The sequence below is a fragment of the Paracoccus sp. SY genome (genome assembly GCF_002901215.1).
Classification (GTDB): domain Bacteria; phylum Pseudomonadota; class Alphaproteobacteria; order Rhodobacterales; family Rhodobacteraceae; genus Paracoccus; species Paracoccus acridae.
On the sequence record NZ_NWMQ01000019.1, the window covers coordinates 1 to 54,997 of the forward strand.

The 54,997-nt window shown below is 62.5% G+C and carries 60 protein-coding genes and 1 tRNA gene (1 of these 61 cut by a window edge); 27 read left to right on the forward strand and 34 right to left on the reverse strand.

Annotation, left to right across the window (positions count from 1 at the left end):
* Window positions 1–825: NAD(P)/FAD-dependent oxidoreductase (locus tag CK944_RS13895; RefSeq protein ID WP_146038657.1), on the reverse strand; the 825-nt coding region annotated here is incomplete at its 3' end.
* 500 nt (window positions 826–1,325) lie between these two features.
* On the opposite strand from CK944_RS13895, the gene CK944_RS13900 reads away from it, so the two are divergent.
* Window positions 1,326–2,729 (forward strand): tyrosine-type recombinase/integrase, encoded by a 1,404-nt coding sequence (locus tag CK944_RS13900; protein WP_192877763.1) that lies wholly within the window; start codon window positions 1,326–1,328, stop codon window positions 2,727–2,729.
* Window positions 2,730–2,740: 11 nt separating this feature from the next.
* On the opposite strand, the gene CK944_RS22910 is transcribed toward CK944_RS13900, so the two are convergent.
* Complete coding sequence (locus tag CK944_RS22910) at window positions 2,741–4,018, reverse strand: hypothetical protein (RefSeq protein ID WP_146038658.1); 1,278 nt, start codon at window positions 4,016–4,018, stop codon at window positions 2,741–2,743.
* A 94-nt stretch (window positions 4,019–4,112) separates the two neighbouring features.
* Between CK944_RS22910 and CK944_RS13910 the strand changes: the two genes are divergently transcribed.
* The 11 genes from CK944_RS13910 (at window position 4,113) to CK944_RS13955 (ending at window position 11,977) form a co-directional block, all read left to right on the forward strand.
* Window positions 4,113–4,676: a tyrosine-type recombinase/integrase gene (locus tag CK944_RS13910; RefSeq protein WP_205049039.1), complete on the forward strand. Its 564-nt coding sequence runs from the start codon at window positions 4,113–4,115 to the stop codon at window positions 4,674–4,676.
* A 1,143-nt stretch (window positions 4,677–5,819) separates the two neighbouring features.
* Entirely contained in the window at window positions 5,820–6,083 is a 264-nt protein-coding gene (locus CK944_RS13915; RefSeq protein ID WP_103173671.1) for a hypothetical protein, read from the forward strand.
* Between the two features lie 133 nt (window positions 6,084–6,216).
* Window positions 6,217–6,846, forward strand: a complete 630-nt coding sequence (locus CK944_RS13920) for a recombinase family protein (RefSeq protein WP_103173672.1) — start codon at window positions 6,217–6,219, stop codon at window positions 6,844–6,846.
* A 454-nt stretch (window positions 6,847–7,300) separates the two neighbouring features.
* On the forward strand, window positions 7,301–7,594 hold the full coding sequence (locus CK944_RS13925; protein WP_103173673.1) for a hypothetical protein: 294 nt from the start codon (window positions 7,301–7,303) through the stop codon (window positions 7,592–7,594).
* Window positions 7,594–8,274 (forward strand): hypothetical protein, encoded by a 681-nt coding sequence (locus CK944_RS13930; protein ID WP_103173674.1) that lies wholly within the window; start codon window positions 7,594–7,596, stop codon window positions 8,272–8,274. Before CK944_RS13925 ends, CK944_RS13930 begins: the two co-directional genes overlap by 1 nt.
* Before the next feature lie 318 nt (window positions 8,275–8,592).
* Window positions 8,593–9,141 carry a ribonuclease H gene (locus CK944_RS13935; protein WP_158248000.1) on the forward strand — a complete coding sequence of 183 codons (549 nt, stop codon included), beginning with the start codon at window positions 8,593–8,595 and terminating at the stop codon, window positions 9,139–9,141.
* Window positions 9,142–9,431: 290 nt separating this feature from the next.
* Window positions 9,432–9,707 carry a hypothetical protein gene (locus tag CK944_RS13940; RefSeq protein WP_103173676.1) on the forward strand — a complete coding sequence of 92 codons (276 nt, stop codon included), beginning with the start codon at window positions 9,432–9,434 and terminating at the stop codon, window positions 9,705–9,707.
* An 85-nt stretch (window positions 9,708–9,792) separates the two neighbouring features.
* Window positions 9,793–9,945, forward strand: coding sequence for a hypothetical protein (locus CK944_RS23220; RefSeq protein ID WP_158248001.1), 153 nt, complete (start codon window positions 9,793–9,795; stop codon window positions 9,943–9,945).
* Window positions 9,946–10,038: 93 nt separating this feature from the next.
* On the forward strand, window positions 10,039–10,785 hold the full coding sequence (locus CK944_RS23225) for a BRO family protein (protein WP_158248002.1): 747 nt from the start codon (window positions 10,039–10,041) through the stop codon (window positions 10,783–10,785).
* 325 nt (window positions 10,786–11,110) lie between these two features.
* Window positions 11,111–11,302, forward strand: a complete 192-nt coding sequence (locus CK944_RS13950) for a hypothetical protein (protein ID WP_103173677.1) — start codon at window positions 11,111–11,113, stop codon at window positions 11,300–11,302.
* Window positions 11,303–11,476: 174 nt separating this feature from the next.
* On the forward strand, window positions 11,477–11,977 hold the full coding sequence (locus tag CK944_RS13955; RefSeq protein ID WP_103173678.1) for a hypothetical protein: 501 nt from the start codon (window positions 11,477–11,479) through the stop codon (window positions 11,975–11,977).
* A 600-nt stretch (window positions 11,978–12,577) separates the two neighbouring features.
* Here the strand turns inward: CK944_RS13955 and CK944_RS13960 are convergent.
* The 7 genes from CK944_RS13960 to CK944_RS23650 form a co-directional block, all read right to left on the reverse strand.
* Window positions 12,578–14,221, reverse strand: a complete 1,644-nt coding sequence (locus CK944_RS13960) for a pentapeptide repeat-containing protein (protein WP_158248003.1) — start codon at window positions 14,219–14,221, stop codon at window positions 12,578–12,580.
* A 219-nt stretch (window positions 14,222–14,440) separates the two neighbouring features.
* A tRNA-Ala gene (locus CK944_RS13965) sits at window positions 14,441–14,516 on the reverse strand.
* Between the two features lie 34 nt (window positions 14,517–14,550).
* The gene (locus CK944_RS13970) at window positions 14,551–15,897 is read right to left on the reverse strand and encodes a cytochrome P450 (protein ID WP_103173680.1); all 1,347 of its coding nucleotides are present in this window, start codon (window positions 15,895–15,897) and stop codon (window positions 14,551–14,553) included.
* Window positions 15,894–17,087 (reverse strand): hypothetical protein, encoded by a 1,194-nt coding sequence (locus CK944_RS13975; RefSeq protein ID WP_103173681.1) that lies wholly within the window; start codon window positions 17,085–17,087, stop codon window positions 15,894–15,896. Before CK944_RS13975 ends, CK944_RS13970 begins: the two co-directional genes overlap by 4 nt.
* A gap of 58 nt (window positions 17,088–17,145) precedes the next feature.
* Window positions 17,146–17,832: a M48 family metallopeptidase gene (locus CK944_RS13980; RefSeq protein WP_103173682.1), complete on the reverse strand. Its 687-nt coding sequence runs from the start codon at window positions 17,830–17,832 to the stop codon at window positions 17,146–17,148.
* Window positions 17,833–17,872: 40 nt separating this feature from the next.
* Window positions 17,873–19,054 carry a VWA domain-containing protein gene (locus tag CK944_RS13985; protein ID WP_103173683.1) on the reverse strand — a complete coding sequence of 394 codons (1,182 nt, stop codon included), beginning with the start codon at window positions 19,052–19,054 and terminating at the stop codon, window positions 17,873–17,875.
* Window positions 19,054–19,218 (reverse strand): hypothetical protein, encoded by a 165-nt coding sequence (locus CK944_RS23650; protein ID WP_188714658.1) that lies wholly within the window; start codon window positions 19,216–19,218, stop codon window positions 19,054–19,056. The genes CK944_RS13985 and CK944_RS23650 overlap by 1 nt, the downstream gene beginning before the upstream one ends.
* 123 nt (window positions 19,219–19,341) lie before the next feature.
* On the opposite strand from CK944_RS23650, the gene CK944_RS23655 reads away from it, so the two are divergent.
* A complete protein-coding gene (locus CK944_RS23655; protein WP_188714659.1) occupies window positions 19,342–19,500 on the forward strand; it encodes a hypothetical protein in 159 nt (52 codons plus the stop codon).
* Window positions 19,501–19,557: 57 nt separating this feature from the next.
* Here the strand turns inward: CK944_RS23655 and CK944_RS13990 are convergent, their stop codons facing one another.
* The 4 genes from CK944_RS13990 to CK944_RS14005 all read right to left on the reverse strand — a co-directional run bounded on the left by CK944_RS13990 (window position 19,558) and on the right by CK944_RS14005 (window position 23,020).
* Window positions 19,558–20,385, reverse strand: a complete 828-nt coding sequence (locus CK944_RS13990; protein WP_103173684.1) for a metal ABC transporter permease — start codon at window positions 20,383–20,385, stop codon at window positions 19,558–19,560.
* Entirely contained in the window at window positions 20,382–21,233 is an 852-nt protein-coding gene (locus tag CK944_RS13995) for a metal ABC transporter permease (protein WP_103173685.1), read from the reverse strand. The genes CK944_RS13990 and CK944_RS13995 overlap by 4 nt, the downstream gene beginning before the upstream one ends.
* A 73-nt stretch (window positions 21,234–21,306) precedes the next feature.
* Window positions 21,307–22,152: a manganese/iron ABC transporter ATP-binding protein gene (locus CK944_RS14000; protein ID WP_103173686.1), complete on the reverse strand. Its 846-nt coding sequence runs from the start codon at window positions 22,150–22,152 to the stop codon at window positions 21,307–21,309.
* Window positions 22,145–23,020: a metal ABC transporter substrate-binding protein gene (locus CK944_RS14005; protein WP_103173687.1), complete on the reverse strand. Its 876-nt coding sequence runs from the start codon at window positions 23,018–23,020 to the stop codon at window positions 22,145–22,147. The genes CK944_RS14000 and CK944_RS14005 overlap by 8 nt, the downstream gene beginning before the upstream one ends.
* Before the next feature lie 84 nt (window positions 23,021–23,104).
* Here CK944_RS14005 and CK944_RS14010 point away from each other — a divergent pair, with 84 nt between their 5' ends.
* Together CK944_RS14010 and CK944_RS14015 are read left to right on the forward strand one after the other, a co-directional pair.
* Window positions 23,105–23,524, forward strand: coding sequence for a Fur family transcriptional regulator (locus CK944_RS14010; protein WP_103173688.1), 420 nt, complete (start codon window positions 23,105–23,107; stop codon window positions 23,522–23,524).
* Window positions 23,525–23,531: 7 nt separating this feature from the next.
* Window positions 23,532–23,888, forward strand: coding sequence for a YigZ family protein (locus CK944_RS14015; RefSeq protein ID WP_103173720.1), 357 nt, complete (start codon window positions 23,532–23,534; stop codon window positions 23,886–23,888).
* Here the strand turns inward: CK944_RS14015 and CK944_RS14020 are convergent.
* From CK944_RS14020 to CK944_RS23230, 6 genes are all read right to left on the reverse strand, one after another.
* The gene (locus CK944_RS14020) at window positions 23,885–24,904 is read right to left on the reverse strand and encodes an LLM class flavin-dependent oxidoreductase (RefSeq protein WP_103173689.1); all 1,020 of its coding nucleotides are present in this window, start codon (window positions 24,902–24,904) and stop codon (window positions 23,885–23,887) included. The two genes, CK944_RS14015 and CK944_RS14020, sit on opposite strands and share 4 nt — an antisense overlap.
* 100 nt (window positions 24,905–25,004) lie before the next feature.
* Complete coding sequence (locus CK944_RS14025) at window positions 25,005–25,877, reverse strand: lysophospholipid acyltransferase family protein (RefSeq protein ID WP_103173690.1); 873 nt, start codon at window positions 25,875–25,877, stop codon at window positions 25,005–25,007.
* Window positions 25,874–26,758 carry a DMT family transporter gene (locus CK944_RS14030; protein WP_229665094.1) on the reverse strand — a complete coding sequence of 295 codons (885 nt, stop codon included), beginning with the start codon at window positions 26,756–26,758 and terminating at the stop codon, window positions 25,874–25,876. The genes CK944_RS14025 and CK944_RS14030 overlap by 4 nt, the downstream gene beginning before the upstream one ends.
* A 4-nt stretch (window positions 26,759–26,762) precedes the next feature.
* Window positions 26,763–27,704 carry a site-specific tyrosine recombinase XerD gene (locus CK944_RS14035; protein WP_103173691.1) on the reverse strand — a complete coding sequence of 314 codons (942 nt, stop codon included), beginning with the start codon at window positions 27,702–27,704 and terminating at the stop codon, window positions 26,763–26,765.
* Window positions 27,701–29,158 (reverse strand): hypothetical protein, encoded by a 1,458-nt coding sequence (locus CK944_RS14040; RefSeq protein WP_229665095.1) that lies wholly within the window; start codon window positions 29,156–29,158, stop codon window positions 27,701–27,703. Before CK944_RS14040 ends, CK944_RS14035 begins: the two co-directional genes overlap by 4 nt.
* The gene (locus CK944_RS23230) at window positions 29,155–29,322 is read right to left on the reverse strand and encodes a hypothetical protein (protein ID WP_158248004.1); all 168 of its coding nucleotides are present in this window, start codon (window positions 29,320–29,322) and stop codon (window positions 29,155–29,157) included. The genes CK944_RS14040 and CK944_RS23230 overlap by 4 nt, the downstream gene beginning before the upstream one ends.
* A gap of 94 nt (window positions 29,323–29,416) precedes the next feature.
* Between CK944_RS23230 and CK944_RS14045 the strand changes: the two genes are divergently transcribed.
* Together CK944_RS14045 and aroB are read left to right on the forward strand one after the other, a co-directional pair.
* Window positions 29,417–29,998: a shikimate kinase gene (locus CK944_RS14045; RefSeq protein WP_256388131.1), complete on the forward strand. Its 582-nt coding sequence runs from the start codon at window positions 29,417–29,419 to the stop codon at window positions 29,996–29,998.
* The gene (gene aroB / locus CK944_RS14050; RefSeq protein ID WP_103173693.1) at window positions 29,995–31,104 is read left to right on the forward strand and encodes a 3-dehydroquinate synthase; all 1,110 of its coding nucleotides are present in this window, start codon (window positions 29,995–29,997) and stop codon (window positions 31,102–31,104) included. The genes CK944_RS14045 and aroB overlap by 4 nt, the downstream gene beginning before the upstream one ends.
* Before the next feature lie 21 nt (window positions 31,105–31,125).
* Here the strand turns inward: aroB and ssb are convergent, their stop codons facing one another.
* Complete coding sequence (ssb, locus tag CK944_RS14055; RefSeq protein WP_103173694.1) at window positions 31,126–31,614, reverse strand: single-stranded DNA-binding protein; 489 nt, start codon at window positions 31,612–31,614, stop codon at window positions 31,126–31,128.
* A 168-nt stretch (window positions 31,615–31,782) separates the two neighbouring features.
* On the opposite strand from ssb, the gene CK944_RS14060 reads away from it, so the two are divergent.
* Window positions 31,783–32,412, forward strand: coding sequence for a lytic transglycosylase domain-containing protein (locus CK944_RS14060; protein WP_103173695.1), 630 nt, complete (start codon window positions 31,783–31,785; stop codon window positions 32,410–32,412).
* Between the two features lie 77 nt (window positions 32,413–32,489).
* Here CK944_RS14060 and CK944_RS14065 read toward each other — a convergent pair whose 3' ends face one another.
* The 5 genes from CK944_RS14065 to scpA form a co-directional block, all read right to left on the reverse strand.
* Window positions 32,490–33,779 (reverse strand): homoserine dehydrogenase, encoded by a 1,290-nt coding sequence (locus CK944_RS14065; protein WP_103173696.1) that lies wholly within the window; start codon window positions 33,777–33,779, stop codon window positions 32,490–32,492.
* Between the two features lie 72 nt (window positions 33,780–33,851).
* Window positions 33,852–34,295: an isoprenylcysteine carboxylmethyltransferase family protein gene (locus CK944_RS14070; RefSeq protein ID WP_103173697.1), complete on the reverse strand. Its 444-nt coding sequence runs from the start codon at window positions 34,293–34,295 to the stop codon at window positions 33,852–33,854.
* The gene (locus CK944_RS14075) at window positions 34,295–34,816 is read right to left on the reverse strand and encodes a hypothetical protein (RefSeq protein ID WP_103173698.1); all 522 of its coding nucleotides are present in this window, start codon (window positions 34,814–34,816) and stop codon (window positions 34,295–34,297) included. Before CK944_RS14075 ends, CK944_RS14070 begins: the two co-directional genes overlap by 1 nt.
* 1 nt (window position 34,817) lies before the next feature.
* Window positions 34,818–35,633, reverse strand: a complete 816-nt coding sequence (locus CK944_RS14080; RefSeq protein ID WP_103173699.1) for a glycosyl transferase — start codon at window positions 35,631–35,633, stop codon at window positions 34,818–34,820.
* Between the two features lie 132 nt (window positions 35,634–35,765).
* Window positions 35,766–37,901, reverse strand: a complete 2,136-nt coding sequence (gene scpA, locus CK944_RS14085; RefSeq protein ID WP_103173700.1) for a methylmalonyl-CoA mutase — start codon at window positions 37,899–37,901, stop codon at window positions 35,766–35,768.
* 57 nt (window positions 37,902–37,958) lie between these two features.
* Between scpA and CK944_RS14090 the strand changes: the two genes are divergently transcribed.
* Window positions 37,959–38,462: a DUF4174 domain-containing protein gene (locus CK944_RS14090; RefSeq protein WP_103173701.1), complete on the forward strand. Its 504-nt coding sequence runs from the start codon at window positions 37,959–37,961 to the stop codon at window positions 38,460–38,462.
* An 89-nt stretch (window positions 38,463–38,551) separates the two neighbouring features.
* On the opposite strand, the gene CK944_RS14095 is transcribed toward CK944_RS14090, so the two are convergent.
* The 8 genes from CK944_RS14095 to CK944_RS14125 all read right to left on the reverse strand — a co-directional run bounded on the left by CK944_RS14095 (window position 38,552) and on the right by CK944_RS14125 (window position 45,714).
* Window positions 38,552–39,229 carry a hypothetical protein gene (locus CK944_RS14095; protein ID WP_103173702.1) on the reverse strand — a complete coding sequence of 226 codons (678 nt, stop codon included), beginning with the start codon at window positions 39,227–39,229 and terminating at the stop codon, window positions 38,552–38,554.
* Window positions 39,226–41,223 carry an acetyl/propionyl/methylcrotonyl-CoA carboxylase subunit alpha gene (locus CK944_RS14100; RefSeq protein WP_103173703.1) on the reverse strand — a complete coding sequence of 666 codons (1,998 nt, stop codon included), beginning with the start codon at window positions 41,221–41,223 and terminating at the stop codon, window positions 39,226–39,228. The genes CK944_RS14095 and CK944_RS14100 overlap by 4 nt, the downstream gene beginning before the upstream one ends.
* A 99-nt stretch (window positions 41,224–41,322) precedes the next feature.
* Window positions 41,323–41,535: a YMGG-like glycine zipper-containing protein gene (locus CK944_RS14105; RefSeq protein WP_103173704.1), complete on the reverse strand. Its 213-nt coding sequence runs from the start codon at window positions 41,533–41,535 to the stop codon at window positions 41,323–41,325.
* 75 nt (window positions 41,536–41,610) lie between these two features.
* Window positions 41,611–41,856, reverse strand: coding sequence for a hypothetical protein (locus tag CK944_RS14110; protein ID WP_103173705.1), 246 nt, complete (start codon window positions 41,854–41,856; stop codon window positions 41,611–41,613).
* Window positions 41,857–41,986: 130 nt separating this feature from the next.
* Window positions 41,987–42,412 carry a hypothetical protein gene (locus tag CK944_RS14115; RefSeq protein WP_103173706.1) on the reverse strand — a complete coding sequence of 142 codons (426 nt, stop codon included), beginning with the start codon at window positions 42,410–42,412 and terminating at the stop codon, window positions 41,987–41,989.
* Between the two features lie 87 nt (window positions 42,413–42,499).
* Entirely contained in the window at window positions 42,500–42,646 is a 147-nt protein-coding gene (locus CK944_RS23660; RefSeq protein WP_188714663.1) for a hypothetical protein, read from the reverse strand.
* A 201-nt stretch (window positions 42,647–42,847) separates the two neighbouring features.
* Window positions 42,848–44,380, reverse strand: coding sequence for an acyl-CoA carboxylase subunit beta (locus CK944_RS14120; protein ID WP_103173707.1), 1,533 nt, complete (start codon window positions 44,378–44,380; stop codon window positions 42,848–42,850).
* A gap of 431 nt (window positions 44,381–44,811) precedes the next feature.
* Entirely contained in the window at window positions 44,812–45,714 is a 903-nt protein-coding gene (locus CK944_RS14125; protein WP_239986075.1) for a LysR family transcriptional regulator, read from the reverse strand.
* Between the two features lie 148 nt (window positions 45,715–45,862).
* On the opposite strand from CK944_RS14125, the gene CK944_RS14130 reads away from it, so the two are divergent.
* From CK944_RS14130 to CK944_RS14150, 5 genes are read left to right on the forward strand one after another with little or no spacing between them, the layout of a single operon-like run.
* Complete coding sequence (locus CK944_RS14130) at window positions 45,863–46,927, forward strand: PotD/PotF family extracellular solute-binding protein (RefSeq protein ID WP_103173723.1); 1,065 nt, start codon at window positions 45,863–45,865, stop codon at window positions 46,925–46,927.
* Window positions 46,928–46,958: 31 nt separating this feature from the next.
* Complete coding sequence (locus CK944_RS14135) at window positions 46,959–47,867, forward strand: ABC transporter permease (RefSeq protein WP_103173709.1); 909 nt, start codon at window positions 46,959–46,961, stop codon at window positions 47,865–47,867.
* Window positions 47,864–48,679 (forward strand): ABC transporter permease, encoded by an 816-nt coding sequence (locus CK944_RS14140; protein WP_103173710.1) that lies wholly within the window; start codon window positions 47,864–47,866, stop codon window positions 48,677–48,679. Before CK944_RS14135 ends, CK944_RS14140 begins: the two co-directional genes overlap by 4 nt.
* A gap of 12 nt (window positions 48,680–48,691) precedes the next feature.
* Window positions 48,692–49,762, forward strand: coding sequence for an ABC transporter ATP-binding protein (locus tag CK944_RS14145; protein WP_103173711.1), 1,071 nt, complete (start codon window positions 48,692–48,694; stop codon window positions 49,760–49,762).
* Window positions 49,763–49,784: 22 nt separating this feature from the next.
* Entirely contained in the window at window positions 49,785–50,786 is a 1,002-nt protein-coding gene (locus CK944_RS14150; RefSeq protein WP_103173712.1) for a dipeptidase, read from the forward strand.
* A 297-nt stretch (window positions 50,787–51,083) separates the two neighbouring features.
* On the opposite strand, the gene CK944_RS14155 is transcribed toward CK944_RS14150, so the two are convergent.
* Window positions 51,084–51,449 carry a helix-turn-helix transcriptional regulator gene (locus CK944_RS14155; protein ID WP_239986076.1) on the reverse strand — a complete coding sequence of 122 codons (366 nt, stop codon included), beginning with the start codon at window positions 51,447–51,449 and terminating at the stop codon, window positions 51,084–51,086.
* Between the two features lie 1,624 nt (window positions 51,450–53,073).
* Here CK944_RS14155 and CK944_RS14160 point away from each other — a divergent pair.
* The 3 genes in view from CK944_RS14160 to CK944_RS14170 are tightly spaced (at most 10 nt apart) and all read left to right on the forward strand, a layout consistent with a single transcriptional unit that may run on beyond the window.
* A complete protein-coding gene (locus CK944_RS14160; RefSeq protein ID WP_205049040.1) occupies window positions 53,074–53,880 on the forward strand; it encodes a DUF3100 domain-containing protein in 807 nt (268 codons plus the stop codon).
* Between the two features lie 10 nt (window positions 53,881–53,890).
* Window positions 53,891–54,388 (forward strand): hypothetical protein, encoded by a 498-nt coding sequence (locus tag CK944_RS14165; protein WP_103173715.1) that lies wholly within the window; start codon window positions 53,891–53,893, stop codon window positions 54,386–54,388.
* Window positions 54,385–54,997, forward strand: the 5' portion of a protein-coding gene (locus CK944_RS14170; RefSeq protein WP_205049041.1) for a M20 aminoacylase family protein. 533 nt of this gene lie beyond the right edge of the window; the window shows 613 of its 1,146 coding nt (coding positions 1–613); it begins with the start codon at window positions 54,385–54,387; its stop codon lies beyond the right edge, outside the window. The genes CK944_RS14165 and CK944_RS14170 overlap by 4 nt, the downstream gene beginning before the upstream one ends.

Below are 54,997 nucleotides of genomic sequence, written 5' to 3' on the forward strand. Positions count from 1 at the left end.
CACGCATTCGCCAAGCGCGAAGATGTGGGGATCGCTGGTCCGCATCGCGTCATCCACGACGATCCCGCGCTCGACCTCCAGATGCGCATCGACGGCCAGGCGGGTTTCGGGCCGGATGCCCACGGCCATGCAGACCAGGTCGGCCGGATGGACGGCGCCGTCTTCCAGCAGCACGGCCTCGGCCCGGTCCGTTCCCAGGATCGCCTTGGTCGCGCCCTTGCAGTGGACCGTGATGCCGCGCCGTTCCAAATCCTTCTGCAGCAGGTATCCCGCCGCCGGATCAAGCTGGCGTTCCATCAGGTGCCCCATCAGGTGGACCACCGTGACGCGGGCGCCGCGCGCGGCCATGCCCGCCGCCGCCTCCAGCCCCAGCAGGCCGCCGCCGATGACCACCGCGTCCTTGCCCCTGGTGTCCATCATGGCCCGCGTGTCCTCCAGGTCGCGATAGGTGACGACGCCGTGCAGATCCTTGCCGGGAACGGGGATGATGAAGGGCGCCGACCCCGTGGCGATGACCAGGGCGTCGTAAGGCGCGCCGCCGCTGTTCGAATAGACCACGCGGTTCTTGCGGTCGATCCTGACCACCGCCTCTCCGAACCGGCAATCGACGTTGTGGGCGGCATACCAGGCATCGTCATGGGTGACGATCTGTTCATAGGTCTTCTCGCCCGACAGGACCGGCGACAGCATCAGCCGGTCATAGTTGCCGCGCGACTCGGCGTTGAACAGGGTCACATCGAAGATGTCGGGCGCGGCGCCGAGCAGGTGTTCCAGCATCCGCCCCGAGGCCATTCCGGCGCCGATGACGACAAGTTTCTTTTTCATGGCTTTTCCCTTCAGGCGGGTTGGAAGGTGGCGCGGGACGGTCGGATGGACGGGTGCATCCACGGGGTGCAGCCCGCCACCCGCAGGAACAGGACAGGGGCCCGCAGCCCCGCAGGACCGGATCGAACCGTCACGCTTTCAGGAAATGCCGCATCATTGCGAACGGACCAGTGACGCGCCATTGCGCCGGGCCTTGGGTGCAGACTGGCCGAGTCTTGCGCCGGGGCCAAGCTGCAGGGATCGTGACCGCGCGTTTTCGGGCCGAAGATTGCTGCAAGCGCAAAAGGTCTGTGCGCGCTGCCTGCGGATCGGTCAGTTTGGAAACCCGGCCACGAATGAACCCTGCGGCTGGCAAGGTCTGGAGGATTGGAAGATCGTTTTGGAGATTGGTGGAGCCGAGGGGAGGCTAAACCAAACCGCTAGAAAGTCCTTTTTTCCTAGTATTGCTGGGCCAAATAGCGTCAATGTAATCAGCATTACGTAATCAGCATGGTCCGAAGATGGTAGGCAAGAGCAAGAAGGGTGGGGAGCGGTTGCTTCTCCTACAGCGCAACGTCTGGTGGTTCCGCCAGCAAGTTCCGGCAGCCGTCCGCAGCCGCATTGCGGGGCCTCAATTCATCATGGTCAACCTTCGCACGGCTGACGTGATAGAGGCCAAGCGCCGCCGCGATGAACTGGAAAGCCAAACCCGCATACAGTTCCGCCACATTGCTACAGGCCGCAGGGAAACCCTAGAGCTGCCTGGATGGAAGCCATCAGGTGAACCCAAACGCGCAGCACTCGGGCCAGCCGAGAGGGGTGCTATGTGGCGTGATGCCGTGGCAGATGCTGTTGCCGCCGAGGATGACTACATCGAAGACATAGCCCGAGACCTTGCCGCCGATGAGGCCGAACGCTTTGGGGACGATGACGCCAAGCGCCGCGCCTTCAGTGACGCCTTTACGGGACGCGAGAAGGTGGACCATCACCTTGAGACCTACCTGTCAGCCGTGGGGCTTGCTCCGAAGACCACCGGAGAGCGCCGGGGGCTGGTCGGAAAGATGGCCCGATGGGCAGCCGGAAAGGGCCTGACCCTTGACCGTATCGACCGCAGGCAGGCGGGCAAGTATGTGGCCGAGGAGATAGACCATCTTCACCCGGTCACCCAGACAAAGCATCTAACGGCGCTGCGGCAGTATTGGATTTATCTTGCCAAGCGCGGACACATTGACCTGCCATCAGGAGAGGACCGCAATAGCGGCTGGCCGTGGAATGGGCAGCAGATCGAGAAGCGCGGCAAGCGTGTGGAGCGGGGCAGCAAGATGGAGGAGGAAAGACCCTTCACTGATGATGAAGTTCGCAAACTACTATATGCGCCCTGGCCTATGAAGAAACCCGATTGGGAAAGCCAAATACGGGATGCTACGACCATCAGCCTGTTGACCGGGATGCGGCTTGCCGAGGTGCTGACGCTATGGGTCGGTGATGTGGACAGGGATTGGTTCGACATCAAGGAAGGGAAGACCGAAGCGGCTGCACGGCGAGTGCCCATTCACCCGGACCTCAAGGCCATCGTTAAGCGCCGCACCGAAGGCAAGGCGGGGACTGACTGGCTGTTTCATGAACTGAGACCCGAACGCGATGCGGGCGATACCTTCGGGAAACGCTTTAAGAGGTTCCGCGAGGCCGTGGGTGTAGATGATCGCCGCAACGGCGTAAGGCGATCACTGGTCAACTTCCACTCGGCCCGGCGCTGGTTCACCACAAAGGCCAGACATGCGGGGCACTCGAAGGAAACTATCGCGCAAATCGTCGGACACAAAGCAGACAAGAGCGATGTGACCTTTGGAGTTTACGCGAGGGAGGCCAGTGGGGAGCAACTAAAGGCCTGTGTGGAGGATGTGCAGTTGCCGGTCTTGATTTAAATCACTTGCGGCTAAAACGGAAGTTCTTCTTGGTATTTTCCGAGGCCGTTGATCTCAAGTAATTCCTCGAAATCCTCCGGAGGAACCTTCTTGGTATCTCTCAAGGTTTTAATTAGATTATCAAGTTCATAGCTTCCGGAGACTTGGGAGTTTTTAGATGCCCCCTCGATAATTTTAATCACATGCTTATTCTCAATGTCTCCTTTATACATAGTCAGTAACTTGGCTGCTTGATTAGCAGCCTCAAAAGTTGGTGAGGACAAGTAAATGTCTATGAGCTTATCCATGATGTCATCATTTAGGAACCAGAAGAAAACCTTATCAAAGTCCGCTAAAGTAACCCCCCGCAGGCGACGCAGGGCAGCTTCCCGCAACGGAGGGAACCTGAGTGCAGAATCTAGTTCATCAAGGTCTTTCTGTGGGATGCTCTGAACATATTTGGTTAGTCTGTATTTTTGATTGTAGTCCAGATGTAGCCAAGCGTCTTTCAATTTGTGCAGAATATCAAGGCTCAAGTTAAGCTTCGTATCATCAAGCTTCTCAAATTGTTTAGATATATATTCTCTCATAGCGTCGGAATATTGAGCGTTGTGCATTACGTGAATGGCGTTCAGCGCGCAGACAGTGCGGGTGCTGTGCATGTAGTCTTCAGATTTGTCAAAAATCCCCTTGAGAAGTATGATAGTTAAATTCCTAGGCAGAGAAGGCCGGGCACGCCGCAGAGGCCCATTCTGCAAAAATTTCAGCGCCTCGGCATCATTAACCGGAAAATATTGCGAGCGAATTAGAGAACATAGCCGATCGAGCGCAAACTTTCCTTGGGCAGGTTCATGCATCAGAAGGTGGTTCACAGCCGAGTTGATGTGTAGTCTTGCTAGTTCAGCAGGGGGAGCATATCGCTCTCCATCCAAATTAAGGGATGGATGGGCGCATCTGTTTCGATCTTCCTGAAGCCTAATCAAATCAACCTGTTCTAAGGGTGAAATCATTTCCATCTTAAAGGCAAGATCGACAATTCCTCTCTCAAATTTTAAAGCGCGCTGGAAATCTTCAATCCTTGTTATTTCATCAAGTTCATGAACTTGATTTTCTGCCTCTTTGTCTCCTGCAAGTGCTAACTCCCTAAGCTTGCCTATCAGATCAAAACAAACGGCAATCCATGTAGCAACAATAGCGGACCGGTAAGAACCTGCCCGGTAGCTTCCTACCGCTTCCCGAATATAATCCCGCGCTTTTCGATCGCGGCACTTCAAAATCAATTCATCCAGGTCTTCTATTCCGACGTGCAATTCGCATCTCCTGAACACATATCTTTGCTCTCATAATCAGTGGCATGAGAGGGCTTTTTAGTAGGCTAAGCTGCTTGGTCGGTATGTGACAAGAGTGTGGCGCGACGTTAACCCGCTGGACCTGGGCGCCGCTTGGGTCCCCTTCATCCGCGTCCTTCGGGCACTCGACTTGGCTGGCCCTGAGGAGATGGTGTTGACGCTATGGGTCGTTGATGTGGATGGAGAATGGTTCGACATCAAGGAGGGAAAGACCGAAGCGGCTGCCCGTAGGGTGCCCATTCACGCGGACCTTCAAGCCATCGTTAAGCGCCGCATCGAGGGCAAGGCCAAGACCGATTGGCTATTCCATGAACTTAGGGCCAAACGCGATGCTGGGGACACCTTCGGAAAACGCTTCAAGAGGTTCCGAGAGGCTGTGGGCGTGGATGATCGCCGCGCTGGCATGAGGCGGTCCTTGGTCAACTTCCACTCAGCTCGGCGCCGGTTCACCACAAAGGCCAGACACGCGGGGCACCCTAAGGAGGCCATCGCGGAAATCGTCGGGCACAAGCCAGACAAGAGCGATGTGACCTTTAGCGTCTATGCGAAGGGTGCCAGCGAAGGGCAGTTGAAGGCTTGCGTGGGGGACGTGAAGTTGCCTGCAGCTAGTTGCATGTAAAAGCCCCGAGTTCTACAAATAAACCGAACATCATAATCCGGTGAATTAGATTGCCTGTTGAGTGGCCGAAAATTTATGAGCGCTATTGGTGGTTAAGAGGCGCTGCGGCCTCTTTTACACTTCTCGCAATGGCTTCTGAAAGTTTGCCTTGGGATAAGATGGAATTGCTTAGGGCGGTCCATGCTGCGTTTATCGCTTGGAATTTTTTAGCATCTAATGTTGCAAGTGTATTAGGGCTGGATTGGATAATCCCAGATGTAGGAGCGGCAATAGTTAATACGTTCATTATTTTTGTATCCTTATTGCTCCCATATGCATCGCTCACATTCTACAGGGGCCAAAGTCGAAGATTTTATATTAGGTGGGCAGCGTTCATAATAATAGTAATACCACTCATGATTGCTAATGTTTATAGTATATTTACTAACAACCATGACCCTTGGTTCTTACCAAGCTTGCTTCTGGTGGCTGTTTCGCACCCTTTGTTGACACTAATAAAAGAACGTCCTGCATACGGACGAGGCATAGTCCACGTCATCTCATTCTTATTGTGCTTAGAAATACTATACGCATTGAATCTTCCTGTAGTTCGAGACTCAGTTAATGAGTTTGCGTGTAGAATGGTGAGTCAGAAGCACGAGGACTGCCCTGGTTTATAAAGGTATTCGTTCGGTCCTACCTTTGGGCCACCATGAGGAGACCCTTGCGGGTTGCCTCGCCTCATAGATCAGCCACCCTTCAATCGTCCGGTCTTCCCCTTGGGCCACCATGAGGAGACCCTTGCGGGCTTCGGGAATATTACGGCACAAAATTTCGAGGCGCAGAGATCATATAAAAGGCACGCGCGTTCCCCCCTGGGGTCCCCCTTAGCGCATCTCTCCAAGCATCCCTTCACGGTCTCCCGCCCGCATACAGTACCCCGGCAAACTTTTTTCGGTGCCCCGCTGGCTCTCACATTCGAGAACCCAAAGGGGGAACCTCTTGGTGTTCTTAGCGGATACTCAGCAATGCTCCTCTCACATCTGAGAAGAGCGCATATTCTCGAAAGTGATAATAAATACAATATGTTGACTGAATGTTGTGGCTGGTCTTATGCCGTCCTCAGCGCACCAACCGCGCGGACAAACCAAGGGACAGGACACCATGAACACCACCACAGCCACCACCCACTGCCACCGCTCCACTCAGATCATCAGCCTGGGCATCCTTGAGGTCTTCATTGATCGGTGCCCGGAACGAGCGCCGCGCCCTTCGATTGAACACGCTGGACATGGGGAGATGGTCATTGACGCAGGCCATTACTCTGTCCTGGTAGCACCGAAGGTTCCCAGCAAGGACAGCCTGATGGCGGCAGCTATCGGGACAATGATAGGTGCTGCAGGGGTCTTCTGGGCGATGCAACTCTAACAGGTTCGCTAAGGTATCCTTCAGGCGAACCAGTGTAAGCGGTCTCTCTCGGTGGTTCGATAATGCTTGTTGACAACTTAAATCGAACCGTTAATAAACAGACCAGATAAAGCGAACCGAGAGAGGCCTCGCCATGTTCATCCGTGCCTATCTTCGTGCATCGACCAAAGAGCAGGACGCTAACCGCGCCCGAGCATCGCTGGACCAGTTTGCAGCCGACAACGGCATAAGGGTGGCAGGCTACTATGTTGAGAACGAGAGCGGGGCCAAGCTGTCCCGCCCTGAACTGTTCCGGCTGCTGGATGACTGCCAGCCCGGCGATGTTCTGCTAGTTGAACAGGTGGACCGCCTTAGCCGCCTTAACGCCACCGATTGGGCACAACTTAAGGCCACCATTGCGCAGAAGAAGGTGCGCGTTGTGGCGCTGGACCTGCCAACCTCCCATCAGCTTATCCAGTCCGGTGACGAATTTACCGCGCGGATGCTGGATGCGCTGAACGGTATGATGCTGGACATGTTGGCTGCAATCGCCCGCAAGGATTACGACGACCGCCGCCGTAGGCAGGCGCAGGGGATTGAGACAGCCAAGGCGAAGGGGAAGTTCAAAGGGCGCCCTGAGGATGCCGATAGGAATGCAGCCATCATGTCTATGCTGCGCAAAGGCCAAAGCTGGAACAGCATCGTCGCTGCAACTGGATGTTCGCGGTCAACCCTTGCGCGGCTGGCAAAGCGTGTTGCCGCTGATGCGGGCGAGGCTGCCTGATCGTGGCGCCGGGCGATTGTCCCCACCTTACGCCTATACGCCCGCCCAAGGACACCGCCATGCCCAGCGCCAAGCAACCCGCACGGAGACCGCCACGGTAGCCCGCAGGACTGCCGTTAGGCACCCGCCCGCTGCCTACCTAGCCGGAACCGCTAGAGGCTGTCAGTGAGTCCCACCGCAGGTGCTACGCAAGCCGGGACGGGGTATCCGTCTAGCTGATACGATTTTCCCCGCCTTATGCCCAAGGAAGTCGGCCCGGTCAGGAAAGTCCTGCCGGGTTTTCTCATGCCGGAACCCAACACAGCGCCGCCCTGCCTGAGCGTGTGGGCGTCAACGGCGTTTCGTATCCCGTCACTGTCTTAAACCACCCTCAGCACCCTCTCAGGCAGCACCCGTTGGCCCAATCACCTGCGGCCCTTATTCGCATCCAGTATCCACGAAGGACATCAAGACCATGGCAAGCAGAGCCAACCGCCGTAACAACGGCACCGACCTTATGTTTATCTCCGACCTGCGCCAACTCACCGCGCGCCACCTGCCAGAAACCGTTGGGGTAACCCGAAAGGGCGACCAATGGAGCATGGCGCGGCTGCGCCCCGAGGTTGCCAATGTCATTGACGCCCTGGCCCAGCGCCATGTTGAGGGCACCGGCAAGCAGATCACCAAATCGGAGATTTTGGCCGCAGCACTGAACCTCTCGCTGCCCGTCTTGGCTGCTCGCATGTTCCCCGCGAAGGGCACCGTCTGATGGCACTGGACGCGACCCGGCAAGACAGCGGAGACCCGGTCTGCCCGAAGTGTGGCGTTCAGTTTCAGCCCCGAAGGAGCAATCAAAGATTCTGCGACAAAGAGTGCCAAAGAGCCACATCCAAACACAGCGCAAGGGGTGCCCGTGCCGGTGAGAACGGCCAGCGCAATCGGGACCACTACGAACGCGCGGCACGGCTTAGCTATGACCTCAACCGCATGGCGCCTTGGGAACGCCCTGCCTATCTGTCTCGGCTTATTGTGGCAGCGAAGGACGGCAACGCGAAGCTGCGCAACATCCTGACCGACCCAAAGTTGCTTGGTGCTAACCGGACATCACCTATCGGCAAGCTATATCCCGACAGCAAGAACTGCGACGTGCTGAACATTGCGAAGGAGGCCAACGCCTATTGCCGTAAGCACTGGGGCATCGGCATCAAGGCTGCTATCGGCACGACAGCTAATCCACCCCCCGCATATGTAATAGAGGAACCCGAAGGTGAACTGATCGGCCCTGTGAAGGAAAGCTATTGGCGGCACCTCAGGCGGAACGGTCAACTCAGCTTTCGGAAGCAACCGATTACAGGCAACTACGACTGGCGTGAATTGGCGCGTGTCATGCGTGACCCAGGATGGGGGCGTTACTGGCACCAAGACGATGCTCAACAGGACGACAGCTAATCCACCCCCCGCATATGTAATAAAGGAACCCGAAGGTGAACTGATCAGGCTAACCTCCATCATGGTCATCATCAAGAAGACCACCCTGAACATGCCAACTATGACATGCCTCCGAAGTATCGCCTGCCATGGGCAGGACATCTTCGGATTGCCTCATCAGGCATCTTAAATCGGCTTCGTCTTGGGAGTGACCAAGATCATGGGTCTTCTGCGCGAAGCGCCCCTCAACATCGCCATGAGCATCAGCTGAAGGGGCACCCTGACTTCAACAGGCCTAACTTCAGGCGCGCCTCATCATCCATCCCTAGGAAACAATCTATGCCCTCTCCCTCATCCCTGACGTGCGATGACAAGCCGGTCCACGGTAAGACTCGCCTTGATATTTACACCGATGGTTCATCCCTCGGTAACCCTGGCCCCAGTGGCTGGGCCTTTGTTGCAGTCGCGATAGACGAAGCTGGCCGCGTGATAGATCGCCAAGAGCGTTTCATGCCCGGCCGCAGCGTAAGCACAAACAACCGCGCCGAGATGGCCGCAGCATTGAACGCCATGCAGTTTGCCCGCGACTATCGCACCCCATCGGGTCAGACTGTTCAATCGGTGACCATTGCCACGGACAGCCAGTATGTCGCCAAGGCATTTCCCGAGTGGCTGCCTAAATGGATTGCCCGAGGGTGGCAGAAGTCCAACGGGGATGCTGTTGAGAACCGCGACCTGTGGGAACGCATGATCGCTGCCGCCGATGGCCTGGAACTGACCTGGTGCAAGATCAAGGGCCATAGCGGGCACCCCGAGAATGAGCGCGCAGACGTGCTGGCCAAGGCTGCCGCCGAACGTGCCGCAGAACAGCTTACCTGCAGACGCTGACAGGAGGGTAATTGAGAGCATTAGAGTGCGTCAATACCGAGCTAGTGAGCCTCGCTTTGGAAGGAGACCCGAGGCCCTGCGCCGCACCGATGCGGACACCCGCCCTGCCCACCTCAAATGGGTCACCGTCAAGATTCGCCCTGAGGTTTTCCAGGCGATGAGCCTGATGGTGAACGGCATAAAGCCGCCACCGGCAATCACCTGACGCAATCCGAAGTGCTGTTAGCAGCGTTCAACTTGGCGCTGCCCGTTCTGGTTACCCGTCTATTTCCTTCTGAGGCTAATGAAGCATGACCGCCACCGCTACCAATGCCACCACCATCTTCCCCGGCAGGGGCATGGCGCCACCCCGCTTCAACACCGCTTGGCGGGCCGTTCGACAATCACACATGGACGATGAAGCCATCTTTCAAGTCACCATGGTGCTGCCTTCAATCATTGCTGAGATGCGCACCCATTGGGAGAGGCTGAGAGATATGGGCATGGCCGCTCTCTACGATTGGGAAGCTGAGAAGGAGCGGGCCGCAGGGCTGGCCTTTCACATCATCGACCGCACCCCGGCCTGAACACCCCCACAATCTGAACCCGTTAGCACACCCATTCATCATGACTACTCGAAACTCACGCGGCCACCGGGAAGCGTGGACGCTCATGCATAAGACAACCCTGACCATTGCAGACGTGGTGGGCATCACCATCGCTGAAGTTGATCTGCTGAAGGGGGAATACGACCAGCTCAAGGCCAAGCAGACCCCTACCGGCGATTGGTTCGCCGACCAGAGCAAGCCCACGGTAACCGGCTAAGGCCCCCTCTACTAACTTGACATAGCAGCCCTACGCACCCCCGCAGGTTCGCCCTGACGGGGTCTTTTCATGTCCACCGAAAGGACCGAAACCATGAATGCCATCCCCCGCGCCGCCCTTCGCATTGTCCCTCAGGCAGTCTCTGAGGCGCAGCCTGTAGGCAACACCCCTGCCGCCTTCGCTTTTGAAGACCAGCCCGTCCGCACCCTGAACATCAACAGTGAGCCTTGGTTCGTTGCCAAGGATGTTTGCCAAGTGCTGGGCTATGCCGACCACATCAGCGCCATCAAACAGCATTGCCGTGGGGTGGCAAAACACCACCTCACCGACGTCTTGGGCCGCACCCAGGAAGCGACCATCATTCCCGAGCGCGACCTTTACCGCCTCGTCATGCGGTCCAAGCTGCCCAGCGCCGAACGTTTCGAGGAATGGGTTGTCGGCACCGTCCTGCCTGCCATCCGCAAGACCGGGTCCTGCATCGGCGGCGAAGAACGCCTAGACCCCAGCGCCCCCGATTACATGGAACGGATGCAAGACCTGTTGCTGGCTGCCAAGGAACGGAAGCTGACTGAGGCTGAAGCCAAGATCGAGGTCCTTCAGCCCAAGGCCTTCGCTCTGATCGAGGAGGCCAGCGGGTCTATGCTGGTCCGTGATGCCGCCAAGGCCCTCAAGTCCACCCAGACGGCCCTCTATAGTTTCCTTGAGTGCAGGAGCTGGGTCACCAAGAAGACCGACAAGAACCCCCAGCGCAAAGCCACCGCAGCAGCAACCAAGAGCGGCTATATGACCACAAGACCGCAAGGGATGCGAGGGGCAATCTCAAGACAACCCCGATGGTGACCCGGAAAGGCTTTGCCTACCTTGCACAGCACAAGGCCCGACCGCAGGCCCCACAGGCCCTCTAAACCATTCCCAGCACACACCACCCGGAACCTCAGGAGCCGCCCAGCGCGTGCCGGAGGGCTCCCAGTCACATCTTCACACCGAACAGGAAAGATCATCACCATGGCAACTTACTTCGACCCATCGACCGGCCAATTAGAGAGCGGCACCCCCAGCACTTCCGGCTTGGGCAACCCTCAGGCCCAGCCCGCCCAGCCGCGAACACTTCCGGTGCGGCACTGAAGTCACCTTCCGCACGGATAACGAGATAGGCGAACAGACCATGACCAAGACCCCCAAGCAGGGAGGACGCTGGATTCAAGCCAGCGAACTGGCCCGAGGTGGTGAAGTCGAGCGCACCATCCGCAGCGGGAAAACCGGCAGCCCTGTCCTGGGCCGCCTCTACAACGGCAATGACACCGTGGAGATTAGAGGCCAGCGCATGTCCCTGAACATCGCCGCCGATCTGGGTTAAATTAGCCGCGATGCCAACGGAGGGTTTTCTTCTAGCGGCGATGCCGGAAGCGACCGGACACCGCAGGCCACCTCTCAGCAGCCCCCGCAGGGACAGCCGGAAGGGACGCCCGAAGGTGAACCCCAGGCAGAAGTCTTCAGGGCATCCAATGAGACCGAGGCAGCCATTACAGCCTTGACCCAAACCACTCTGTGGGGCGCGCAGATCGCGGCCATCAACTCGGTCGTGGAGACAGGGGAGGTTGACCCGCGTGCCATCGAGCGCCTAGCGCAGCAGGCAGGGAAGGAACCCGCCCAGATGGCCCAGCAGGTGCTGCAAGACTTCGACGGCTTCCACGGCGCGATCAGCAGCGGCATAGAGAGTGCTGGGGTCCATGACCTTGAGCTGTACGATGAGTTCGTTGGAGGCGACCAGCGTCACTACCGCACCATGCAGAAAGCCGTTCGTGACCTGATGATGCACAATGACACATCGGGCTTCGACCGGCTGGCGACCAGCTATCGCGAGGCGTTGGATGTGATCGACCCCGAGGCTGTGGCAGAAGTCCTGGACGCAGCAGGCATCAAGCATCGTCGCGGCGACGGAGGCAACATTGTGATGAACCTCCCGGGACATGAGGAGGTGAGCTATCGGGCAGCCATGAAGGCGGGAATGATAAAGGTCAGCCGGGCGTGACCAAGTAGGAGCTCCATACAAATATCCAGAAAAATCTGAGAAGGCCGCCTTTGCGGTCGTTTTTCGCATCCTGAACCCCGGCCCGAGCGGCTGGGCATTAGTCCCCGCCGCAGTAGACCGTGCAGGCCGCGTAATAAGCCATGAGGAGCGTTCCATACCTTGGCGCAGTGTAAGTGGGAACAATTGCGCTGCGATGGCCATAGGGTTGAATGCCATACTGTCTGTCCGCGATTATCGCACGCCAGATTGGCCAGCCGGTTCATCTGATGACTATCGCCACAGATGCCAGTATGTTGCCAAGACGTTTTCCATAGTGGTTGTCCTACTGAATTGCCAATTGTGGCGAAACTCCAGCGAGGATGATGTCGAGAACCGCAAGTTGTGGAAACGCATAATCGCCGCCGCTGACGGGCTTCAACTGACTTGGCGCAAGTTTAAGAGCCACAACTGGCACCTCAAAAATGAGCGCGCGGGTGCACTCGCTAAGGCCGCGGCGAAACGCGCTAAACCCGCGCGCATGTTCTGGCGCTGGTCTTACAAGAAAACAACGCGCCTCCATCCACGTTCAGGGCGCGGCCGCTTAGCTCTAGCTGGACGCAATTAGGCGTTCTGCAGCACCGGAGGGGCATCAATATGCAAGCTAGAAAGCCAGTTAGAGTAGGCGGCCTCATACGCCGATTCTGTCAAGGCTGTTGAAGGCCAATGCGGCGCCAAGACCCCTTTTGGAAGGTTAACACTTGCATCTCCAAACGTATATTGGAGAAGATCGCGGGGGAAGATGTCGAAGAAAGAAGTATGCCCTAAAAAGCTAAACTCTCCCGCAAGCGAAGCTACTTTGAAACGTAACCCTCTTATATGTGCATAGTCTCTATTTTTCTCTCCATGCTCCACTACTAAGGTTATGCCTAGTAGGTCCCCGCTTAGAGTCGCTCCTTTGAGGTTTGACCGAACAAAAAACGCTCGGTTTACCTCTGACCTGCCAACATTCGGGGCAAATTGTATTTCAGAGTCACTCAGAATTGATCGAACAAAGTGAGTGTGCGAAAACTTATTAGCGAAGAACCTGCATTTAGTTAAGTTTGCATAGGAAAGATCGGCCAACTCTAATTTCGCACTAGAAAAATCTACACCTGCTGCGCTCGCCATAGTAAGTTTTGCATAAACAAAGTTGGAGTGTGAAAAATCCGCGCCTTTGCAGTAAGCACCTTCTAATAAGCTTTTGTAAAAACTTGCATGGGCGAAATTTGATCCTTCTATATCCGCTCTCCGCAAGCAGGTATTAGATAAATCAAGTCGATAGCCTTTGCGTTTCCCGTCGACATGACTTCTTTCGATCTCTATCTGCGATTCGCTCCTTCGCCCAATAACTGTAAGAGCAAGTTGAATGTCGCTTCGAGGCCGATTAAGAGAAAGAACCCACTCGTAAGGAGTAGTATTCATCTTTTTATCCAGCGAATCCTCGTTGCAATCCGTCGGGTAATCGCTAAAGCTCTCTACAGAAGCTGGAGCATTTTCGCGAATATAACCACATAATATCTCCATCACTCTTACATGATCTCGGCCATGGTCATGGCGAGCAGAGTCTTGAGCTATACGCTCAAGGGAAAGTATTGCGCCTATTCGAACTTCAATGTTTGGAACTGTCTCTTTAAATACTTGCCATTCGCCCTCGGCGCCAATAGTTTCTCCGATGTTCAACTTCAATGTATCGCCGAGCCATTGAACGACCGTCCGCTCTTCTTGCCACGTTGCGACAGTGTACCAATATTCCTCTGTTACTTCGTCCGTTCTTTCATTGTACGTTTCTCTCCAATCCTTCCCGACAATTTTCGTCCGAGCATTGTTGACGTAGGATGAGAGAACACTGTTGGTGCAACTTACGCGATCAGAACCTCCCGTCCAGATTGTCACAGACCGCCCGATTTTTTCTACTGATTTAGCGGTACCTAGTTGCTCGACCGCTTTGTTAATTCGATCCGTCATATGTCCTTCTTTTTGGAAAAGAACAGTCCGGTGTTTGAGGACGGTGCCCCATATCAAAAAAGGGCTTCCCAAAATAGCGGTAATCAAAGCGCCGGTGCTTAGGGTCGGTTCTCCCTGCGAAAATATCGTCCTGACCAGAAGCGAAGCAGCAGATACTAGCGCGAGAATGAACAGAATAGCTACGACCACACTCATAAGAGGGCCAATAGGCCGGGCGACGTTCCAGTTTGGAGCGTGGGTGATTCCCAGCCAGTCCGTCATGCTAGCAGCGCGTTTTGAGGGTTTAGCCATTCAACTCCCCATAGAGCATCAGTAAATGCTAGACGGAGACTACATCAGGCTCAAGCAGCGGCCATGCGCCAGCAGTCTCCACTGATGCAAACACCTAGCACTTAGACTCAGGGCATGTAATCAGCATCATGCAATCAGCACATCAGTAGTTTCCCGATAACTACCTGATGTCACAATATTTTTTGAAAATGGTGGAGCCGAGGGGAATCGAACCCCTGGCCTCGTCATTGCGAACGACGCGCTCTACCAACTGAGCTACGGCCCCACTGGCGTTCTTTTTGTCCCGGCCGCCGGGAATGTCAAGCGGGTGAATTGCGCGGTGCCAGGTGGATTGTGATGCCGTCGCGTCCCCGGACGGTCAGGCGTGCGACCGGGGTGGGGGGCCGGGGGCCGGGGCGAAGATGGAAGGCCTGGGCGATGCGGGCCAGCATGACCACGCCCTCGACCATGGCAAGGCCCGCGCCGGGGCAGACCCGCTGGCCTGCCGAAAAGGGGATAAAGGCGTCGCGGGCGCTGTTCTGGGTTTCCGGGCGATGCCATCTGGCAGGATCGAACTCATCCGGCCGGTCCCAGAGGCGCACATGGCGATGCAGATGCCAGGGCGACAGGACCAGTTGCGCGCCGGGCGGCGCCCTGCGCCCGCGCAGCGTTTCCGATCGCGCCGCCTGCCGGACCATCATCGGGACCGGGGGATAAAGCCGCAGCGCCTCTCGGAACACCGCGCGGGTGGTGCGCAGGGCCTTGACCCCGGCCATATCGGGGGTCAGGGACGCTGCCTCGGCGGCGACGGCCTTCTGCCATTCGGGATGGGCCGCCAGCAGCCACAGCGCCCAGGCAAGCGCCGAGGCGCTTGTTTCGTGACCGGCCAGGAAGAAGATCGCCACCTGGTCCACCATCTCGGCTTCCGAAAAGCGGCGGCCGGTCTGCGGATCAGGCGTGGTCATGATCCGTGTCGCCAGGTCGTCGGGCGCCCCGCCGACGCGGATCGCGTCCATCCGGCCCTTGACCAGCCCGGCGATCAGGCTGCGGATTTCCCCCGCCGTGCGTCGCGTGCGCCGGGAATGGAGATGCGGCAGCCAGCGGGGCCAAGGCAGCAGCGCGGCCCAGTTGACCACCGGCTGCGCGTCCTGGTGCGCGCGAAAGGCGGCAAAGACCCGTTCCGCCGTCTCGTGCTCGATCGGCATCGAGAACATCGCGCGGAAGATCACGTCGGCTGCGGCATGGCTGGCCTCTGGCTCGATGTCCTGGGGGCCCGGCTTCAGCCGCGCGACCATGGCATCGGCCGCACCGAAGATGGCGGGCAAGGTATCGTGCAGCCTGCCGCCGTCGAAGGCCGGGTCGATGATGCGGCGCTGCGCAGCCCATTCCGGTCCATTGGTCACGAAGACCGAGGCCCCCAGCAAGGGCGCAAGGCCCGTACGAAGGCGGTTCGACTTGGGAAAATCCTGGGGCCGGTCCTTCAGGATCAGGCGTACCAGGGCCGGATCGTTGCAGAAGAAGCTGTGGACCAGCGGGCTGCGGAATTCGGCCATCCAGGCGCGATACAGCCGTTCAGGCAGGGCGGACAGCAGGTCGCGGCGAAAGGCGCGGGCAAAGCGAAGCACGCTGCCCCGGCCCTCGGTCGTCTGGGGGCGGGGCGGGATCATGGCAGGCCCGGCCCGGCCGGAATGGCGATGCGTCCCGGCGAGGGATGGCGCCCGGCGAAGCGGTCGGCAAGCCGACGCGGCCCGGCGGTGATGGCGAAATAGTCGTAATCGCCCGGCCGGTCGAAGGCGCAGAGATATTGCAGATGCAGCCGGAACCACCGCCACCGCAGATCGCGCTGCAGACGCGGCGACAGGGTCTGCGTGAAGGCCGCCGACAAGACCAGCGGCCATCGCTGCCCAGGCCTCGCGACCCCCGACACCGCGACCGGATCGCACAAGGCGAAGCTGCAGGGATCCCCGGGGGCGGTGACGTCCAGCCAGAACAGATCCGGGCGTTCCGACAGAAAGGCCAGGTCGGCCCGCAGCCGATGCGCGCGGGGCAGGAACGAGGCCATCGGCACCACCTGACCCAGGGTCAGAAGCGCCAAGGCCGGACGATCCGACGCCGGTCCGCCCCGCCGGATCATGTCCGCCAGGACCGAGACCGCCAGATAAGCGCCCGAGGAATGGCCGACGACCAGGACCTCGTCCAGATCTTCGGCCAGGGCCTGGGCAATGCGGTCGGCGAACTGCGCCAGCCGTTGTTCCAGTTGGGGCGGATAGGCGCCGTGCAGGCCGGCGGTGAAGGCATAGTCCTGCATCAGGTAGTGGGCAAACAGGCGATGGTCCTGGGACCGCGCTAGGACCAGCACCCACCAACCAGTTGCAAGCGCGGCGCCCATCCCAAGCCATTCCAGCCCCGTCAGGGCCGTCGCGCCCCATCCCGCCAGCATGGCCAGCAGGACTGCGGCCAGAAGTTGCAGCACCAGCACCGCGACCGGATAGAGCGCCGCCAGAACCGGCCCGCGCCGCAATCGCATCAGCCGCCGCAGCGCGCCCGAGGCGATATAGATCCACGCCGTCCGCAGCATCCGCGCATAGGTCGCAAGGATGCCCCCCTGCATCGACGCCTGCACGAGGTCGGACCAGACCAGAACCTCGACCTGCGCCTGGGCCATGCCCTCCGGGAAGCAGGCGCGGGTCTGCCAGCCGAAAGCGGCCCCGCCGGCGGGTTTTTCCACCGTCAGATCAAAGCCGCCGACCTGTGCCTGCCTTCGGGATTCGCGGCGATAGAGTTCGCGGTAGCGACGCGGAGGCATGGGATCGAAGCCGGGCACATAGAACACCCGGCGGCGGAACGGTCGCGTCATCGTCTGTCTCGGTTGTGTCAGGACAGCATAAGACAACCGCCCGTTGCTGCAAGGGTCTTCAGCCTTGCTGCCACCGTGCCTGGTTCTGCTGGATGGCGGCGATGCGCCTGGCCGTTGGCGGATGCGACAACAGCCAGGCCGGGGCCGATCCCCCGCGATTGCCGGTCAGGCGTTCCAGCTTGCGGAACAACGAGATCTGCGGATCCGTCCCCAGGCCCGCGCGGATCATCAGGGCGCTTGCGAAGCGGTCCGCCTCGAATTCGTCGTCGCGCGACAGGCGGGCGGCGACGGCGGTGGCGATCAGTCCGGCGATCCAGGCGCCCAGGCCGGGGATGATGCGCCCCAGAACGCCCGCAAGCGCCATGCGGATCGCGTTCTGCCCCGCAAAGTCGATCATCCGCCGCCGGGCATGGCCGTGGGCCACATGACCCAGTTCATGGGCGATGACGCTGGCCAGTTCCTCGGGCGTGACCTCTCCGGCGTCCAGCTTGCGGATGAAGCCGCGGGTCAGGAAGATGCGCCCGTCGGGGGCGGCAAGCCCGTTCACGGGTTCCACCTCATAGACATGGGCGCGCACGGGCGGCAGGTCCATGGCCCGGCCCAGCCGTTCCAGCATCGGCACCAGCCGGGGATGGTTCAGCGGCGTCGATTTCTGGTTCAGTTCCTGCCGCAGCCGGTACAGGGAAAAGAACCACATGGCGGCCAGATACAGAACCAGCAGGATGATCGGCAGGTATTTCATCATGCGCCCAATATGGTCCCGTCCAGGCCCTCGCGCCAGAGGTTCAGCCCAGGATCCGCATCGCCTGCGTCAACCCGTCCAGCGTCATGGGCATCATCCGGTTTTCGAAGATTCGGCCGATCATGGCGATGGACTGGGTATAACCCCAATGCGCCTGCGGGACCGGGTTCAGCCAGACATGGTCGGGCCAGGTCTCGGCCGCGCGGCGCAGCCAGACCTCTCCGGCCTCGGGGTTCCAGTGTTCGTTGGCCCCGCCGGGAACCGCGATCTCATATGGCGACATCGACGCATCGCCCACGAAGATGCATTTGTAGTCGCGCCCGAAGCGGTGCAGCACGTCCCAGGTCGGCGTCTGTTCGGTCCAGCGGCGGCGGTTGTCGGTCCACACGCCCTCGTAAAGGCAGTTGTGGAAATAGAAATGCTCCATGTGCTTGAACTCGGCCCGCGCGGCCGAGAACAACTCGTCCACGACGCGGATATGGTCGTCCATCGACCCACCCACGTCCAGAAACAGCAGCACCTTGACGGCATTGCGCCGTTCCGGCCGGGTCTGCACGTCGATATAGCCGTGATCTGCCGTGGCGCGGATGGTGGCGGGCAGGTCCAGTTCGTCCGCCGCCCCATGCCGCGCCCATTGGCGCAGGCGCTTCAGCGCGACCTTGATGTTGCGGGTGCCCAGTTCGACATTGTCGTCGAAGTCGCGGAATTCACGCTTGTCCCAGACCTTGACCGCACGGCGGTGGCGGGATTCGTCCTGGCCGATGCGCACCCCTTCGGGGTTGTAGCCATAGGCGCCGAAGGGCGAGGTGCCGCCCGTGCCGATCCACTTGCTGCCGCCTTGGTGGCGCCCCTGCTGTTCGGCCAGCCTTTCGCGCAGTTTGCGCATCAGATCCTCGAAACTGCCGCTGCCCTGGATTTGGGCCTTTTCGGCATCGGTCAGCAGCTTTTCGGCCAGCTTCTCAAGCCAGTCGCGGGGGATCGCCTGTTCGGTCACAAGCGCCTCGACCGGAATGGCTTCAAGGCCCGAGAACGCCTCGGCGAAGGCCCGGTCGAAGCGGTCGATGTGGCGCTCGTCCTTGACCAGGGCCAGACGCGCCAGATGATAGAAGCCATCGACCGTCCAGCCTGCGACACCCGCCTGCATCCCGGCCATCAGGTCCAGCCATTCCCGCAGCGAGACCGGGACCCCTTGCCGGCGCAGGCTGTCGAGGAATGGAATGAACATCACATCATCCGGTCGATGATGACGGTCGCAAACAGGCCCACGACCGCGAAGGCGATGGCGAAGCCGGCCGCATACTGCGCGCGGTCGCGTCCCGTGCCGCCCAGTCCGACGGCGCGGCGCCAGCCCAGGATGGCACCGATGATGGCGGCGACGATGACGATCATGGGGGCCTCTGGTCCTGTTCCGTCCCTCCAGATAGCCGCTGGTCCGGCGTGGTGCAACCAAGGGCATGGGAACGGGTGTCCCCGAAAGGGGTTGAGCCACAGGCGAAAACGCAGGAGGACGCTATGGCCGAGAAGGAAAACCCCGACGCCGTTCCCCCCGGCACCCCCGGCGCGGGCGAGAACATCTGCCGCAAATGCGAAGGCAGCGGACGGATCGAGGGCAAGGAATGCCCAGAATGCGGCGGCACCGGCAAGGTCACGACCGGCATCGGCGGGGGCTGAGCAGGGTTGGCGGCCCGCCGATCAGGCGCTTCCTGGGGCGAAGCGCAGACCGTCTTCCTAGGCCGCGGGCCTGCGACGGACGGTCAACTGGCGCCAGAAGAAGACCAGGGTGAACAGCGCGGTCATGACCACCACGATGGTCGGGGCAGGCGCGCTGTCCAGCCAGAAACTGATCCAGATGCCTGCCAGGCTGCATCCTGCGCCGATGACCACCGACAGGACCAGCATCGCCTGCAGGCGACGGGTCAGCAGGAAGGCAATGGCCCCCGGCGCGATCAGCAGCGCCACCGACAGGATGATGCCCACCGCCGACAGCATCGCCACCACCACGGCCGAGATCATCGCCAGCATCCCGTAATGCAGCCAGCCGACGGCCAGCCCGGCCACCCGCGCCTGAACCGGATCGAAGACCAGCAGCGCGAAATCGCGCCATTTCAGCACCAGGACCAACCCCACCACGGCCGAGATCGAGCCGGCCGACAGGAAGTCGTCCGGCCCGACCCCCAGGATGTTGCCGAACAGGATATGATCCAGATGAACGTCGGTCGGGAATTGGGTATAGATCACCAGCCCAAGCCCGAACATCCCGGCCATCACCACGCCAAGCGTCGTGTCGGGCTTGATGCGGCTGTTGGCATCCAGCCAGCCCGCCGACAGCGCACAGATCATCCCCGCCACGAAGGCCCCGATCAGCAGGGGGATGCCCGCCAGATAGGCCAGCACGATCCCCGGCAGCACCGCATGGCTGATCCCGTCGCCCATCAGCGCCCATCCGCGCAGGACCAGAAAGCAACTGAGAAGGGCCGCGGGGATGCTGACCATGACGGCGATCAGCATGGCCTCGACCATGAAGGGGAAGGCGAAGGGCGCCGTCAGCCAGGTCATCGGGTAACCTTTCGGATGCGGCGGCGGCTGGCAAGCAGGCCGTGGCGGGGGGCGAAAATGAAGGCCGCAAGGAAGATCAGGGTTTGCAGCACGACGATGATGCCGCCCGTCGCGCCGTCCAGGAAGAAGCTGACATAGGCGCCGATGGCCGAGGTCAGCGTGCCGATCGCCACCGACAGCGCGATCAGGCGCGGAAAGCGGTCGGTCAGCAGATAGGCCGTGGCGCCCGGCGTCACGACCATGGCGATGACCAGGAAGGCGCCGACGGTCTGCATGGCGGCGACCGTCGATCCGGCCAGCAGCGTGAAGAACAGCACCCGAAGCCGCCCCGGATGCAGCCCGATGGTGCGCGCATGGCTTTCGTCGAAGAAGACCACCATCAGGTCGCGCCACTTCGCCAGCAGGATCACCAGGGATACTCCGCCGATGACCGCCAGTTGCAGCGTGTCGGCGGGCGTGATCGCCAGGATGTTGCCCATGGTGATCGCCTGAAGATCGACCGAGACCGGATTCAGAGAGATCATGAACAGCCCGATCCCGAAGAAGCCGGTGAAGATCAGGCCGATGATGGCGTCCTCCTTCAATCCCGTGCGGCTGTTCAGGAACAGCATGGTCAGCGCGGCCAAGCCACCCGAAAGGAAGGCGCCAAGGGCGAAGGGCAGGCCCAGCATGTATGCGCCCGCGACGCCAGGCACGATGGAATGGGACAAGGCGTCGCCGATCAGACTCCACCCTTTCAGCATCAGGTAGGCGGACAGGAAGGCGCAGACCCCGCCGACCAGGGCCGAAACCCAGATGGCGTTCGCCATGTAGCCGTAGGTGAAGGGGATCAGCAGGGCATCCCACATCAGGCGTCGCCAGCGGGGGTTTCACACCCCCGCACCCCCGTGGGATATTTTTGCCAGAATGAAAGGGCGCGGGTCATTCGTCCTTCTTTCGCGCGCGTTGGTCATAGAACACCAGCGGCCGTTCGTCGTCGGTGAACACGTCCACGCTGCGCCGGTCGGCGTCGTCGTGCAGCGCCGCGCCCCCCAGGACGAAGTGGCGCAAGACGCCGCCGAAGGCATGGCGCAGGTTTTCGGGGGTGAAGGTCGTCTCGGTCGGGCCGCTGGCAAGGACGGTGCCCTTCACCATCACCACCCGGTCGCAATATTCCGGCACCGAGCCGAGATCGTGGGTCGAGACCAGCATCACCCGCCCTTCCTCGCGCATGGCCTTGAGCAGGGCGATGATCGCCTCCTCGGTCTTGACGTCCACGCCGGTGAAGGGTTCGTCCAGCAGGATCACCCGCGCCTCTTGCGCGATGGCGCGGGCCAGGAAGACGCGTTTCTTCTGGCCGCCGGACAGTTCGCCGATCTGGCGCCAGCGGAAATCGGTCATGCCGACGCGGGCCAGGGCCGCGTCCACCGCCTGCCGGTCGATGGGGCGGGCGCGGCGGAAAAAGCCCATATGGCCGTATCGGCCCATCATCACGACGTCTTCCACCAGGACGGGAAAGGTCCAGTCCACCTCCTCGGCCTGGGGGACATAGGCCACGAGGTTTCTTGCCAAGGCCTGTTCGACGGTGCCGCCCATGATGCGGACCTGGCCCGAACTGTGCGGAAGAAGGCCCATCAGCGCCTTGAACAGCGTTGATTTTCCCGCGCCGTTGACGCCGACAAGGGCGGTGACGGACCCTTGTGGCACGGTGAAGCTGGCGTCGCGCAGCGCAGTGACGCCGTTGGAATAGGCAACGGTCAGGTTCCGGACCTCGATCCCGTCATTCATTCCGCAGACCATCCACGATGGTTTCCGATGTCACGCGCAGCAGGTCCAGATAGGTGGGGACGGGGCCGCTAGCCTCGGACAGGCTGTCCACGTAAAGGACGCCGCCATAGATCGCCCCGGTTTCGGATGCGACGCGGCGGGCAGGGCGGTCGGAGACGGTGGATTCCGAAAAGATCACACGGACATCGTTTTCGCGCATCACGTCGATGACATGGCGCACCTGCTGGGGCGTGCCCTGCGCGTCCGCATTGATCGGCCACAGGTAGAGTTCCCGCAGGCCGAAGTCGCGGGCGAGATAGGAGAACGCGCCCTCGGAGGTGACCAGCCAGCGGCGGTCCTGGGGCAGGGCGCGGGCGGCATCGCGCAGGGGGGCGATGGTGTCGGTGATCCGCGCCTTGTAGGCTTCGGCATTCGCGCGATAGGCCGCGGCGTTGTCGGGATCGGCGCCCGCCATCGCGGCGGCAATGTTGTCCACATAGATCAGCGCGCTGTCCAAAGCCATCCAGGCATGGGGATTGGGCTTGCCGTCGTAATCGCCGCCCGTGATCGACATCGGTTCGACGCCGTCGCTGACGACCGCGACGGGGATATCGCCCATCTGGTCGATGAACTGCTGGAACCAGCTTTCCAGGTTCAGCCCGTTCGCCAGGACCAGATCGGCATCGGACGTGCGGATCAGATCGCCCGAGGTGGGCTGATAGTTGTGAATCTCAGCCCCCGGCTTGGTGATCGATTCCACGTCCGCCGCATCGCCTGCGACATTGCGGGCCATGTCCGCGATGATGGTGAAGGTGGTGGCGACCTTCATCCGCTCGGCATGGGCGGGAAGGGCGGCCAGGGCAAAGGCGAGAACAAGGAATGACTTCATGATGCAGTTATGTGCGAGTGATTCTCATCTGTCAATAGTTGAGAACTAGTTGCAACTGAACGCGGGATGCGGCATGAAGGTTCCATGGAAAGCCGTGCCTTACAGTTGGAACAGGCCCTGCGCCGGGCGGGGGTGCGGGTGACGCGGCAGCGCGCGGCCCTTTTGCGGGTGATCGCGGGCAGCGAGGATCATCCCGATGCCGCCGAACTGCATCGCCGGGCCGAGGCCGCGGGGGCCGGGGTGTCGCTGGCGACCGTTTACCGCACATTGACCACGTTGCAGACCCAGGGGGTCATCGAGAAGCTGGAATTCCAGGGCGAACCGGCCCGGTGGGAGGCTGCGGACCAGCGGCACCACGACCACATGATCGACGTGGACACGGGCGAGGTGGTCGAGTTCACCAATGACCGCATCGAACGGTTGCAGGCCGAGGTCGCGGCCGAGATGGGATACGAGATCGTCCATCACCGGCTGGAACTCTATGTGCGGCGGCGGGGCGCCTGAACCGCGGATGCAGGTCTTCGACAAGATCATCTCGGACCGAGGATCGCGCTATGCCGTGGCGGGCGGGCCTGCCGCGACGCGGGCCGAGGCCCAGGCCCTGCTGGCCGAACTGAAGCGCAACAAGCGGTTCGCCAAGGCCACCCACAACAGCTGGGCCGCGATCCTGGCCGATGGGCCGGTCAAGGACGACGATGGGGAAGCGGGCGCGGGCGCGCTGATCCTGCAGATGCTGGAACGCGCCGAATTGCGGGACCATGTGGTCATCGTGACCCGCTGGTTTGGCGGCAAGCAACTGGGCGGCGACCGCTTCCGCCATGTGGCGGATGCGGTCAGGCATTACCTGCGGGAAACCGGCCTGGGCTAGCGCCAGCCAAGCGCCGGGGCCACATGGCGCAGGATGCTGTCCAGGACATGGACGTTGTAATCGACGCCCAGCATGTTCGGGACCGTCAGCAGCAGGGTATCGGCCTCGGCAATGGCCTCGTCCTCCCGCAACTGGTCGATCAGGCGATCCGGTTCGTCGGCATAGCTGCGCCCGAAGACGGCGCGATAGTTGTCGATATTGCCGATCTGGTCGCTGTCCTTGCCGCCGCGCCCGAAGAAGCGGCGGTCCATGTCGCTGACCAGGGCGAAGATCGACCGGCTGACGGATACGCGCGGGGCACGGTCATGGCCCGCAGCCGCCCATGCCTCGCGATAGGTGCGGATCTGGCGGGCTTGCTGGACGTGGAACGGCTCGCCTGTCTCATCGACCTTGAGGGTCGAGCTTTGCAGGTACATCCCCATCTGTGCCGCCCATTCCGCCGTCGCGTTGGAGGCCGAGCCCCACCAGATGCGGTCGCGCAGCCCCGGCGAATGCGGCTCCAGCCGAAGAAGGCCGGGCGGGTTCGGGAACATCGGGCGGGGGTTCGGGCGGGCGAAGCCCTTGCCTTCAAGCTGCTGCAGGAAAACCTCGGTATGGCGGCGGGCCATGTCCTGATCGCTCTCGCCCTCGGCCGGCTGATATCCGAAGTATCGCCAGCCGTCGATCACCTGTTCCGGGCTGCCCCGGCTGATGCCAAGCTGCAGGCGTCCGCCGGAAATCAGGTCGGCCGCGCCCGCGTCCTCGACCATGTAGAGCGGGTTTTCATAGCGCATGTCGATCACGCCGGTGCCGATCTCGATCCGCCTGGTCCTTGCGCCGACGGCGGCCAGCAGCGGGAAGGGCGAGGCAAGCTGGCGGGCGAAGTGATGGACGCGGAAATAGGCGCCGTCCGCGCCCAGTTCCTCGGCAGCGATGGCCAGGTCTATGGATTGCAGCAGCACGTCCTGGGCCGTGCGGACCTGTGATCCGGGTTCGGGCGACCAGTGGCCGAAGGACAGAAAGCCGATCTTCTTCATGCTGTTCCCTTTGCTGCGTCATGCGCGTTGCAAGGGGACATAGGGGCTTGCCGCACCGTCAGGCAAGGATCACGGGCGCGCAGGGCCTGTGCGCCCGTGCCTATTTCCAGCGGCGATGGACCCAGAACCACTGGTCCATGTGCTGGCGGACAAGCATTTCCAGGTCGTCGTTCAGCGCCTGCATCATTGCCGCCGGTTCGCCATGTTCGACGGGTTCGCCCACATGGACGCGAAAGCGCAGCCCGTCGGGGCAGCGGATGCCGTGGACCGGGATCAGCAGCGCGTCATAGCGCAGCGCGAGTTCGGCAGGCGTCAGCACGGTCCGGCTGGGCAGGTCGAAGAAGCGCAGCTCGGGCGCGTGCCGGTCATACTGGTCAAAGCCCAGGGCCAGCCAGCCGCCGCCCTTCAGGAAGCGCAGCATGGCCGTCAGGCCCGACCGCCCGCGCGGGAACAGCGGCTCGGCGATGGCGCTGATCGCGGGGATGTAGTGGCGGTTGAACGCCTCGTTGTTCATGGGCCGGTAGAGCGCGCCGACCGGCCAGCCGCGACCGGCAAGCGCGGTGCGCATGGCGTCGTAATTGCCGAAATGCGCGCAGGCGATGATAACGGGGCGGTGCGCCTCGAAGGCTGCTTCAAGCGCGGGCAGGCCGGGGCCTTCCAGGGGATCGGAGTCGCGGATGCGGCTGGTGAACTCCTCGCCCGAATAGATTTCGGCCACGGAACGGCCCGCGTTGTTGGGGACGGCGCGGGTCAGGGCCTTCACCTCCTCGGCCGTCAGGTCGGGTCGGGCCAGAGACAGGTTTTCGCGGATCCGCCGCCGCCATCCGGCCAGCGGGCCAAGGACATGCGCGAACAGCCAGCCCACGGCAGGGATGCGCCTGTCATAGGGCAGCAGCCGGGCAAGCCCGATCACCGACAGGAAGGCCGCGTTCGCGATGCGGTCGGACAGGGGCGGGGTGTCGGGATGGCTCATGGGGTCCTTCGCGCCAAGCTTGCCTCTCGGGACCAGACATAAAGGCCTGCCGCCACGATGATCGTGGCCCCGGTCACGGTCCAGCCATCGGGCAACTGCCCGAACAACAGCCAGCCCCACAAGCCCGCCCAGACCAGCCCGGTATAGCCGAAGGGGGCCAGCACCCCGGCCTCGGCCGTGGCGAAGGCGCGGACCAGCAGATACTGGCTGAGCGTGCCGAAGACCCCCAGCAGCGCGAATGCCCACAGGTCGGAGGCCGCGATCGGCTGCCAGACGAAGGGCACGACAAGCGATGTCAGGACGCTGCCCACGACCGCCGACCACATCACCGAGGTGGCGACCGAATCCGTCCGCGCCATCCGCGTCAAAAGCGCGCCCGTGGCATAGGTGAAGGCCCCGGCCAGGGGCAGCAGGGCGGCGGGCTGGAAGACCCCCAGGCCGGGCCGGATGATGATCAGCGCGCCGACAAGGGCTGCGGCGATGCCCGCAAGCCGGCGGGGGCCGATCTTCTCGCCCAGGAACAGGGCCGCGCCTAGGGTGATCAGGACCGGGTTCAGGTCCATGATCGCCGTCGCCTCGGCCAGGCCGATGACCTGGAGCGAACTGAAGAACAGCGCGACGGACGCAAGCTGCATCAGGGCGCGGGCGAATTGCAGGCCGGGCCTGCGGGTGCGCATCACCGTGGGCATCGCGCCCCGGAAGATGACGGCGAAGATCGCCAGGTTGCCGATGAAGCGTGCCCAGACGACCTGCGCGGGGTGATAGGCCTGGGTTAGGTGCTTGGCCGTCGCGTCCATCAGGGTGAAACCCAGGATCGCGGCCAGCATCAGGGCGATCCCGGTGGCCTGGACATTGGCGGGCTGGCGCAGGGCAAGTGTCACGGGTCTAGGTCTTTCGGGCCAGGGGATGATGGGTCAGGACCAGATCGCGCATCCTTTCGTCAAGGACATGCGTATAGATCTCGGTCGTGCCCAGGTCGGCATGGCCCAGAAGGGTCTGGATGGAACGCAGGTCGGCGCCGCCTTGCAGCAGATGCGTGGCGAAGGCGTGACGGATCACATGCGGCGTCACGCGGGCGGGCGAAACGCCCGCATGCACGGCCATGTCGTTCAGAAGCCGCCCGAAGGTCTGGCGCGGCATGTGGCCCGCCGCGCCGGGGGCGGGAAACAGCCAGCGCGCGCCCTTGCCGGCGACAAGGCGGCCAAGCGCGCTGTCCCGGGGGGCGTCGTCGCGGATCGCCAGCCAGGCCGACAGCGCCCGGCGGGCCGGGGGCGTCAGCGGGACCATGCGTTCCTTGTCGCCCTTGCCCCGGATCAGCAGAACGCGCGGATCGCCCCGGCAGGCGGCCACCGGCAGGGCCACGAGTTCGCTGACCCGCATCCCCGTGGCATAGAGAAGCTCCATCAGGCAAAGGTTGCGGGCGCGTTCGGCATCCGTCCGCCCGATCAGGGGCGCCGCCGCCAGCAGGGCGTCGATCTCGTCGCGATCAAGGGTCTTGGGCAGGCGCTTGGCCCGGCCCGGTCCGCTGATGCGGATGGCGGGGTCGTCGTCGCGCCAGCCTTCCTCAAGCGCGAAGCGGGTGAACTGCCGGATGGATGACAGCCGCCGCGCCCGTGTGGCGCGCGACAGGCCCTGCGCGTCGCAATGGGCCAGGTAATCCTCGACCCGTTCGCGGGTCAGATCCGCCAAGGCCAGCCTGCGCGCGGCCAGCCAGTCCGACAGGTCGCGCAGGTCGCGGCCATAGGCCAGGACCGTGTTGCGCGCCGATCCCGATTCGGCGGCCTTGGCGTCCAGAAAGGCGGATATGGCGCGGTGATCGGCGATCATGGGTTCTGCCGCATCACCGGCAACAGCGACAGCTGCGCGGCCGCCAAATCGGCCTCGGCCGCCAGTCCCAGGGCGCGCAGGGTGGCAAGGCCACGGCCCGCGCGGGGCAGATCCCCGTCCAGGCCCGCGTCGATATCGGCCATGGCAGCCAGAAGCGCCTCTCCCTTCTGGGTGGCGGGGGGCTGGACCGGGTCGGCCTTCAGCGCGGGATCCAGGACCAGCGGCACCGGCACGGGCAGCCCCTGCCACTGGCGCAGCCAAGTGGCAACCTGCGCGGCCCGACCCTCGCCCCCTTCGGGCAGGCCAGCGGCGATCATCGCGGCCATCACATCGGTCATGCCCGCCTGCTTGAACTGGTCGAATGCCGAGGGCAATGCGGAGGAAAGATCGCCGCTGGCCAAGGCGGCCTCCAAGGTGCGCATGGCGCCCGCGCGTTCCCAGACGCCGCCCGAAGCCGCAGGGCTTTGTTCGGTATAAAGCGCGCGCAGGGTGGCGGGGGCGATGGCGCCCGCGCGGGCCAGGCGTTCGGCCGCATCCAGCCGGGCCTTCCAGCCGTTGTTCGGGCGCAGGTCGGAATGGGCAAAGGCGATGGGCAACGACGATGTGGGCAGCGGCTGGCCGATCGCCTCGTGAATGCGGAAATCCAGGGGCGTCATGCGATCCGGCGTGGCAAGCGTCTCGCCGCTGTCCACATAGGCGTCGTCCAGGAAATGCGTCAGAAGCACCGCCTGTTGCTGGTCCAGCAGGCCCAGCGTTTCCGCGCCGTGCAGGCTGATCGCGGCGGCCGCCCAATCGCCGGTCTGGGCCAGGCAGAAGATCCGGGCCGCAAAGCTGGGCGCGATGCCGGGCGTGGTGTTCATGATCTCGCAGGCGCGCGCCTCGTCCCCTTCCAGCAGGGCGATGTCGAACAGGCGGCGGAAGATTTCCGGGTTGCTGGGACCGGCGGCGGTCAGAAGCGCCTGCGCACGGTCCAGCGCGCCCCCATCCAGCAACCGGTCGGCGCGGGCCAGAAACAGTGTCCCCTGCGGCGCGTCCGACCCTGCGGGAGGGGCGAGTTGCGTGGTCAGCACCCGATCCAGAAGCGCGTTCATCGCCGGAAGGCGTGCGGGCGTGCGCAGGATCAGACCGGCCAGCGTCGCAGCGTCGCTGCCCTGCCACAGATCGGCGGGAAGTCCCGCCTTGCGCGGCGTCCTGAGGCCCACGCTGTCGGGATTTCCGATCCCGAGCCGCGTGACCTGGACCGAGCCGACCTCGCCCGTCGTGGCGACGGGCTTGGGTCCGGGCGCGCCGGGAACGCCGGGGGGCGGCGCGTCGCCCGGACGCCAGGCCGAGCTTTCGCGGTCCGGCCCGCGCACGCTGCCCGACAGCCAGTCGCTTGCCGAAAGCGGCGTCTGGGCCTGCGCGGAACAGGCAAGGCCAAGCATCATGGCCAGGGGCAGCAGGCGCCTGCTCACTCGGGTTCAGCCTCGGTTGCGGGGGCGGCCGGGGCCGAGGGGGCGGCGCCGATGGGGCTGCGGACCTCGGACCGGACCGGCTGCATGTCGCCGAAATAGGCGTAACCGGCCAGGCCGATCACCGCAGCCAGAATTAGCACCACCAGAACCTTGAGCAGCCGCATCGAATTTCGCCTCGTTCATCGTTGTTTTTGCCTTGAACCCGGTCTTTCGCCGGTTCGTCCCGAATATATATGGCATTTTCCGAAAGATCACGCCATTCAGTCGGCCAATGAACGGGGGACGGACATGCGCCAGCGCCTGAGGCGCCATATCGTGCTGATCGGGATGATGGGGGCGGGCAAGACCGCGCTGGGGACGGAACTGGCCCGGCGCCTTCATGTCCCCTTCACCGATTCGGATGTCGAGATCGAGGCAGCCGCCGCCATGTCCATATCCGAGATCTTCGCCCGCGACGGCGAGGCCTTCTTCCGCGACCGCGAAGCCCAGGTGATCGCCCGCATCCTGCGCCAGTCGCCGCGCGTGATCTCGACCGGCGGCGGGGCCTGGATGCAGGAACGCAACCGCGCGGCCATCAAGGCTGCGGGACTGTCGGTCTGGCTGGAATGCGACTTGGACACGCTGTGGCACCGGGTGCGCCAGCGCAGCACGAGGCCCCTGCTGCAAACCGCCGACCCCAAGGGCACGCTGGCGCGCCTGCTGGCGGAACGCAATCCGACCTATGCCCTGGCGGAACTGACCTTTCCCGCCCGCCCCGCCGACAGCGTCGATGCCGCCACCACGCGGCTGCTGGACGCCATCCGCGCCGCCGATGCAGACCTGCTGATCGAGACACCATGACCCCCGAACCCGTTACCGTCCATGTGCCCTTGGGCGACCGCGCCTATGACGTCCGCATCGGCGCCGGCCTGATCGACCGCGTCGGGGCCGAGATCGCCCCCCTGCTGCGCCGCCCGCGCCTGGCCATCGTCACCGACGAAACGGTCGCGGCCCTGCATCTGCCGCGATTGCAGGGCGCGCTGACCGCCCAGGGGATCGTGTCCGAGGCCCTGGTCGTGCCCCCGGGCGAGGCCACGAAAAGCTGGCCCCACCTGACGACCTGCGTCGAATGGTTGCTGGAACAGCGGATCGAGCGGCGAGACATCGTGGTGGCCTTTGGCGGGGGCGTGATCGGCGATCTGGTGGGCTTCGCGGCCGCCATCCTGCGGCGCGGCGTCCGCTTCGTGCAGATCCCCACAACGCTTCTGGCGCAGGTGGACAGCAGCGTCGGCGGCAAGACCGGGATCAACAGCCCCCATGGCAAGAACCTGATCGGCGCCTTCCACCAGCCCTCGCTGGTGCTGGCCGATATCGCGGTGCTGGACACCCTGACCCCGCGCGATTTCCTGGCGGGCTATGGCGAGGTCGCGAAATACGGGCTGCTGGGGGACGCCGAGTTCTTCGAGTGGCTGGAAGCGAATGCCCCCCGCCTGCGCGACGATATGGCCCTGCGCCAGCATGCCGTGGCCCATTCGGTCGCCATGAAGGCCGGGATCGTGACCCGCGACGAAACGGAACAAGGCGAACGCGCCTTGCTGAACCTGGGCCATACCTTCGGCCACGCGCTCGAATCTGCCACCGGCTATTCCGCGCGGCTGCTGCATGGCGAAGGCGTGGCGATCGGCTGCGCGCTGGCCTTCGACCTGTCGGCCCGCATGGGACTGTGCAGCCAAGAGGCGCCGTCCCGCGTGCTGGCCCATCTGCGGCAGATGGGAATGCCCGCCGCGATCCGCGACATTCCGGGCGACCTGCCCGACGATGCGGCGCTGATCGCGCTGATGGGACAGGACAAGAAGGTGGTGGACGGCCGTCTGCGCTTTGTCCTGGCGCGCGGCATCGGCGAGGCTTTCGTCAGCGACGACGTTCAGCCCGATACGCTGGCGGCCGTGCTGCGGGACGCGCGCTGACCGCGCGCCCCACCTGGACGATCAGAACGGGATCTCGTCGTCATAGTCGCTGCGGCTGCCGCCGCCGCTGCCTTGGCTTCCGCCCGACGGGCCGCCCCGGTCGTAATCGTCATAACCCCCGCCGCCGCCTTGGCCACCGCCGCCCGAACCGCCACCGTCGCGGCCGTCCAGCATCTGCAACGTGCCGCTGAAGCCGCGCAGCACGACCTCGGTCGTATAGCGGTCCTGGCCCGACTGGTCCTGCCATTTGCGGGTTTCAAGCTGGCCCTCGACATAGACCTTGCTGCCCTTCTTCAGGAACCGCTCGACCACGTTGACAAGGCCTTCGGACATGATGGCGACGCTGTGCCATTCGGTCCGTTCCTTGCGTTCGCCCGTGTTGCGGTCCTTCCACTGTTCCGACGTGGCGATCCGCAGGTTGGCGACCTTGCCGCCGTTCTGGAAGGTGCGGATTTCGGGGTCGCGGCCCAGATTGCCGATCAGGATGACCTTGTTGACGCTGCCTGCCATGACGTTTTCCTGCAAATGTGTCCTTGGCGAAATGGTCTAGCGCAGCCCCTGCCGCGATGCAAATGCGCGCTTTGCCGCCATCGGCCTTCTGATCGAAAAGCCATGCTGGCGACGCGGTCCGATTTCTGTATAGTCCCATCAAAACCCACAACAACGAGGGACAGGGACATGACATTCATCCCTACCATCAAGGCGGGTCTGTGCGCGTTGCTGATCGCTGGAATCGCCGTGCCTGCCTCGGCCGAGGGGCTTCGCCTGTCGGGCAGTTCGTCGAAATCGCGGGCCGAACAGTTCGCCCGGCAGACCCGGCTGATGGATTCGCGGCTGGCGGGGCAATATCAGCAATCCGCGCGCCTGCGCCCCAATGCGCGCAGCGGCAGCGACAGTTCGGTCGATATCCAGCTTTCCGCGAACATCCCCGCCTATCGCGGCAAGCGCAGCGACTTCATTCCCCATGCGCGCGAGGCCGCCCGTCGATACGGCATCCCCGAGGATCTGTTCCTGCGCCTGGTTCAGCAGGAATCCGGCTGGAACCCAAGCGCGCGGTCGCACAAGGGGGCCACTGGCCTGGCGCAGTTGATGCCCGGAACGGCGGCCAAGCTGGGCGTCAACCCGCATGATCCGGTCCAGAACCTGCATGGCGGCGCGCGCTATCTGCGGATGATGTACAACCAGTTCGGCAATTGGCGCCTGGCGCTTGCCGCCTATAATGCCGGGCCGGGCGCGGTGCAGAAGTACAACGGCATCCCGCCTTACCGCGAAACCCGCAACTATGTGCGGATCATCGCGGGAAGCTGATTCTTCCTTGCGCAGACATTCTTGGCGGTGAATTCCCTTGCAGAGGCAAGAGGGGGCGCAAGCGCCCCCTTTTTTCGTCAGACTTCCTCGATCCGCAACTCGACCGGATCACCCGCCAGGACCCCGGTGCGGGGCAGGGCCTCGATGGCGAAGTCGATGGCTTCGGGGGTGGTCTTGTGGGTCACGACCAGGACCGGGACACTGTCCGGGCTGTGCTGGCCATATTGGCGCATCCGGTCGATGGAAATGCCCGCATCCCCCAGCACCGTCGCCACCTTGGCAAGCGCGCCCGGCTTGTCCTGCAATTCCAGGCGCAGGTAATAGGCCGCGGGAACGGCCGTCCGTGCGGGCTGCGCGGCCTTCAGGGATGCCGCAGGCTGGCCGAACACCGGCAGGCGCACGCCGCGCGCGATTTCCACGATGTCGGACAGGACGGCGCTTGCGGTCGGACCTTCACCCGCGCCTGCGCCGCGCAGCACGATCTGGCCCACGCTGTCGCCTTCGACCACGACCATGTTCGTGCCGCCCATCAGCTGCCCCAGCGGGCTGTCCGCCGGAACCAGGCAGGGCGACATGCGCTGTTCCAGCCCGCGCGGGGTCATCTGCGCCACGCCCAGAAGCTTGATCTTGTAGCCCATGTCGGCGGCGCGGCGGATGTCGTCGATGCTGACGCGTTCGATCCCCTCGATCTCGACCGCATCGAAATTGACCTGGGTGCCGAAGGCGATCGACGACAGGATCGACAGCTTGTGGCCCGCGTCGATGCCGCCCACGTCCAGCGTCGGGTCGGCCTCAAGGTATCCCAACTGGCGCGCTTCCTCGAACACCGCCTCATAGGGCAGGCCCGCGCTTTCCATCCGCGTCAGGATATAGTTGCAGGTGCCGTTCATCACGCCCATGACACGGCGGATTTCATTGCCCGCCAGCGATTCCGTCATCGCCTTGATGACCGGGATGCCGCCTGCCACCGCCGCCTCGAAGCGCAGGGTGCGGCCCAGCCCCTCGGCCAGTTCGGCAAGCGCCTGGCCGTGGACGGCCAGCAGCGCCTTGTTGGCCGTCACGACGTCCTTGCCCGAACGCAGCGCCGCCTCGATGCTGTCCTTGGCAATGCCGCTGTCGCCGCCCACCAGTTCGATGAACACATCGACATCATCCGCGGTGGCGACCGCCATGGCATTGTCTTCCCAGCGATAGGCCGACAGGTCGGCATCGCGGTTCTTCATCTTGTCCCGCGCGCAGATGGCGGTGATCGACACGGGGCGGCCGGTGCGGCGCGCCAGAAGATCGGCGTGTTTCTGGACGATCTTGACGACACCGATCCCGACGGTGCCAAGCCCGGCGATACCCAGGCGGAGGGAGGACGACATGAAGGCCTCTTGCGTAAGGTCGTCCGCTGTTAGCGCGCCGCGCGTCGTCATGCAACGCGCGAAAGGGCACAGTCACAGCCAGCGGCGCGTGCGCTGCCGGTATGTCGCGAATGCCTCGGGAAAGGCTTGCGCCAGCCGTTGTTCCTCGTGCGGGATGAAGCGGGCCGAGATGACCAGCACGAACCCCGCCACCAGCGGCAGGGCTGCCAGGGGCGCGCGGAAGGCCAGGCACAAGCCCGCCAGGATCATCGCATCGGCGACATAGATCGGGTTGCGCGACAGCCGGAACGGCCCCGACGTGACCAGATGGCGCGGCTGGCCATGGGGATCGACGGTCGTCTGCGCCCGGCGCATGGTCCACCCCGCCCATATCATCAGCGCCAGCCCGGCCAGGGCCAGCACCAGGCCCCAGCCTGCAAGCCAGCCGGGACCATGCGGCGCAAGGCGCCCCGCCAGCCACCCCGCCAGCACGAACAGGGCAAGCCAGATCTTGGGATAATCAGCAGTCAGCTTCATCACGGGTTGTCCTCGTTTCCCGCCCATTCGCCGTCGATCCCTGTCTTGCGCATGATCGACACCACGCGCCGGGCGGCAGCCAGCGTGTCGGCGTGGATGGCGTGAACGGCCGCCGGATCCATCTCGTCCGGGTAACGCTCGCCCCTGGTGTTTATGAAGGTGGGGTGCCAATGGCCCGGTTTGCTGCCCGGCCGCCAGGATGCGTGGCACAGCAGGTTCCGCTTCAGGCGAAGGGTCCGCAGGTCAGCCGACAAACCCTCGCGCCCTTCGATGCCGGCCTGCTTCATGGCGGCGGCAAAGCTGTCGATCAGCGTGCCAAGGGTATCGTCGGCGATCTCCTCGATCCGGCGCAGCCAGTCCTGCAAGACGCGCTCGCTCACATCCTCGCCCAGTTGGCGGCGCGTCAGCGAGAAGATGGCGCGTTTCAACGCTTCCTCCAGGAAGCCGAATCCGGCAACGGCGTGGCCGATGGCCGCCGCCATGTCGTCGGGCAGGCGATCGGGCGCGCGCGGCAGGCTCATGCTATTCGCGCCACAGATCTTTCACCCAGGTCGCGGGCAGCAGGTAATGGCGCAAGTGCCGGGACAGGCTTTCCCGACGCTTTCCCGAAAAGGCTTCGCGCAAATGATCCAGCGGCGGGCGGTGCACATCGTCTTCATGCCATCGTCCGGCAATGGCATCGGGGGGATTGAGGTTGCCCGCAAAGATCACGATGCGACTGTCCTTGGGCACTTTCGGTTCGCGCAGATAGTTCATCGGGAACGTCGGGACCGAGTGCATCCGGAAATGCGCCAACCAGCCGCGCGGCCAGAACTTGACGCCGCCGGGCGCGTTCCGGGTCACGAAGCGCTGTTCATACTTGTACTTGTCCGCCACGCCCTGCGGATCCGCGCGAAACAGCCCCTGCAGCGGCGCCAGCTTGCCGACCCGCATCCGATAGACCGAGGTCTGGCCCAGCTTTTCCAGTGGCGTGTTCGGGTTGCGTCCCAGGATCGTGTCGTCAGGGTCGCCAAAGGTGAAGAACGGGTCCAGGTTTCCCGTGATGATCACGTCCAGGTCCAGGAACAGCACCACCCCGGTCACGTCGCCCAGATCCCCCCACAGCCGCGACTTGGGCCATTTGCCGCGCGTGTTCACCGGCGCCTGATAGTCGAAGACGGGCAGGGGACGCACGGCGATGTCGGGATGCAGGCCGGTGGCGTCGTCGGTAAAGCAGAACAGCCGGAAGGGCGGGGTGATGTTGCGGCGGATCATCCCAAGAAGGCGGTTGACGTATTCCGGCCCGAACTTCGTGCCCCACTTGATGCAGATGATCTGCTTGATCTCCGGCGCGTCCATCACACCCTCTCCTGGTCGAGGCGCAAGGTTTCACAGCCGCCGGGCCAAGGCAATGTTCTTTGCCTTGGTCCAAATATCCTCGGGGGGGGTGCAGGGGGGCAGACGGCCCCCCTGCCACCGCGGGACGCAAATTCACGCCGCGCGGTTTTCCCGGATCAGCCGCAGGATGTCGGCGGCGGCCTGGGGGATGTTGGTGCCCGGCCCGAAGATCGCCTTGACGCCCGCCTGGCGCAGGTAATCGTAATCCTGCTGCGGGATCACGCCGCCGCAGATCACCAGGATGTCCCCCGCCCCTTGGGCCTTCAGCGCCTCGATCAGCTTCGGCGCAAGGGTCTTGTGGCCCGCCGCCTGGCTGGAAATGCCGACCACATGCACGTCGTTGTCCACGGCGTCTTGGGCCGCTTCCTCGGGCGTTTGGAACAGGGGGCCGACGTCCACGTCGAAGCCGATATCGGCGAAGGCCGTGGCGATGACCTTGGCGCCGCGGTCATGGCCGTCCTGGCCCATCTTGACCACCAGCATCCGGGGCCTGCGGCCTTCTTCCTCGGCAAAGGTTTCGACGTCGCGCTGGATTTGCGCGAAGCTCTCGTCGCCCTCGTAGGCCGCGCCATAGACGCCGGCCAGGGTCTTCACCTCGGCCCGGTGGCGGCCCCATTCCTTTTCCATCGCCATGCTGATTTCCCCTACGGTTGCTCGGGCGCGGGCGGCCTCGACAGCGGCCTCCAGCAGGTTGCCGCCCTCGCGGGCGCGGCGGGTGATTTCGTCAAGCGCCGCTTGGCAGGCGGCCTCGTCCCGCGTCTGGCGGATGCGGTTCAGGCGGGCGATCTGCGACTCGCGCACCGCCATGTTGTCGATGTCCAGGATGTCGATCGGATCCTCGCGATCCTTGCGGTACTTGTTGACGCCGACGATCACCTCTTCGCCCCGGTCGATCTGGGCCTGGCGACGGGCGGCGGTTTCCTCGATCCGCAGCTTGGGCATGCCGGTGGCGACGGCCTTGGTCATGCCGCCCAGTTCCTCGACCTCCTCGATCAGCGCCCAGGCTTTTTCGGCCAGTTCGGCCGTCAGGCTTTCGATGTAGTACGACCCGGCCAGCGGATCGACGACATGGGTGATGCCGGTTTCCTCTTGCAGGATCAGCTGGGTGTTGCGCGCAATCCGTGCCGAAAACTCGGTCGGCAGGGCGATGGCCTCGTCAAGCGCGTTGGTGTGCAGCGACTGCGTGCCGCCCAGGGCCGCCGACATCGCCTCGTATGCGGTGCGGATCACGTTGTTATAGGGATCCTGTTCCTGCAACGACACGCCCGAGGTCTGGCAATGCGTCCGCAGCATCAGGCTGCCGGGCTTCTTCGGGTTGAAATCCGACATGATGCGATGCCACAGCAGGCGCGCGGCGCGCAGTTTCGCGATCTCCATGAAGAAGTTCATGCCGATGGCGAAGAAGAAGGACAGCCGCCCCGCGAACTGGTCCACGTCCATGCCGGCGCTCAGGGCGGCGCGCACATATTCGCGCCCGTCCGCCAGCGTATAGGCCAGTTCCTGCACCAGGTTCGCGCCCGCTTCCTGCATGTGATAGCCGGAAATCGAGATCGAGTTGAACTTGGGCATCTCGTTCGAAGTGTATTCGATGATGTCCGCGATGATCCGCATCGAAGGCTCGGGCGGATAGATATAGGTGTTGCGGACCATGAACTCTTTCAGGATGTCGTTCTGGATCGTGCCCGACAGCACCGCGCGGGAATGGCCCTGTTCCTCGCCCGTGACGATGAAGTTGGCCAGGATCGGGATCACCGCGCCGTTCATGGTCATCGACACCGACACGCGGTCCAGCGGGATGCCGTCGAACAGGATCTTCATGTCCTCGACCGAATCGATGGCGACGCCCGCCTTGCCCACGTCGCCCACTACGCGCGGATGGTCGCTGTCATAGCCCCGGTGCGTCGCCAGGTCGAAGGCCACGGACACGCCCTGCTGCCCGGCGGCAAGCGCCTTGCGATAGAAGGCGTTGGATTCCTCGGCCGTGGAAAAGCCCGCGTATTGGCGGATCGTCCAGGGGCGGCCCGCATACATCGTGGCGCGCGGGCCACGGGTGAAGGGGGCGATGCCGGGCAGGCTGCCCAGGTGGTCCAGACCTTCCAGATCGGCCTCGGTGTAAAGCGGCTTGACCGGGATGCCTTCCAGCGTGTTCCAGGTCAGGCTGTCGGGATCGGCGCCCTTCAGTTCCTTCGCCGCCAGCTTCTGCCAGTCGTCCAGCGTGGGTTTCGTCATGGTCTGTCCTTTCGCACGGCGCGGTCCACCCTATATTCAAGGCAGAAAGGGGTGCCGATGAAGTTGAAATTCCTGATGGTTGCGATGATGCTTGCCGCAATGGGACCGGCCCGAGAGGCGCCCCCGCCAGCCGTCGCGCCGCAGCCCGCCAGCCCCGAGGAGGTTGCGGCGCCCGAACCGGAACCGGCGCGGCCCGAACTGCGCATCCTGTCCGCCGCGGAAACCCAGCTGGCCGATTTCCTGTGGACGGCCCGTCCGGTCGTGGTCTTTGCCGATACGCCCAACGACCCCGCCTTCCGCGAACAGATGCGCGCATTGGAGGCGGGCGGCGCAGCCCTGATCGAACGCGACGTGGTGGTGATCGCCGACAGCGATCCCCAGGCGAACAGCGCCTGGCGCCAGCAACTGCATCCGCGCGGCTTTTCGCTGGTCATCATCGACAAGGACGGACAGGTCAAGCAGCGGCGCCCGCTGCCTTGGGACGTGCGCGAAATCAGCCGCGCCATCGACAAGCTGCCGCTGCGCCGCCAGGAAATCGGCCGGGCCGGACTGGTGCCATGAGCGTTGAAAGCCCGAACGCCTTCGCCTATATTCGGGGCGAAGGAACAGGAGGTTCGACATGAGCACGACATCCTATAACCCCCGCCCAATCACCGGCCGAACCGGTCCGATGCCGGGTTATTCCCGGCGCTGAACCGCGCTTTTTCGGCCGCGATCCAGGATGTGACGCCCGCTTTGGTTTCCGCAAGGCGGGCTTTTTGCTGCGAATCACTCAGCCGTGCGACGGCCTCGCGGCCGCCGGTCAGATGGGCCAGCAGAAAGGCCATCGCTTCCTCGCCCAGGGCGATCGCCTCGATCTTCATCTCGATGTAATGGCGATACATCCGCGCGGCGCGGGTGGCCTCCAGACGGTCCAGCTTCAGTTCGCGCAGGTCCGCGATCATCGCGCCGATGGTCGATAGCTGGTTGTAGTACTGCACCACCGGATCGACCACCCTGAAGGGCAGGACGTGAATATCCTCGACGATGGCGCTGAACAGGCGGTCGTTGTGTTCGGTAGGGATCACCGGAAAGAAGCCGTCGTCCTTCAGGATCAGCGCCTCGATTTCCGCGCCATAGCGGGGCAGGTTCTGGCTTTTCAGCGTCGCCACATGGACCCGGATTTCGGCATAAAGCGCGCCCTGCACGTCGCGGACCCGTTCGGCCCGCGCCGCCCGGTCCCGCGCCGCGCTGAGAAGATGCGTCACCACCCAGCCACCCGCCACCACCGCGCCGCCGATCATGGCGGCCACGACGCGCGGGTCGGACAGGGCGGTGGCGAAGGTCATTCGAATTCCATGATCACGTCATCGACCTTGAGGCTCTGGCCTGCCTCGGCATTGACCGACTTGACGACGGCCTTTCGTTCGGCGCGCAGGATGTTTTCCATCTTCATCGCCTCGACCGTGGCAAGGGCCTGGCCTTCCTGAACCTCGTCGCCAGGGGCCACGGCGATCTTCACCACCAGGCCCGGCATCGGACAGAGCAGGAACTTCGAGGTGTCGGGCGGCAGCTTTTCAGGCATCAGCCGGACCAGTTCGGCCGTGCGCGGGCGGCGGACCTGAACCCTAAGGTCGGCGCCGCGCGTCCGCAGGCGGAAACCGGCGGGGATCTTGTCCACCTTCATCACCAGCGGCCGGCCATCGACCACCAGCCGCGCCAGGGTCTGGCCGGGCTTCCAGTCGCTTTCCACGCGCAACTCGCGGCCGTTCACGGCGACGGTGGCGCCGTCGCGGTCGGCGCGGATGCGCGCGGGAATTTCGCGGCCGTTGACGAAGACCACCCAGTTTTCGCCCACGCGGCGTTCGTGGTTGTCCAACCGCCCGCTGATCCGGGTGCGGCGGATTTCCGCGACGCGGTGCATGGCGGATGCGGCGGCGGCCACGCGGGCCAGTTCGTCGTCAGGCAGGGTCGCACCCCCGAAGCCTTCGGGATATTCCTCGGCGATGAAGGCCGTGGTGATGTCGCCCGACACGAATTTCGGGTGATCCATCACGGCGGACAGGAAGGGCAGGTTGTGGCCGATGCCCTCGACCTCGAATTCGTCCAGCGCCACGCGCATCGCCTCGATGGCTTCCCCGCGCGACGGGGCCCAGGTGCAAAGCTTGGCGATCATCGGGTCATAGAACATGCTGATCTCGCCGCCCTCGAAGACGCCGGTGTCGTTGCGGACCACATGGGTGGCCTCGACGACCTCGGCCGGGGGACGATAGCGGGTCAGCCGCCCGATCGAGGGCAGGAAGTTGCGATACGGATCCTCGGCGTAAAGGCGGCTTTCCATGGCCCAGCCGTTGATCTTCAGATCGTCCTGGGCAAAGGGCAGGGGTTCACCGGCGGCCACGCGGATCATCTGTTCCACCAGATCGATGCCGGTGATCAGTTCCGTCACGGGATGTTCCACCTGCAGGCGGGTGTTCATTTCCAGGAAGTAGAAGTTCTTCTGCCCGTCCACGATGAATTCCACCGTGCCCGCACTGGTATAGCCCACGGCCTTGGCAAGCGCGACGGCCTGTTCCCCCATGGCGCGACGCGTTTCCGGGTCCAGGAAGGGCGAAGGCGCTTCCTCGATGACCTTCTGGTTGCGCCGCTGGATGGAACATTCGCGTTCGTGCAGATAGACCGCGTTGCCGTGCTTGTCGGCCAGCACCTGGATTTCGATGTGGCGCGGCTGGGTCACGAATTTCTCGATGAAGATGCGGTCGTCGCCGAAGCTGCTGGCAGCCTCGTTGCGCGACGATTCGAACCCCTCGCGGGCTTCCTGCGCGTTCCAGGCGATGCGCATCCCCTTGCCGCCGCCGCCGGCGGAGGCCTTGATCATCACAGGATAGCCGATCTGGTCGCTGATGCGCACCGCTTCATCCGCATCGGCGATCAGGCCCATGTATCCGGGAACGGTGCTGACGCCCGCCTCTTGTGCGATCTTCTTCGAGGTGATCTTGTCGCCCATGGCCTCTATGGCGGGGGACGGGGGGCCTACGAAGATCACGCCTTCGCGTTCCAGGGCCTCGGCGAACTTCATGTTCTCGGACAGGAAGCCGTATCCGGGATGGACGGCCTCGGCGCCGGTCTGGCGGATCGCGTCCATGATCTTGTCGATCACGATATAGGACTGGTTCGCCGGGGGCGGGCCGATATGGACGGCCTCGTCCGCCATCTTGACGTGCAGCGCATTGCGGTCGGCGTCGGAATAGACGGCGACGGTCGCGATGCCCATCTTGCGGGCGGTCTTGATGACGCGGCAGGCGATCTCGCCCCGGTTGGCGATCAGGATCTTCTTGAACATGGGCCCCCCCGGCCAGGCATGAAAAAGCCGCCCGAGGGCGCGGGGCCCAGGGCGGCGATCAGGATATCGCGGCGCGACGAACGCGCCAGGATCAGGTCGTTATTCGCAGAGACGCACGTCGTTGCAGAGCGCGCCGGCAGCGCCGCCGATGGCCGCGCCCTTGACGACGTTTTCACCGCTGACGCTGGCGATGGTCGCGCCCACGCCCGCGCCGATGAGCGCGCGGTCGGTGTCGGTCGGGTTGATGCCCTGGGTGCAGCCCGCGATGGCCGTGGTGCCGACAAGGGCGGCAATGGCAAGGAATTTGGACATTCTGGTCTTCCTGTCGTTTGAAAGGCTGGATCGGAACGCCGATCCAGCCCGTTCGGTTCTGAAAAGCCTGCGTGATCAGTAGCGACGCTGGCAGACGCCGGCGTCATCGCACAGCGCGCCGCCGACGGCACCGATGGCCGCGCCCGTTGCCAGATCCTCGTCCAAAGCCTTGGCGATGACGGCGCCAGCGACCGCGCCGCCTGCCGCACGCTGCGCATCGGGCGACAGCCCGGTCGCGGTGCCATAGCCCTGGTCGCAGGCAGCCAGGCCCAGAAGAACGAAAGCGCCGGCGGCGACGCGGGTGAACAGCGAAGTCTGCATGGAAAGTTGCCTGTATAGTGGGCCGCGCAAGCGGCCAGTGGAAGATGGTACCCGACTATCGCATAGCCCAGGGGCGCGTCAAACTGACATGGGTGTGAGATCAAGGCCCTAGGCAGCAAATTGCGCATTTTCAGCGGTCCATGCCGTCGTCGTCGTCGTTGTCGTCATCGTCCCAGCCTTCGTCGTCCCACCCGAAGTCGGGCGGGCTGTCGGTGGCGAAAAGCTCGGGAAACGAGGCTTCGGCCGCGGCCATGTCCACCTGCAGCAGCTGGTCGTAATCGGTCGGATCGAAGGGGCCGACAGCCTTCACCTCGCGCCCGATCAGCCAGCCCAGGCGGCCCGCGTCAAGGTTGCCGCGAACGAAAGGTTCTTCGCCGAAATGTTCGATCAGGGCGGCAAGAAAGCCTGCGTCGGCGCGGCGGTCGGCGGGCTTGCGGTCGCGGAAGCGTTCGCGCCGGGTGATCGGCGTCGCGCCCTTCTTGCGATTCTCGCGGCGGATGACGAATTGGAAATCGGTGCCGGGAAGGCGCCCCGGAAAGCCCTTGTGCTTCAGCATGATGGTCCCCCATGGCGGGGGCCGGGCCGTGCCGGGCCGGGAAGGCGCGGGCAGCCGGACCGCCCGCGCAAGATCAGTCGGTTCGGATCAGTTGGCGCCGTACTTGCCCTGATAGACCGGCTCGGTCGTGACGGGGTTCGGGGCAGGCACGTAAACCTCGGGTTCGGCTGCCTGACGCTGGCACGCAGCAAAGGCCGAAACCAGCACGAGGCTGAGGATGATTTTCTTCGACATGTTGTCTCGCTCCTGTAAAGCGGGCGCGGCTGCGCCCGTCTGCTCGGGTTGTTCCGGGGGATGTCTTGATGCATCGCCCCGCCGGGCATGATAGCGGCGGGGCAGGGGCGCAGACAGACAGGCCGGACCGCCGGGGGCAAATGCCGCGCGGCCTGTGGCTGGCCTGCATCAATCACGCGTTTGTGCAACTGCGTTAACATCTTACAAAGGAATGTTGTCGTGCTTCTTCCAGGGATTCGACAGCCGCTTGGTGCGCAGGCTGGCGAAGGCCCGTGCGACCCGCTTGCGGGTCGAATGGGGCTGGATCACCTCGTCGATGAAGCCCTTTTCGGCAGCGACGAAGGGGTTGGCGAAGCGGTCCTCGTAATCCCTGGTCCGCGCGGCGATCTTGTCCGCGTCGCCCAACTCGCTGCGATACAGGATCTCGACCGCGCCCTTGGCGCCCATCACCGCGATTTCCGCCGTGGGCCAGGCATAGTTGAAATCGCCGCGCAGGTGCTTGGACGCCATCACGTCATAGGCCCCGCCATAGGCCTTGCGGGTGATCACCGTGACCTTCGGCACCGTCGCCTCACCATAGGCGAACAGCAGTTTCGCGCCGTGCTTAATGACGCCGCCATATTCCTGGCCCGTGCCCGGCAGGAAGCCCGGCACATCCACGAAGGTCAGGATCGGGATCTCGAAGGCGTCGCAGAACCGCACGAAACGCGCGGCCTTGCGCGAACTGTCGATGTCGAGGCACCCCGCCAGCACCATCGGCTGGTTGGCGACCACGCCCACGGTGCGGCCCTCGATGCGGATGAAGCCGGTGATGATGTTGCCCGCGAAGTCCTTCTGGATCTCGTAGAAGTCGCCTTCGTCCGCGACCTTCACGATCAGCTCCTTCATGTCATAGGGCTGGTTCGGGTTGTCGGGGATCAGCGTGTCCAGGCTTTCCTCGATCCGGGCGGGATCGTCGAAGAAGGGCCGCACCGGCGCCTTGTCGCGGTTGTTCAGCGGCAAAAAGTCGAACAGGCGGCGGATTTCGGTCAGCGCCTCGACGTCGTCTTCAAACGCCCCGTCGGCGACCGAGGATTTCTTCGTATGGGTCGATGCGCCGCCAAGCTGTTCGGCCGTCACCACCTCGTTGGTGACGGTCTTCACCACGTCCGGGCCGGTCACGAACATATAGGACGTGTCCTTCACCATGAAGATGAAGTCGGTCATGGCGGGCGAATAGACCGCGCCGCCCGCGCAAGGGCCCATGATGACGCTGATCTGCGGCACGACGCCCGACGCCATGATGTTGCGCTGGAACACGTCGGCATAGCCAGCAAGGCTGGCCACGCCTTCCTGGATGCGCGCGCCGCCCGAATCGTTCAGCCCGATCACCGGCGCGCCGTTCTGCATCGCCATGTCCATGATCTTGCAAATCTTCTGGGCATGGGTTTCGGACAGCGACCCGCCGAAGACGGTGAAGTCCTGGCTGAAGACATAGACCATGCGCCCGTTGATCGTGCCCCAGCCGGTCACGACGCCGTCGCCATAGGGGCGGTCGGCCTCCATCCCGAAATCGGTGGAACGGTGCGCCACGAACATGTCGAACTCCTCGAAGCTGCCTTCGTCCAGCAGCAGTTCGATCCGTTCGCGCGCCGTCAGCTTGCCACGCGCGTGCTGCGCGTCGATCCGCCGCTGTCCGCCGCCCAACCGGGCCAGAGTCCGGCGGTCTTCCAGTTCCTGAAGAATGTCCTTCATCTCAGCCCCCTGTCGATCCGTGGTCGATCCTTGCGCCGCAGCCTAGTCAGGCAGGGCAGGGCGGGGAAGCAAAAACGAGAAAATTTGCAAACTGTGTCAGGCAAGAGAGGAGGAAACTGAAAATCTGCAAATGCAGCAGGTGCGCGAATGTCGCGCGCCGGGTTCGTCTGAATGCGGGAAAGGGTGAGAGGCTGGACAACGACCGGACGACAAACATTTCAATCAGTTACAAGGATGTTTGTAACACTGTGACATGCCTAGAAATGACCATATGACGTAGCGTCATCTCTACATTTAGGTTTATCGTCCGACACCTACCTAAGGGTCAAGCATCTCGCGCAATACCGCTTACGACTTGAAGTGAACCCCGTCGGATGTCCGTTATACCGTTCGGAGCCCCCGGGGCCCCTAGCGCTGCTCACCCGGCTGCGTCAAATGGAAGGATTAACATGGTTTCTGGCCTTGGCTTGCAGGAACTTCAGAAAGGTTGCCAGCACCGCAGACCGGTTCGTGCGATCCCAAACCGCAGTGACGGGCAACGTGTTTGTCACATCCTGTAGCGGTCGCACCGTCACACCCAGCCGAGGCAGATTTCCGACGCAGCTAGAATAGATTGTCACCCCTACGCCCGCGACCACCATGCCGAAGATGCCTTCACTGTTGGACGCTTCCAGCACGATGTTCGGAAAGAACCCGCGGCTGCGGCATTCTGCGAAAAGCCTGCTGCGAAAGGCTGCCCAGTTGTCACCCGTGCCCAGAACGAAGGGTTCGTTTGCAAGCTGTGCAAGCGTCAGCACCGGCTGGTCACAAAGAGGATGCGAACTGGGGAGCAGCGCCACGTAACGGTCTTCGTCGAAGATCATCTGCCGTGTCGTCTTGTGTTCGAACGGGCCGATCATGAAGCCGATGTCGATGCTTTGCTTCAGAAGCGCGACATGCTGGCTTGTGGTCGGCATGAAGATCAAGTTCAGCTTGATATCTGGATGCGCGCTTGCGAAATCGCGCAGCACATGGGGCAGGTGCCCGTTGATCGCGAAATCCGTATAGGCGATGCGCAATTCGCCCCGCATGCCTCGTGCAGCATTTCTGGCGCTTTCAATAGCACGACCAATCCGGCCTTCAATACCTGAGGTCTCGGACAAGAAGGCTTTGCCTGCCTCGGTTAGTTCGACCCGGCGTGTCGTCCTGATCAAAAGTGGCACACCGACCTCGGCTTCCAGCTGCTGAACAATCTTGCTGAGTGCAGGCTGCGCAAGGTTCAAGGCGTCGGCCGCCCGCCCGAAATGCAATTCGCGGCAAACTGCTGAAAATGCGCGCAGATGGCGAAGCTCCAAGCCTATTTCCTTGCATATTATTGATAGTCACAAGGAATTAATAAAATCAAAACTGATATTTTACAAACGATGATTCATGCCGCATCGTTTAAGAAAGAAGAACACAATGCCGACCATAAAACCGGCCGCGCATCAGGGAGATCAGGACATGGCACGCAAGACCACGGACAAGCTGACTGTATCGCGGCGGCACATTATGGGCCTGCTGCTGGGCGGTGTCGCGGCGTCGACTATCGCACCCCGCATGGGCTGGGCGGCGGGCGGCACGGTCGTCGTATCCAACTGGGGCGGCGACTGGAACGACCGCACAGTGCGCTTCGTGGAAAAACCGCTGCTAGAAGACAAGGGCTTCAACATCGTCCGTGACCTGGCCACAGAACCTGAACGCAAGGCCAAGCTGATTAGCGAAAAGCGTATCCGCCGCGCCTCGGCGGACGTGATCCATGTCAACAGCTCGGACGCGTTCGAACTGAACCAGCAGGGTGTGGTGGCGGAACTGGATATAGCACGCATACCAAATTACGCCGACACTGCCCCGGAACTGCGCAGCCCTTATTTCGTCCCTTGGCTTTATAGCGGGGTCGTCATCATCTATGATAAGAACAAGGTTCCCGAGCCCCCGAAATCCTATGCTGAGCTTTGGGATCCGAAATGGTCGGGCCGGATTGGGCTGACCAACCAGCTTTACTTCAACTACATGATGATGGCCGGACTGGTCCAGAACGGCGACATGACAAGCGTCGAAGAAGGCAAGCCGATGCTGGAGCGGCTGGTTGCTGAAAACCGGCCGCGCCTTTATGCCGCCCACCAGCAGTTGCAGGCCGGGCTTGCCAATGGCGAGGTCGACATCGCCATCAACTACAAGGCGCGTGGGCTGCAATGGGCGCATGACGGTCTGCCGCTGGCGATTCAATACCCGGCGGAGGGCGCGATTGCTGTGACCTTCGGGGCCTGCCTGACGCAGTTCGGCGCGAACCAGGATGCGGGTTATGCCTATCTGGACGCGATGCTCGATCAACAGGCCATGGCAGGTTTAGCCGAGGCCAGCTTCTACGCCCCTGCCAATACCAAGGCTAATCTGTCCAAAGACATCCGCGCGCTTGTCGATTTCTCGGAGGAGGAGCGGGCCCAGATGAAGTTCCTGGACTTCGACTATGTCGCCCAGAACACGGCCTCTTGGCTTGAATGGTGGAACAAGTCTTTCGCCGTCTGACGGTGCGCCACCCTTTGAAAGGAGAGCGTGCATGAACACGACAGACCTGACGCTTGACCCGATCCCCCCGCGCGGCCCGGCACGCATTCCGCGAAAGCTGGGCGCGCCTTGGCTGAGCGCGCCGGCAATCATCTTCGTGGCGCTTTGCTTGCTGGCGCCGCTTGCGCTGATGTTGCGCAACAGCCTGAACCGCTATGACGCGTCCGAGCTGATGATCAGCGCGGTTACGGCAGAAAACTATGCCAAGTTCTTCGGGGACGCCTTCTATCAGGAAGTCTTGTGGCGCACCGTCGGCATCTCGGCCCTGGCCACGGCGATCTGCCTGGTTGCCGGTGTGCCCCTGGCTTATTTCCTAGCCCGGCATGTCGCGCCGGGCACGAAGCGTATCCTACTGTTGGCGATCCTGATCCCGCTGCTGATCGGCAATGCGGTCCGGACCTCGGCGTGGATGCTGATTTTGAACGACCAAGGCGTCCTCGCCGCGTTCCTTGGGTTCTTCGGCTGGAACGGACCGCTGGGGCTGATGTATTCCTCTGCCGGGGTCACCATCGGGCTGGTGTCGGTGCTGCTGCCCTTTATGGTGATCACGCTGAACAGCGTGTTCGAGTCCATTGACCAGAACCTCGAGGACGCGGGCGAAAGCCTGGGGGCAGGGCACCTGACGATCATGCGCCGGATCGTGTTACCCCTGGCGATGCCGGGCATCCTCGCGGGCAGCGTGTTGTGCTTCATCCTGTCGATGAACGCTTATGCGACGCCGGTGCTGCTTGGCGGCCCGACCTTCCACATGATGGCGCCTACCGTTTATCAGCAGATAGCCAAGGTTATGAACTGGCCCTTTGGCGCCGCACTGGCCTTTATCCTAATGGCCGTCACGATGATCCTAACCATCGGCGTCTCGGTCATGGTGCAGCGCCGCTATCGCAAATGGAGCGAATGATGCGCCCGCAATCTCACATCGTCCGGCGGAGCTATGCCGCATTCGCCACACTGGCTATCGGCTTCATCACCTTGCCGCTGGTCTTCATCGTCTGGATGAGCTTCTTTTCCAACAAGATCCTGTCCTTCCCGCCACAGGGCTATACGCTGGACTGGTATCTGCGTGCCTGGGAATTATCCGATTTCCGCAACGGCTTTCTTCTCAGCTTCCAGACAAGCCTGATCGCCACGGCCATTGCCCTGATCCTTGGCCTGCCCGCAAGCTTCGCCCTTGCCAGGGGCCGCTTCAAGGGCCGTGAGACGATCAACACCGTGCTGATGTCGCCGATGATTGTGCCAGGTATCGTAGGAGGCAGCGCGCTGTTCGTGTTCTTCCTGGAGATCGAGTTCCTGACCGGCTGGCGCATTGCCGGGACAAGCGCGGGACTGATCGTGGCCCATGGCCTGATCGCCCTTCCTTGGATGATCCGACTGGTCACGACCTCGCTGATCGGCGTCAACCCGTCGATCGAAGAAGCCGCCCGAAGCCTTGGCGCAGGTCCGCTGACCGTGTTCTGGCGCGTGACTCTTCCAGCCGTCAAGCCGGGCGTCATTGCCGGATCGCTGTTCGCCTTCGTCAACTCCTTCATCGATCTGGAAAAGTCGCTGTTTCTGGTGGGTCCCGACAGCACGACCCTGCAGATCGCGTTGATCAACTATCTAGAATGGAACTTCGATCCGACCATCGGCGCGGTCGCGACCGTGCAGATCGCCCTGGTGACGACCCTGCTGATCGTCACTGACCGCTACGTCAAGCTGAGCCAAGCGTTCTGAAAGGAAAGAAACATGTCGGAAGTCGTTCTTCAGGATGTCGCCAAGCATTACGGCACCGCCGTGGCGGTCGAAAACATGACCCTGCGGATCGCTGACGGGGAACTGGTCTCGCTGCTTGGGCCGTCGGGCTGCGGCAAGACCACCACGCTGCGCATGATCGGTGGCTTTGTCGATGCAACCAAGGGGCGGATCAGCGTGGGCGGGCGTGACGTGACCGGCCTGCCGCCGAGCCGACGCAACATGGGCTTCGTCTTCCAGAATTATGCGTTGTTCCCGCATATGACGGTAGCGCAGAACGTGGCCTTCGGACTTGAGATGCGCAAGGTCAACAAGGTCGACGCCGCCCGCCGAGTGCGTGAGGCCCTGACTCGGGTCCGGCTGTCACAATATGCCGACCGCCTGCCCAAGCAGATGTCGGGCGGCCAGCAGCAGCGTGTGGCCCTAGCCCGTGCCTTGGTGATCGAACCCGACGTGCTGCTGCTGGACGAGCCTCTGTCCAACCTGGATGCTTCGCTGCGGCAAGAGATGAAGCTGGAGATCCGGCAGTTGCAGCAGTCGCTCGGCCTCACCACCGTCTTCGTTACCCATGACCAGGACGAGGCGATGAGCACATCGGACCGTATGGTTCTGATGTATAATGGCAAGGTGGAACAGGTCGGCGCCCCTGACCAAATGTATACCCAGCCCCGTTCCGCCTTTGCCGCCGGGTTCCTGGGCATTCCGAACCTGCTGCGCGGCCGCCTGTCGACCGATCACACGAGTTTCGTAACCGAGGCAGGGCCTGTCCTGCGCCTGGCAGGTCATCAGCCTGTCGTGGGCGGCGCCTACCTGGCCCTGCGTCCAGAGGTCGTGTCCCTCTCGACCGGGGCGCCCACTGGGGATGTCAATGCGCTGCCAGGCCGTGTCGAGGTGATGACCTTCCACGGCGCAGTAGTCGAATACCAGATCACGACCGAGGCCGGGCCACGCATCACCGCCCGCGCCACCGCACCCAACTTGGGTGGTCCCGCGCCCATGCCCCAAGGCAGCCGGGTCTGGGCGCAATGGTCGCCTCAAGCGGGCGTCATCGTCAGCGAACACTAACTTCCAAGGCAGGAGAAGACGGATGAACGACCTTTCCCCCCTTTCAGGGGCCAATGCCCTGCATGACAAGCTGACCGTTGTTGACGGCCTGATCGTGTCAAAGTTTGATCGTAACGTGTTCGAAGACATGCGTCGTGGCGGTATCACCGCCGCCAACTGCACCTGCTGCATTTGGGAAGATTTCACGGCCACGATGCGAAACATCATGCAGTGGAAGGCTTGGTTCCGCGACAATGCCGACTTGATCATTCAAGTGCGTAGCACCACCGACATCCGTCGAGCCAAGGCCGAGGGCAAGACTGGTATCATCCTGGGCTGGCAGAACGTGACGGGGCTCGAAGATCAGATCGGCTATCTGTCGCTGTTCAAGGATCTGGGTGTTGGCATTATCCAGATGGCCTATAACACCCAGAACCTCGTCGCGACCGGCTGCTATGAAACGAAGGATGCGGGGCTTTCGGATTTCGGGCACGAGGTCGTGGCCGAGATGAACCGCTTGGGCATCCTCTGCGATCTGTCGCATGTAGGCCCGCAAAGCAGCCGCGACGTGATCCTGGCCTCGCGTCAGCCGGTCGCTTATTCGCATTGCCTGCCCGCGGGCTTGAAATCTCACCCACGGAACAAGTCGGACGAGGAGCTGCGCTTTATCATCGACCATGGCGGCTTTGTCGGCGTCACCATGTTCACGCCCTTTCTAGCTCGCGGCACCGATGCGACGGTCGAGGATTATCTGGACGCCATCGAGTATGTTATCAACTTGTGCGGTGAGGAAAGGGTCGGCTATGGCACTGACTTCACGCAGGGCCACAACCAGGACTTCTTCGAGTGGATCAGCCACGACAAGGGCTACGCCCGCCGCCTGACAGACCTGGGCACCATCAAAAATCCCGCGGGGCTGGACACGATCGGTCATACCGCTTCGCTGACTGGCGCCATGCAGCGCCGCGGTTGGCCTGAGGCCCGGATCGAGAGGATCATGGGCGAGAACTGGGTGACCCTGCTGAAAGAGGTCTGGGGTTCATGACAAAGCTCGGGTAGGGACTGAACAGGTCAGGGTTTACCGACGAACAAATCACTCCAAGATTGACTCCAACGCAAAGCAGACTGGTTGCCGTATGCGCTATGATCTTTGACTGGAATGGACACCGGCCGATTGCCGCATGGGGAATGGGCGCCTTCCGATCAGTCCCGCGATCGAGGACTAATCGAAGAAACGGAAAACCAAAGCTCCGGCCGCCATTTTGGGAACCCATACAGACCTATATTGGTAGGGGTTCCCTTCTGGAGCGAGGGGACGGACGTCGCCCGCAATTGTCTCTGTTTAGCGCCCGAAGATGGCTCGCAACACCGTCCGCGATCGGGCGGTCAACTTCGGATCAGTCTGGCCTGATGCGTCTCTGATTTCTTCAAGCCACGCCTTTTCATTGACAGTGGTCATAGGCCCGAAAACCTCAAGCAAAGCTACGGCGGCCGTCTTGCCTACCGCCTGTTCCAAAGCGAGTTGCATCAGATAGGCAGGGTCAACCTCCAAGGCACGGGCGAGGCTCGGAACCCGGTCCAGCGGTATCTTCGATGCTCCGGTCTTGAACATGGAGATCAGGTTCGAATTCACGAATCCCGCCTCATGGGCGATTTCTCTCTGGCTTTTCCGGTGGGCGAGAAGTTCGGTCTGCCGGCGAATGAACACGGCGGCTGGGCTGTCTGCGTATGGATTTGGCATGATCGTCTCTCTTGTTTCTGATAAGACGATTCTACCTGGCCATGATCATGAGTGCGCTTGGGAACAGTTGCGACAACGACGGGAAGAGTCGAAGTCCTAGAAGAAAATGCGTAGGTGAATGGGGATGCGTCGGGACCCCTGAGCATTTTCCCGCACAGACCCTCCACATTGGATTTATCCATGAACATCTGCTTGGGACTGACGACCAGGCTCGACAGCTGGGTCAAGCAATGTCGACAAACGGGTCCCGGACTATCGGCATTCCACTGGTCCATCCAAGGAACCACGGTGAAATCGAAGACGAAAATAAAGGCTGGCAAAGCTCTCTCGTGAAACAGAGTGCATCAATCGGCAACAAACCCGCATCAATTCCCCTGCTTTCGTTGCAGAAAGCGCAACAGAATGGCGTATTTCTAAGGATTTTGTTGCGAATAAAGAACATTCCTTGCAACAACTCCGCAACTTGGAGATGGAGCTATTTCGTGAAATCAATGACTTGGCTTCGCCCTGCAACGAAACGCAACACTCATACTGAGAATTGCCGGCGTGGAACAAGCCTTGTGGCCGCGCAGCGAATACTTGGTCCTGAAAACGAAAATTGGCCGGACCAATCGTCGGACTTCCAGCCATCGGGGGTGTCCCCGCGGCATTTTCGTTTTTCCGGGTGGCACAAGCAGCCTTGAAGACAGCGTTTGCTGATCTTGGACCGGATTGAAGAAGCAGTCTGCCATTCTTCGGCACCATGCTGCCGGTCGATGAGACGAGGAGGGTTGGGTCAGGTGTAAGGGCTCCGACACCCTTCGGCTCGGTCAAAGTCGATGAAAGCAGATGGTGGAACAATCGTCGGCACGATAGCGGGTGGAGGGGGAGATCGCCGGAAGATTATACTTGTTTCCACATGAGCGTTTCCCATCCTCCACTTGATCAGTGTCAATGATGGGGCGTTACGCAATCTTCATTGCCGAGGACATTAGCTTGCTCACCATCATGCCCAATTGATGCTCCCGCTTTGGCCTTGAACCTGCCGAGAAGAGGGCGGCCCTGCGAAAAGGGACGTCTTCAAAATCAGGCTGGCCCTCCGCCGGCGGTCAGAAGTAGCGGGCTGGTCGGCGTGAAGGGGTGCCGAGGCTTGCACCCGTGATGTTGTCGAATGGGGCCTTCCATCAGACCCATAAGCACCGCATTGCGATGTTGCCCACTCGGGATTGAATAGGAAACAACGAGGCGGGGAGGCGACCATTGTCAACCAGGTGGCGGAAGACCTCAATCTGGTGACCGGTAATGCCATAGGTAGGCCCGTCCGGGGAGCGAAGGGCAGGTTCTGGTCGCGCCTCTCCGTTTCCACGATGGCTACGATCTTCTAAGGATAGCAGCGCAGCCATGGCTTACCGATCCGGCCGTCGGCGCGCCTCGGTTGAATCGGCACGCAGTCCGGCGGCAGGTGGTTAGTTGTCATAGTAGATGTATGCATCCCTGGAGGACTTCGTGTTGCCTTTATAGCAACGCTCTGTTCCATCAATCAGACTGTGCCTAGCGCCACGCAAGTCCAATAACTAAAGAAAAAATCTCACTACCCGACAGGAGGATGCGAATGTCTCAATCCCGAGCCCTGGGCACGGATAAGCTTGCGCTGCACGGCATTGTGCTGGCGATCGTCGTTGTTGCCGAAGCGATTGGCGTCTTGCGCATCCCGATCGGCATTGCGGCCGTCGTGTTGCTGCCGATGCTTTACGCCTTTGCCATGGGTATCGCCATCAACCCAAACATCACACGGGCCACAGCGCGCATCCTTACGCCGAATGTGCAGAAGTTCGCAGGCGCAATGATCACCATCGCGATCACGCCGTTCGTGGCCAAGTTCGGCACCACCGTGGGGCCGCAGATCGATGCCATCATCGAGGCAGGTCCTGCTCTGATCCTCCAGGAAATTGGAAACCTTGGCACCATCGTGGTCGCATTCCCGGTCGCGGTTTACCTGCTGGGCATGGGCCGCGAGACCGTCGGCGCGGTCTATTCCATCGACCGTGAGCCGAACCTGGCCCTGATTGCAGATAAATACGGCCTGGACTCCCCTGAAGGGGCGGGCGTCATGGGCGTCTATGCGACGGGAACCCTGATCGGCACCTTCATCTTTGCCATCATGCCGACGCTGATCCTTGCATTGGGGATATTCGACATCCGGGCCTTGGCCATGTCCTGCGGCGTCGGATCGGGTTCGATGCTGGCAGCATGCACCGGCGCGCTGACGACGGCGGTCCCTGAACAAACGGACCTGATCCTTGGCCTAGCAGGCGCATCCAATGTATTGACCTATGCGACCGGCCTTTATGTCGGGCTGTTCGTCGCGCTTCCGCTGACCCAATGGCTGTTCCGCAAGGCGCGGCCGGAACTCTACTGAGGGGAAAACCATGGCAAATGTCGAAAACCTGACCCTCGATATTGAGACGGTCGATGAGCGCAAGGTCAACATCGGGGAAACCGCAGTTCTTCTGCTGATCGCCTGCATCGTCGGCACCATAGCCAATTATGTGGCCACCGGCGTGGGCGCCCTGGAGGCCTTTCCGGGCATGGCTGTCCTGTTTCTCTGTTCGGTTGCAGGCCTCGTCATGGCGCGCTTCGTGCCGCTTGCAATTCCCTCGGTCGCCTGGGTGTCGTTGATCGCGATCGTGATCACCATCCCCGGCGTCCCAGGTTCGGCATGGGTCGTCGAACAGGCAGGGAAGATCAACTTCCTGTCGCTGGCGACACCCGCGCTTGCTTATGGCGGCCTCGCCCTTTCGGCAAAGGAATTTGCCATCGCGCGGAAGTCCGGATGGAAGATCGTCATCGTTGCCATCTGCGTGATGCTGGGCACCTATCTCGGGTCGGTGGTGATTGCCGACGTGAGCCTGCGGCTCTTCTCGTGATCCCGGCCTCGCATCTTGCCGAGGCCACCGAATGGCGGCGGCGCATCCACATGAACCCCGAACTCGCATTCGAGGAACATGAAACCGCTGCCTTCATCGCCGGAAAGCTGGCCGAATGGGGCTATGAGGTGGCGACCGGGATAGCGCGCACCGGGGTTGTGGGTTCTTTGACCAAGGGCGCGGGTAACCGCGCCATTGGCATCCGTGCCGACATCGACGCTCTGCCGATCAGCGAAAGTTCCGGCACGGACTGGCGCTCGCAACGGCCCGGCCGCGCGCATTCCTGCGGCCATGACGGCCACGTCGCGGTCGCGCTTGCAGCCGCGCGGCTTCTGGCGGACGCTCCTTTCGACGGCACGCTGCGATTCATCTTCCAGCCTGCCGAGGAGAACGAAGGTGGCGGACGCGAGATGGTCGCGGACGGCCTTCTTACTCGGTTTCCGGTTGATGCCGTCTATGCCATGCACAACTGGCCGGGTCTTCCGGTGGGGACGCTGGTTGCGCGTGACCGGGAGATGATGGCCGCATTCGCGACATTCGAGATCGGGTTGACGGGCAAGGGCGCGCATGGCGCCATGCCGCACGAGGGGGCGGACACGCTTCTGGCTG

Excerpts from the sequence above, each read along its gene's own strand:
- CK944_RS13900 (WP_192877763.1), top strand. The coding sequence starts at position 1,326 with ATGGTAGGCAAGAGCAAGAAGGGTGGGGAGCGGTTGCTTCTCCTACAG.
- CK944_RS13915 (WP_103173671.1), top strand. The coding sequence starts at position 5,820 with ATGAACACCACCACAGCCACCACCCACTGCCACCGCTCCACTCAGATC.
- CK944_RS13920 (WP_103173672.1), top strand. The coding sequence starts at position 6,217 with ATGTTCATCCGTGCCTATCTTCGTGCATCGACCAAAGAGCAGGACGCT.
- CK944_RS13925 (WP_103173673.1), top strand. The coding sequence starts at position 7,301 with ATGGCAAGCAGAGCCAACCGCCGTAACAACGGCACCGACCTTATGTTT.
- CK944_RS13930 (WP_103173674.1), top strand. The coding sequence starts at position 7,594 with ATGGCACTGGACGCGACCCGGCAAGACAGCGGAGACCCGGTCTGCCCG.
- CK944_RS13935 (WP_158248000.1), top strand. The coding sequence starts at position 8,593 with ATGCCCTCTCCCTCATCCCTGACGTGCGATGACAAGCCGGTCCACGGT.
- CK944_RS13940 (WP_103173676.1), top strand. The coding sequence starts at position 9,432 with ATGACCGCCACCGCTACCAATGCCACCACCATCTTCCCCGGCAGGGGC.
- CK944_RS23220 (WP_158248001.1), top strand. The coding sequence starts at position 9,793 with ATGCATAAGACAACCCTGACCATTGCAGACGTGGTGGGCATCACCATC.
- CK944_RS23225 (WP_158248002.1), top strand. The coding sequence starts at position 10,039 with ATGAATGCCATCCCCCGCGCCGCCCTTCGCATTGTCCCTCAGGCAGTC.
- CK944_RS13950 (WP_103173677.1), top strand. The coding sequence starts at position 11,111 with ATGACCAAGACCCCCAAGCAGGGAGGACGCTGGATTCAAGCCAGCGAA.
- CK944_RS13960 (WP_158248003.1), bottom strand. The coding sequence starts at position 14,221 with ATGACGGACTGGCTGGGAATCACCCACGCTCCAAACTGGAACGTCGCC.
- CK944_RS13970 (WP_103173680.1), bottom strand. The coding sequence starts at position 15,897 with ATGATCCCGCCCCGCCCCCAGACGACCGAGGGCCGGGGCAGCGTGCTT.
- CK944_RS13975 (WP_103173681.1), bottom strand. The coding sequence starts at position 17,087 with ATGACGCGACCGTTCCGCCGCCGGGTGTTCTATGTGCCCGGCTTCGAT.
- CK944_RS13980 (WP_103173682.1), bottom strand. The coding sequence starts at position 17,832 with ATGATGAAATACCTGCCGATCATCCTGCTGGTTCTGTATCTGGCCGCC.
- CK944_RS13985 (WP_103173683.1), bottom strand. The coding sequence starts at position 19,054 with ATGTTCATTCCATTCCTCGACAGCCTGCGCCGGCAAGGGGTCCCGGTC.
- CK944_RS23650 (WP_188714658.1), bottom strand. The coding sequence starts at position 19,218 with ATGATCGTCATCGTCGCCGCCATCATCGGTGCCATCCTGGGCTGGCGC.
- CK944_RS23655 (WP_188714659.1), top strand. The coding sequence starts at position 19,342 with ATGGCCGAGAAGGAAAACCCCGACGCCGTTCCCCCCGGCACCCCCGGC.
- CK944_RS13990 (WP_103173684.1), bottom strand. The coding sequence starts at position 20,385 with ATGACCTGGCTGACGGCGCCCTTCGCCTTCCCCTTCATGGTCGAGGCC.
- CK944_RS13995 (WP_103173685.1), bottom strand. The coding sequence starts at position 21,233 with ATGTGGGATGCCCTGCTGATCCCCTTCACCTACGGCTACATGGCGAAC.
- CK944_RS14000 (WP_103173686.1), bottom strand. The coding sequence starts at position 22,152 with ATGAATGACGGGATCGAGGTCCGGAACCTGACCGTTGCCTATTCCAAC.
- CK944_RS14005 (WP_103173687.1), bottom strand. The coding sequence starts at position 23,020 with ATGAAGTCATTCCTTGTTCTCGCCTTTGCCCTGGCCGCCCTTCCCGCC.
- CK944_RS14010 (WP_103173688.1), top strand. The coding sequence starts at position 23,105 with ATGGAAAGCCGTGCCTTACAGTTGGAACAGGCCCTGCGCCGGGCGGGG.
- CK944_RS14015 (WP_103173720.1), top strand. The coding sequence starts at position 23,532 with ATGCAGGTCTTCGACAAGATCATCTCGGACCGAGGATCGCGCTATGCC.
- CK944_RS14020 (WP_103173689.1), bottom strand. The coding sequence starts at position 24,904 with ATGAAGAAGATCGGCTTTCTGTCCTTCGGCCACTGGTCGCCCGAACCC.
- CK944_RS14025 (WP_103173690.1), bottom strand. The coding sequence starts at position 25,877 with ATGAGCCATCCCGACACCCCGCCCCTGTCCGACCGCATCGCGAACGCG.
- CK944_RS14035 (WP_103173691.1), bottom strand. The coding sequence starts at position 27,704 with ATGATCGCCGATCACCGCGCCATATCCGCCTTTCTGGACGCCAAGGCC.
- CK944_RS23230 (WP_158248004.1), bottom strand. The coding sequence starts at position 29,322 with ATGCGGCTGCTCAAGGTTCTGGTGGTGCTAATTCTGGCTGCGGTGATC.
- aroB (WP_103173693.1), top strand. The coding sequence starts at position 29,995 with ATGACCCCCGAACCCGTTACCGTCCATGTGCCCTTGGGCGACCGCGCC.
- ssb (WP_103173694.1), bottom strand. The coding sequence starts at position 31,614 with ATGGCAGGCAGCGTCAACAAGGTCATCCTGATCGGCAATCTGGGCCGC.
- CK944_RS14060 (WP_103173695.1), top strand. The coding sequence starts at position 31,783 with ATGACATTCATCCCTACCATCAAGGCGGGTCTGTGCGCGTTGCTGATC.
- CK944_RS14065 (WP_103173696.1), bottom strand. The coding sequence starts at position 33,779 with ATGTCGTCCTCCCTCCGCCTGGGTATCGCCGGGCTTGGCACCGTCGGG.
- CK944_RS14070 (WP_103173697.1), bottom strand. The coding sequence starts at position 34,295 with ATGAAGCTGACTGCTGATTATCCCAAGATCTGGCTTGCCCTGTTCGTG.
- CK944_RS14075 (WP_103173698.1), bottom strand. The coding sequence starts at position 34,816 with ATGAGCCTGCCGCGCGCGCCCGATCGCCTGCCCGACGACATGGCGGCG.
- CK944_RS14080 (WP_103173699.1), bottom strand. The coding sequence starts at position 35,633 with ATGGACGCGCCGGAGATCAAGCAGATCATCTGCATCAAGTGGGGCACG.
- scpA (WP_103173700.1), bottom strand. The coding sequence starts at position 37,901 with ATGACGAAACCCACGCTGGACGACTGGCAGAAGCTGGCGGCGAAGGAA.
- CK944_RS14090 (WP_103173701.1), top strand. The coding sequence starts at position 37,959 with ATGAAGTTGAAATTCCTGATGGTTGCGATGATGCTTGCCGCAATGGGA.
- CK944_RS14095 (WP_103173702.1), bottom strand. The coding sequence starts at position 39,229 with ATGACCTTCGCCACCGCCCTGTCCGACCCGCGCGTCGTGGCCGCCATG.
- CK944_RS14100 (WP_103173703.1), bottom strand. The coding sequence starts at position 41,223 with ATGTTCAAGAAGATCCTGATCGCCAACCGGGGCGAGATCGCCTGCCGC.
- CK944_RS14105 (WP_103173704.1), bottom strand. The coding sequence starts at position 41,535 with ATGTCCAAATTCCTTGCCATTGCCGCCCTTGTCGGCACCACGGCCATC.
- CK944_RS14110 (WP_103173705.1), bottom strand. The coding sequence starts at position 41,856 with ATGCAGACTTCGCTGTTCACCCGCGTCGCCGCCGGCGCTTTCGTTCTT.
- CK944_RS14115 (WP_103173706.1), bottom strand. The coding sequence starts at position 42,412 with ATGCTGAAGCACAAGGGCTTTCCGGGGCGCCTTCCCGGCACCGATTTC.
- CK944_RS23660 (WP_188714663.1), bottom strand. The coding sequence starts at position 42,646 with ATGTCGAAGAAAATCATCCTCAGCCTCGTGCTGGTTTCGGCCTTTGCT.
- CK944_RS14120 (WP_103173707.1), bottom strand. The coding sequence starts at position 44,380 with ATGAAGGACATTCTTCAGGAACTGGAAGACCGCCGGACTCTGGCCCGG.
- CK944_RS14130 (WP_103173723.1), top strand. The coding sequence starts at position 45,863 with ATGGCACGCAAGACCACGGACAAGCTGACTGTATCGCGGCGGCACATT.
- CK944_RS14135 (WP_103173709.1), top strand. The coding sequence starts at position 46,959 with ATGAACACGACAGACCTGACGCTTGACCCGATCCCCCCGCGCGGCCCG.
- CK944_RS14140 (WP_103173710.1), top strand. The coding sequence starts at position 47,864 with ATGATGCGCCCGCAATCTCACATCGTCCGGCGGAGCTATGCCGCATTC.
- CK944_RS14145 (WP_103173711.1), top strand. The coding sequence starts at position 48,692 with ATGTCGGAAGTCGTTCTTCAGGATGTCGCCAAGCATTACGGCACCGCC.
- CK944_RS14150 (WP_103173712.1), top strand. The coding sequence starts at position 49,785 with ATGAACGACCTTTCCCCCCTTTCAGGGGCCAATGCCCTGCATGACAAG.
- CK944_RS14160 (WP_205049040.1), top strand. The coding sequence starts at position 53,074 with ATGTCTCAATCCCGAGCCCTGGGCACGGATAAGCTTGCGCTGCACGGC.
- CK944_RS14165 (WP_103173715.1), top strand. The coding sequence starts at position 53,891 with ATGGCAAATGTCGAAAACCTGACCCTCGATATTGAGACGGTCGATGAG.